The organism is Streptomyces sp. NPDC000941, assembly GCF_053599555.1.
This window is the reverse complement of sequence record NZ_JBSFMM010000094.1, coordinates 1-42,492: the sequence shown is the minus strand read 5'-3', so window position 1 is coordinate 42,492 and position 42,492 is coordinate 1. Positions and strand designations below refer to the sequence as shown.

The 42,492-nt window shown below is 69.2% G+C and carries 36 protein-coding genes and 5 pseudogenes; 15 read left to right on the top strand and 26 right to left on the bottom strand.

Features of this window, described 5'->3' with window-relative positions; all coding sequences use genetic code 11:
* Positions 1-193 precede the first annotated feature (193 nt).
* A complete protein-coding gene (locus ACWDSL_RS27920; RefSeq protein WP_450489922.1) occupies positions 194-1,096 on the bottom strand; it encodes an EamA family transporter in 903 nt (300 codons plus the stop codon).
* A gap of 160 nt (positions 1,097-1,256) precedes the next feature.
* Positions 1,257-1,832, bottom strand: a complete 576-nt coding sequence (locus ACWDSL_RS27915) for a hypothetical protein (RefSeq protein WP_450489916.1) — start codon at positions 1,830-1,832, stop codon at positions 1,257-1,259.
* Between the two features lie 538 nt (positions 1,833-2,370).
* On the opposite strand from ACWDSL_RS27915, the pseudogene ACWDSL_RS27910 reads away from it, so the two are divergent.
* Positions 2,371-2,490: pseudogene (locus ACWDSL_RS27910) on the top strand (Lrp/AsnC ligand binding domain-containing protein); the annotation flags it as partial.
* A 203-nt stretch (positions 2,491-2,693) separates the two neighbouring features.
* On the opposite strand, the gene ACWDSL_RS27905 reads toward ACWDSL_RS27910, so the two are convergent.
* Positions 2,694-3,239, bottom strand: coding sequence for a GNAT family N-acetyltransferase (locus ACWDSL_RS27905; protein WP_450489920.1), 546 nt, complete (start codon positions 3,237-3,239; stop codon positions 2,694-2,696).
* A 159-nt stretch (positions 3,240-3,398) separates the two neighbouring features.
* On the opposite strand from ACWDSL_RS27905, the gene ACWDSL_RS27900 reads away from it, so the two are divergent.
* Positions 3,399-4,124: an NADPH-dependent F420 reductase gene (locus ACWDSL_RS27900; protein ID WP_450489914.1), complete on the top strand. Its 726-nt coding sequence runs from the start codon at positions 3,399-3,401 to the stop codon at positions 4,122-4,124.
* A 340-nt stretch (positions 4,125-4,464) separates the two neighbouring features.
* On the opposite strand, the gene ACWDSL_RS27895 is transcribed toward ACWDSL_RS27900, so the two are convergent.
* The 5 genes and pseudogenes from ACWDSL_RS27895 to ACWDSL_RS27875 form a co-directional block, all read right to left on the bottom strand.
* Positions 4,465-4,851, bottom strand: coding sequence for a YrdB family protein (locus ACWDSL_RS27895; protein ID WP_450489912.1), 387 nt, complete (start codon positions 4,849-4,851; stop codon positions 4,465-4,467).
* A gap of 309 nt (positions 4,852-5,160) precedes the next feature.
* The gene (locus ACWDSL_RS27890; RefSeq protein ID WP_450489910.1) at positions 5,161-5,679 is read right to left on the bottom strand and encodes a zinc-binding dehydrogenase; all 519 of its coding nucleotides are present in this window, start codon (positions 5,677-5,679) and stop codon (positions 5,161-5,163) included.
* Positions 5,680-5,746: 67 nt separating this feature from the next.
* Positions 5,747-5,887: a hypothetical protein gene (locus tag ACWDSL_RS27885; protein ID WP_450489908.1), complete on the bottom strand. Its 141-nt coding sequence runs from the start codon at positions 5,885-5,887 to the stop codon at positions 5,747-5,749.
* 261 nt (positions 5,888-6,148) lie between these two features.
* A complete protein-coding gene (locus ACWDSL_RS27880) occupies positions 6,149-7,171 on the bottom strand; it encodes a CehA/McbA family metallohydrolase (RefSeq protein ID WP_450489906.1) in 1,023 nt (340 codons plus the stop codon).
* A gap of 57 nt (positions 7,172-7,228) precedes the next feature.
* Positions 7,229-7,616 (bottom strand): annotated as a pseudogene (locus tag ACWDSL_RS27875) (sigma factor-like helix-turn-helix DNA-binding protein); the annotation flags it as partial.
* Between the two features lie 274 nt (positions 7,617-7,890).
* Here ACWDSL_RS27875 and ACWDSL_RS27870 point away from each other — a divergent pair.
* Both ACWDSL_RS27870 and ACWDSL_RS27865 read left to right on the top strand, forming a co-directional pair.
* Positions 7,891-8,331, top strand: a complete 441-nt coding sequence (locus ACWDSL_RS27870; RefSeq protein ID WP_450489904.1) for a YybH family protein — start codon at positions 7,891-7,893, stop codon at positions 8,329-8,331.
* A gap of 232 nt (positions 8,332-8,563) precedes the next feature.
* Complete coding sequence (locus ACWDSL_RS27865) at positions 8,564-9,445, top strand: hypothetical protein (protein WP_450489902.1); 882 nt, start codon at positions 8,564-8,566, stop codon at positions 9,443-9,445.
* Between the two features lie 55 nt (positions 9,446-9,500).
* Here ACWDSL_RS27865 and ACWDSL_RS27860 read toward each other — a convergent pair whose 3' ends face one another.
* From ACWDSL_RS27860 to ACWDSL_RS27850, 3 genes are all read right to left on the bottom strand, one after another.
* Entirely contained in the window at positions 9,501-10,766 is a 1,266-nt protein-coding gene (locus tag ACWDSL_RS27860; protein ID WP_450489900.1) for an MFS transporter, read from the bottom strand.
* A gap of 525 nt (positions 10,767-11,291) precedes the next feature.
* Positions 11,292-11,804, bottom strand: coding sequence for a hypothetical protein (locus tag ACWDSL_RS27855; protein ID WP_450489898.1), 513 nt, complete (start codon positions 11,802-11,804; stop codon positions 11,292-11,294).
* On the bottom strand, positions 11,801-12,505 hold the full coding sequence (locus ACWDSL_RS27850; RefSeq protein ID WP_450489896.1) for an arginase family protein: 705 nt from the start codon (positions 12,503-12,505) through the stop codon (positions 11,801-11,803). Before ACWDSL_RS27850 ends, ACWDSL_RS27855 begins: the two co-directional genes overlap by 4 nt.
* Positions 12,506-12,603: 98 nt before the next feature.
* Between ACWDSL_RS27850 and ACWDSL_RS27845 the strand changes: the two genes are divergently transcribed.
* Positions 12,604-13,029 (top strand): CGNR zinc finger domain-containing protein, encoded by a 426-nt coding sequence (locus ACWDSL_RS27845; RefSeq protein WP_450489894.1) that lies wholly within the window; start codon positions 12,604-12,606, stop codon positions 13,027-13,029.
* A gap of 183 nt (positions 13,030-13,212) precedes the next feature.
* Here ACWDSL_RS27845 and ACWDSL_RS27840 read toward each other — a convergent pair whose 3' ends face one another.
* The 6 genes from ACWDSL_RS27840 to ACWDSL_RS27815 all read right to left on the bottom strand — a co-directional run bounded on the left by ACWDSL_RS27840 (position 13,213) and on the right by ACWDSL_RS27815 (position 17,998).
* Complete coding sequence (locus ACWDSL_RS27840; protein ID WP_450489892.1) at positions 13,213-14,286, bottom strand: DUF4419 domain-containing protein; 1,074 nt, start codon at positions 14,284-14,286, stop codon at positions 13,213-13,215.
* Positions 14,287-14,764: 478 nt separating this feature from the next.
* Positions 14,765-15,298: a class I SAM-dependent methyltransferase gene (locus tag ACWDSL_RS27835; RefSeq protein ID WP_450489890.1), complete on the bottom strand. Its 534-nt coding sequence runs from the start codon at positions 15,296-15,298 to the stop codon at positions 14,765-14,767.
* Positions 15,299-15,396: 98 nt separating this feature from the next.
* Positions 15,397-15,891: a maleylpyruvate isomerase N-terminal domain-containing protein gene (locus ACWDSL_RS27830; protein WP_450489888.1), complete on the bottom strand. Its 495-nt coding sequence runs from the start codon at positions 15,889-15,891 to the stop codon at positions 15,397-15,399.
* A complete protein-coding gene (locus ACWDSL_RS27825; RefSeq protein ID WP_450489886.1) occupies positions 15,888-16,127 on the bottom strand; it encodes a hypothetical protein in 240 nt (79 codons plus the stop codon). The genes ACWDSL_RS27830 and ACWDSL_RS27825 overlap by 4 nt, the downstream gene beginning before the upstream one ends.
* 66 nt (positions 16,128-16,193) lie before the next feature.
* Positions 16,194-17,411: an MFS transporter gene (locus ACWDSL_RS27820; RefSeq protein ID WP_450489884.1), complete on the bottom strand. Its 1,218-nt coding sequence runs from the start codon at positions 17,409-17,411 to the stop codon at positions 16,194-16,196.
* Positions 17,408-17,998, bottom strand: a complete 591-nt coding sequence (locus ACWDSL_RS27815; RefSeq protein ID WP_385612102.1) for a helix-turn-helix domain-containing protein — start codon at positions 17,996-17,998, stop codon at positions 17,408-17,410. The genes ACWDSL_RS27820 and ACWDSL_RS27815 overlap by 4 nt, the downstream gene beginning before the upstream one ends.
* Between ACWDSL_RS27815 and ACWDSL_RS27810 the strand changes: the two genes are divergently transcribed.
* Together ACWDSL_RS27810 and ACWDSL_RS27805 are read left to right on the top strand one after the other, a co-directional pair.
* On the top strand, positions 17,997-18,515 hold the full coding sequence (locus tag ACWDSL_RS27810) for an N-acetyltransferase family protein (protein ID WP_450489881.1): 519 nt from the start codon (positions 17,997-17,999) through the stop codon (positions 18,513-18,515). The genes ACWDSL_RS27815 and ACWDSL_RS27810 overlap by 2 nt on opposite strands.
* A 23-nt stretch (positions 18,516-18,538) precedes the next feature.
* A pseudogene (locus tag ACWDSL_RS27805) lies at positions 18,539-19,048 on the top strand (site-specific integrase); the annotation flags it as partial.
* Between the two features lie 93 nt (positions 19,049-19,141).
* Here the strand turns inward: ACWDSL_RS27805 and ACWDSL_RS27800 are convergent.
* The 4 genes and pseudogenes from ACWDSL_RS27800 to ACWDSL_RS27785 all read right to left on the bottom strand — a co-directional run bounded on the left by ACWDSL_RS27800 (position 19,142) and on the right by ACWDSL_RS27785 (position 23,540).
* Positions 19,142-19,894, bottom strand: a complete 753-nt coding sequence (locus ACWDSL_RS27800) for an SDR family NAD(P)-dependent oxidoreductase (RefSeq protein ID WP_450489879.1) — start codon at positions 19,892-19,894, stop codon at positions 19,142-19,144.
* Between the two features lie 93 nt (positions 19,895-19,987).
* Positions 19,988-20,419, bottom strand: coding sequence for an Rrf2 family transcriptional regulator (locus ACWDSL_RS27795; RefSeq protein ID WP_089511581.1), 432 nt, complete (start codon positions 20,417-20,419; stop codon positions 19,988-19,990).
* Between the two features lie 194 nt (positions 20,420-20,613).
* Positions 20,614-22,774, bottom strand: a pseudogene (locus ACWDSL_RS27790) (Tn3 family transposase); the annotation flags it as partial.
* A gap of 67 nt (positions 22,775-22,841) precedes the next feature.
* Entirely contained in the window at positions 22,842-23,540 is a 699-nt protein-coding gene (locus ACWDSL_RS27785) for a TetR/AcrR family transcriptional regulator (RefSeq protein WP_450489877.1), read from the bottom strand.
* Positions 23,541-23,679: 139 nt separating this feature from the next.
* Here ACWDSL_RS27785 and ACWDSL_RS27780 point away from each other — a divergent pair, with 139 nt between their 5' ends.
* A complete protein-coding gene (locus ACWDSL_RS27780; RefSeq protein ID WP_450489875.1) occupies positions 23,680-24,813 on the top strand; it encodes an FAD-dependent oxidoreductase in 1,134 nt (377 codons plus the stop codon).
* 15 nt (positions 24,814-24,828) lie between these two features.
* Positions 24,829-25,179: pseudogene (locus tag ACWDSL_RS27775) on the top strand (hypothetical protein); the annotation flags it as partial.
* A gap of 591 nt (positions 25,180-25,770) precedes the next feature.
* On the opposite strand, the gene ACWDSL_RS27770 reads toward ACWDSL_RS27775, so the two are convergent.
* Positions 25,771-26,211, bottom strand: coding sequence for a MarR family winged helix-turn-helix transcriptional regulator (locus ACWDSL_RS27770; RefSeq protein WP_450489873.1), 441 nt, complete (start codon positions 26,209-26,211; stop codon positions 25,771-25,773).
* 99 nt (positions 26,212-26,310) lie between these two features.
* On the opposite strand from ACWDSL_RS27770, the gene ACWDSL_RS27765 reads away from it, so the two are divergent.
* Entirely contained in the window at positions 26,311-27,234 is a 924-nt protein-coding gene (locus ACWDSL_RS27765; RefSeq protein WP_450489871.1) for a quinone oxidoreductase family protein, read from the top strand.
* Between the two features lie 86 nt (positions 27,235-27,320).
* Here the strand turns inward: ACWDSL_RS27765 and ACWDSL_RS27760 are convergent, their stop codons facing one another.
* Positions 27,321-29,237 carry an SMI1/KNR4 family protein gene (locus ACWDSL_RS27760; RefSeq protein WP_450489869.1) on the bottom strand — a complete coding sequence of 639 codons (1,917 nt, stop codon included), beginning with the start codon at positions 29,235-29,237 and terminating at the stop codon, positions 27,321-27,323.
* 101 nt (positions 29,238-29,338) lie between these two features.
* On the opposite strand from ACWDSL_RS27760, the gene ACWDSL_RS27755 reads away from it, so the two are divergent.
* The 4 genes from ACWDSL_RS27755 to rfbB all read left to right on the top strand — a co-directional run bounded on the left by ACWDSL_RS27755 (position 29,339) and on the right by rfbB (position 32,988).
* Complete coding sequence (locus tag ACWDSL_RS27755; protein WP_450489867.1) at positions 29,339-29,956, top strand: TOPRIM nucleotidyl transferase/hydrolase domain-containing protein; 618 nt, start codon at positions 29,339-29,341, stop codon at positions 29,954-29,956.
* A 313-nt stretch (positions 29,957-30,269) separates the two neighbouring features.
* Positions 30,270-30,923, top strand: coding sequence for a dTDP-4-dehydrorhamnose 3,5-epimerase family protein (locus ACWDSL_RS27750; protein ID WP_450489865.1), 654 nt, complete (start codon positions 30,270-30,272; stop codon positions 30,921-30,923).
* 53 nt (positions 30,924-30,976) lie between these two features.
* On the top strand, positions 30,977-32,044 hold the full coding sequence (locus ACWDSL_RS27745; RefSeq protein ID WP_450489863.1) for a glucose-1-phosphate thymidylyltransferase: 1,068 nt from the start codon (positions 30,977-30,979) through the stop codon (positions 32,042-32,044).
* Positions 32,041-32,988 (top strand): dTDP-glucose 4,6-dehydratase, encoded by a 948-nt coding sequence (gene rfbB / locus ACWDSL_RS27740; protein ID WP_450489861.1) that lies wholly within the window; start codon positions 32,041-32,043, stop codon positions 32,986-32,988. Before ACWDSL_RS27745 ends, rfbB begins: the two co-directional genes overlap by 4 nt.
* Before the next feature lie 118 nt (positions 32,989-33,106).
* Here the strand turns inward: rfbB and ACWDSL_RS27735 are convergent, their stop codons facing one another.
* Positions 33,107-34,369, bottom strand: a complete 1,263-nt coding sequence (locus ACWDSL_RS27735) for a glycosyltransferase (protein ID WP_450489859.1) — start codon at positions 34,367-34,369, stop codon at positions 33,107-33,109.
* A 259-nt stretch (positions 34,370-34,628) separates the two neighbouring features.
* Between ACWDSL_RS27735 and rfbD the strand changes: the two genes are divergently transcribed.
* Positions 34,629-35,537 carry a dTDP-4-dehydrorhamnose reductase gene (gene rfbD, locus ACWDSL_RS27730; protein WP_450489918.1) on the top strand — a complete coding sequence of 303 codons (909 nt, stop codon included), beginning with the start codon at positions 34,629-34,631 and terminating at the stop codon, positions 35,535-35,537.
* A gap of 140 nt (positions 35,538-35,677) precedes the next feature.
* On the opposite strand, the gene ACWDSL_RS27725 is transcribed toward rfbD, so the two are convergent.
* Together ACWDSL_RS27725 and ACWDSL_RS27720 are read right to left on the bottom strand one after the other, a co-directional pair.
* Complete coding sequence (locus ACWDSL_RS27725) at positions 35,678-36,886, bottom strand: macrolide family glycosyltransferase (RefSeq protein ID WP_450489857.1); 1,209 nt, start codon at positions 36,884-36,886, stop codon at positions 35,678-35,680.
* A partial coding sequence (locus ACWDSL_RS27720; protein WP_450489855.1) for a beta-ketoacyl synthase N-terminal-like domain-containing protein occupies positions 36,883-42,492 on the bottom strand: 5,610 nt, incomplete at its 5' end. The genes ACWDSL_RS27725 and ACWDSL_RS27720, both read right to left, overlap by 4 nt.

Here is a 42,492-nt window from a genome sequence, read left to right as displayed (position 1 = left end):
AGAGCACACCCCGGGGGGGTGCTCTCGGCGCCTTAAGTCAAATCGATGGACTTACGCGCGACGGGCTCAGGGCCGCTGCACACTGCCGTCGGTGTTGCGCAGCAGCGCCCACCGGTCGTGGCCGAGAGGCTCGGGCACTGGGTGGCGCCGGGCCTCGGCCTCGTCGACCGCTGGCTCCTCCCGTTGTCGACGGTCAGACGTCTGGGCGGGTGCCGCGTGCGGCGCCCGCCGACGCGGACACCACGCACAGCACCGCGATCCACTGCGACCACCGCAGCGACTCCTGGAGCACGATGAGGCCGATGAGGGCGGCCATCGCTGGTTCGAGGCTCATCAGGATGCCGAACACACGCGGCGGGATCTTGCGCAGTGCTTCCAGATCCAGCGAGTACGGGATCACCGACGACAACAGTGCCACGCCGAGCCCCGCAACCAGGACCCACGGCTGAATGAGCGCCGTTCCGCTGTCGGCCACACCGAATGGCACAGCCACCAGTGCCGCGACGGCCATTCCCAGGGCCAGACCGTTGCCCTCCGTGGTGTGGCGGCCCAGCGCCGCGCCGACCAGGATGTACAGGCCCCAGCACGTTCCCGCAGCGAGGGCGAAGAGAAACCCGACAAAGTTGAGGTCGCCGCGTCCCCCCATCAACAGGACCACACCGCCTGCCGCGAGCACGGCCCAGAAAGCGTCCAGCCATCGCCTCGACCCGGCCAGGGCCACCGCCAACGGCCCGAGGAACTCGATGGTCACCGCGATCCCCAGCGGGATCCGGGCCAGCGCGAGGTAGAAGCACAGGTTCATCAAGCCGAGAATCACGCCGTAGCCGAGCACTACTGTCCACGCGCGACGATTCATGCGCAGTGACGGCCGCCACAACAGCATCAGCACCGCCGCCGCGAAGAACAGTCGCAACCCAACTGTCCCGGAGCTGCCCACCGCGCCGAACAGGTGCTTGGCCAATGCCGAGCCCACCTGAACACTGACGATGCCGAGCAGTACCAGCGCCGGTGGCGGGATCGCGCCCAAGGTACGTCCGGCCGGCGCGGTCAGGGAGAATCGAGGGGACAGACCGCGTTCAGTCCCGTCGACGTTCATGGTGGCCACGCGTGCATTGTTGACGATCAGGCACCGCACGTCACCTGAATTTCGCGGAGTCCGGGCTGCACCATCCGACGAGCCGGAGTTCGGCCGGTACGCGGAACTGCTCGACCTGCCTGGCTGAGCCGGCTGGGCACCGACGCCGCATCGCCGCATGTCAGCCCTGCGGCAACGAATACAAGGTGTTCGTGGCGTAAGCCCTGTTATTGGGGTCGGGGTCGTGATCCGCGACTCGCTTCAACGGTTCTCGAAACTCCCGCCATGACAGTTGCATTACCGCTGAAATCGCCGCAGTCCGAACAGCCGCCGTGTCGCCGTCCAGCCCGCGTGATACGGCCGCGTAGACCGCGTCGGTGTAGGTGCGCGGAGCGATGGCACCGATCGTTTCAAGGGCGCGATCTTGATCCTCGTGTGAAACGTCGCCGGCAACGCTACCGAGAAGTTCCTTGTAGGTAGCAGTGGGGAAGCTCAGGCGAAATCCCGTGATGGTGGAGGTTTTAACTTCTCCGCTGAAGACGAAGAACTTCACCTCGGTCACTTCGTCGTCAACGAATCGACCAGCCCCGTCTTCGTCGAGTCGCCAGCAGAAAAAATACGCGCCGTCCTCGGCAGCCTCACCTGATGGGATTGGGGACTCGCCAGTGGTCTCCGCTGTCCATCCTTCATTTCTGCCGTACTGGAGCAATAGTTCGAAATCAACATCCCCAGTGAACGCCATTCTGATCTCGGTCATCGGGCCACCTTCTCCGCGACCCTGGAGGCCGGATCGCCCGGTTGCAGGTTAAGATCCTGCGATCTTATGTCTTACGTCGATCCTCAACTCACCAACCTCGTCGACCGTCGTGTCTGCATGGCACGACCGGTTCGGGCCATCGGCGTACTGCTGCGCAGGGGCGGTTCGGGGGAACGCGGGGCACTGGCGCGTGCGGCAGCGGACCAGGGACTCGCACAGGGGCTGGGCGCCGCGAACGCCACGAGGCGGAACATGGGCCCTCTGGGTTCTGAGTTCTGGCCGCAGTCGGCCAACTGCTCGACCACATCCTGGCGTCAGCATGGCGGGCCAGGTCGGCGGCGGGGCACTTGCGGAGACGGATCGGGGGCGGGGTGACGGACGTACTGCTCCTGCCCGCCTTCCTGGTGCGGGTGCACGACGGCGCGGCGTTCGGTTCATGAGCCGGGGAATCACTGTCGAATCGCGGCCGCTGGGTCCTGGTGTAGAAGGTGTAGGCGACGAACACCACCAGAACCCAGACGCCGGAGACGATCGCGCCGCACTCGCCGACGTCCCCGAGGTCATCGGGGCGCAGAGGCTGTACGGCGAGCCGGACTACCTGATCCGCGTGGTCAGCGCCGACCTAACGTCCTACCAGCGCCTCTATGAGTCCGTACTCCTTGCCAGGGCGGCCGCCGCGTGAATGACGACGCCGACGCAAGGCCCATCGCACCCGCATCGAACCGGGTCCCGCCCGCCGAAGCCGACCTGACCGTCGACGGCACCGGCAAGCAGCCGCCATACGCTCTCCAACTGACCGCCGACGCACGCCCCACCCGGCCTGACGCACCGTGGCACCCGGTCCAGCCCAGCTCGGCGCCTTCAGAGCCCCGCCTCTGTGCCGCCATCGTCGGCCGGTGGGTGCGTCGGGGGAAGCTCCCACCCGATCTCCCCTTCGTGCCAGTGTCCGGTGGGAGCCAGGCCCGCAGCAGCGGCAACAGCAGCGGATGCATGATGATCCGGGTGAATGTGGGCGCAGATCCCCTGCACGCCTTGCTCCTGCAGCCACACAATCAGTCCTCGTGCCGCCTCGGTAGCGATGCCGCGCCCTTGCCACGCAGTCCCGACCACCCAGGCAACCTCGGCCGCGCACCCGTGCTCAGCAGCGGTGACCGTTGCCTGCACCGTCCCGGCCAGGCATTTCTCCTCGCGCAGCCGGATCACCCAGTTCCACCACGTCACGGAAGGTTCGGGTGAGCCGGCCACCAGGCGCTCATACCGTGCCCGCAACGCCTGCGGAGAGTGCGGGGCACCGCCGATGAAGACATGCAGAGCCGGGTCGGAGAGCACCTCGGCCATCTCGTCCGCGTGCTCGACAGCGAGCGGCACGAGGCTCAGCCTGCCAGTCTCGATAACCCCGATCTTCATGGCGTCCACGCCGTCTCCTGTCCAACCGTTCCCCCTGCCAGTGCCCACAGGATGGCAGGTTCTGGTGAGGGGGAAGCCCGCAGGTGCGGCCGTTACGAACTCCGACACCGGCGCAGAGCACGGACGGAATAGGCACGGATCCCCACTGGTTGGCCCGGCGTGGCTACTTTAGGACTCATCGGCAGTGGACGGATCGGCAGCACTCTCGCGCGGCTGGGCGTGAATGGCGGACTCGACATCGTGCTGAGCAACTCGCGCGGCCCACAGACGCTGGCCAACCTGGTCGCGGAACTCGGCCCCCGTGCCCGGGCGGCGACCGCGGCGGAAGCCGCCGCAGCAGGCGACTGGGTGGTTGTGACCGTCCCGTTCAAGGCGTACGACTCCCTGCCGCGCGAGCCTCTCGCGAGCAAGACAGTCATCGACACCAGCAACTACTCCCCGCAGCGCGACGGCGGAATCGAGGCCTTGGACGACGGCTCGACCACGAGCAGCGAACTGCTCCAGCAGTACCTCGGTGAATCGGCGTACGTCGTGAAGGCGTTCAACAACATCCACCACCAACACCTCGCCGTGCTGAACAGGCCGGCAGGCGCCGAGGACCGCACCGCGCTCCCCATCGCTGGGGACAACACCGAAGCGAAGCGGCACGCGACCGAGCTGCTCGACATTCTCGGATACGCCACCGTCGACGCGGGACCACTCGCGCAGGGCAGGCGCTTCGCACCGGGCACGCCCGCATACGGCGCTCCCTACACGGAGCTGCCCAGCGAGTCGTTCGGCTCCCTGGCGGCCGGCTCCGCCCCGGCCGGGTTCCTCTCCCTCAAGGCAGGCCCGGCTTCGGCCGCCGAGATACGAGCGCTCCTGGCGAAGGCACAAAACGGATAGGGCGTCCGGTTCCCTCACCCGGGACGTGTGACTGTCCGGCTCACCAGCTCGGAAACGCCGCTGACAACGGGACGTGTTCGAGCGGCGCACCGCCGGCGCCGTGGCGATGGCCTACTGGTCGATAGCGCTGTTCATGAACCGCCGCCTGGCCCGGACACCCTCTTCGCGAGCGTCGATCGCCTTGGGGTGCGCCTTCGGCCAGGCGATCACCCACCCCGCCCGCCTCGGGTCACGGTCACGGTCACACCTTCGGTGTCCCGCCTGCGACCAGTACGAGCACGAGCATGGGCGTCCTGCTCGCCATCCCGGCCGGGCAAGGGTTCGACAGGAGCGTTGCGGGTCAGTGGCTGAGCAGCCAGCCGACACGGTCGTACGCGAGGATCTGGTAAGCCACCATGACCGCGAGCAGCCACCGAGCCGCACGCCGTAGGCCGGCGAAGTGGAGGGCGGCCACCGCGCCGAAGAACACGGCGAGTTCGAGGAGCAACCGTGCCGGGCCCGGTGTGTGGATGTCGCTCTCGCCGGACCGGGACGGGTCGTCCGGCACGGTGAAGGTCCCCCACGCCCAGCCCACGGCGACGGGGAGCGCGACGACCACAGCCCAGCGCCAGGGCGAAGGCACGCGACGCCATGCCCAGAGAGTCACGCAGGCCAACGAGACCAGTTCGAGCAGGAAACGGACGGCGAGCATGGCGTCGTTGTTGGCGAGGGCCAGTGTGACGTTCATCTGGCCGCCTCCGAGCGGTCCGACTCGGCCACCGGCCGGAGAGCGACCTGCCGGTGCCGCTGATGGGGCGTGGTGCCAGATGCGCCGCCGTAGAAGACGCAGAAGACCCGGGCATGTATCAAATGTGGGGCGACAGGCACGGTTGCCACTTTCGTAGGAGGAACGGTAGGGCATCGGTCAGGGTGAGCGGTCCAGTTGGCGGGGGCCGCCGGCTGGTGCCGCTGCTGCCGGCAGGACAGTACCTGAGGTGTCCGACGCTTACGTGTTGGTGCGGTGTGCCTGCTCGATGGTTGCCTCGGGCAGCCGGGGCTACGGACGGAGCACGATCTTGCCGTGGGTGTGCCCCTGTTCCAGCTCGCGGAACGCGTCTCGCACCTGCTCCAGCGGGTAGGTACGGGCGATCGGCACCTCAAGCTCCCCGCGCGCGGCGAGCCGGGCGAGGTCGCCGACCACGACCGCGCACGCCGCCGAGCCTTCACCGTAGGTCCGCGCACCCACCTTGGCCGCGGCCTGCCAATCGCGGATCGTGTTGATCCGCTCGGGCCGCACACCCAACTCCACTGCCGGCTCCACATAGCCGTTCCCGCCCACGGCCTGCCGGATCCGCTCGCTCGCCGGCCCGATCACCGTGGCGCCGCGCTGCCGGGCGAGTTGCACGGCGAGCGACCCGACACCGCCCGCCACACCGGACACCACGACGGTGTCCGCCGGTCCGGGATCCACCGCGAACACGGTGGCGTACGCGGTCGCACCGGCCACGTACAACGACCCGGCCACGTCCCAGGACAGCCCCTCCGGACGGGAGACCACATTCACGTCGTCGACCACGACGAACTCGGCGTGGCTCGCTCTACTGTGCGGGAAGTGCTGCCGACTTCACATCACACATGGTTGGTCAGCGGTCCTTCAGCAGGAGCTGGAGCAGCGTCACGACCCCTACTCCGACCAGAAGTGCCGTGCCCAGTGGGGGATGCTCGAACGCGACATACACGGTGACGGCTCCCACCAGCAGCAACAGTGCCGTCCGCTGATTCATCTGGCCATCCATCTGCAAGCACCCTCCCGAACGTACGGTCCGCCTCCGGTTGCGGCGGTACCCGGTCGATGGAGAGAGAGCGCAAACGGCTGCAGCATTGCACGGGTTTCCCGCACCAAATTCGTGATGTACATCACACACGCTCCTTCGATGCGGCAAAGAGCGCATGCCCTACCGGCCTCCAGGATCGCCACGGCCCCCTTCAGCGGAAACGGTGCAGACGGCGATCAGCAGGTGCGTGACGATTCGACCGTCCACTATTCAGGCCAAGATGACCGGGTTGCTCAGCGCTGCCATGCGGCCTTTCACATCGCGGACCTCGGTGCGAACGAACGCCGATTCCTCAGCGCTGATCTGCCACTCCACCGCGCCCGAAGCCGTGTCGGGCAATGATTCGCTGCGCACCTTTCCTCTCTCGGTGTGGAGGCTGACAGTGCCGCAGGGCACGCCACGTACGTCAATTCGCACCACGGCCGGCTCATCGCCGATCTTCAGCTGCCCACCGATGCCGGCGCTGCGGTCACCGGCGGAGACTACGAACGACAGCCCGACGGCGTGCGATGCGGCGATCCAGCTATGGCCGGCGCGGATACCAGCGAGGATCGCGTCAACACTCAGCTCGTCGGCCAGCACAACGGTGTGCGGGGTGCCGATCTGGCCCTCCAGGTGGGCGTCACTGTTCCCTATCGCAGGCCGCCACCGTCCCTGGTGGATTTCCGCGGCCAGGCTGCGCCCCCACTCGGCCAGGGCCGCCTCATTGTCCGCCTGCCATGGCACATCCGAACACCACGGCCCGTTCCACACCTCAACCACGTCGAAGCCCTGGTACGGATACATGAACGTGCCCGACGCGTACGGGACGTGCGGATGAGCTGCCACACAGAGCCCACCCGCCCGATGAACCTCCTCCAGATGCCCGTCGACCCTGTCGTCCCGCACCCCATAGCGCCAGTCGACCACCTGATCCGGGCGGACCCCCAGCGCTAGCCAATGTCCGGTCCGCGTGACGACCTCTTGCCCCAAGATCACCAGCAGATCGTTGCCGACGTGCCGGCTCCAGGCACCATGCGTCTCAGCAGAGTTGTGCTCGGTGGTCGCGAGAAAATCGAGCCCCGCCGCACGCGCACCCGCCGCAAGTCCCGCGGGCGTCAGCTCGCCGCCGTGCGAGGCCACCGAATGCACATGGCAGTCACCCCGATACCAGCCACGCCCCCGGTCGGCCACCCGCCGCAACGGGAACTGAGACACCGGAAGACACTTCCCCGCTTCGTCACCCATCGTCATTCCAGCAACCTAAGCCGCCGCCGGGAGATCGGGGCCATCGCGGGCGGGCAGCTCGGGTCAGGCTGCCGTCCACGGGCGAAGCTTGTCCGGGTTGCGGACGGCCCAGATGTGTGTGATCCGGTCGTGTGCGATGTCGAATGCGTACACCGCCACGATGACGCCCTCTTGCTGGATCGTGAGGCCGGGCTGACCGTTGACCGTGCCTTCCAGGATCGTCCGGCTGTCGGGAGCCCTGGCTGCGATGTCGACGATGTAGTGGGCAATCCTTTCGCCGCCTTCGATCGGGCGGAGAGGCCGGCTCGCGGCATGCTGCCGGGGTGCGGCCGGTGATCTCGGCGATTTCGGCGAAGGAGTAGCGGAAGACGTCGTGCAGGATGAGCGCGACGCGTTGGGCCGGGGTCATCGATTCGAGTGCGATGAGGAAGGCCATGCTGACCGACTCGTCTGCGCGCGACTTCCCCGGTCACCGTCGCCTGAACCCCCGAGCCCGAGCCCGACCCCGGCACAGCAAGTTGCGCCGCTGAGGCCGCTCCCGGCTACCCCGGCCCGATCCCCTTCCCAGGGGAATTGATTGCGGCCGGCTTCCCGGAACGGAGGATGCAGTGCACTCGGGCGATTCCGAAGTCAGTACGGCGGCTGCGGGCCTGACATCTCGGGCCGCTGTGTCGTCGTACTAGTGAGAAGCCGAGATTCCACACCGATGGGAAGGGAAGGTCGCGATGTCCACGCAACGCGAGGTCGACGAAGCCAGGATTCGGCAGCAGGTCGACAACATTGTGGAAGGGATCCGAGCCAAGGATCTCGAGGGTCTGAAGCAGCTCTACGCGGCGGATGTCGTGTCCTTCGATGTCGAGCCGCCGCTGCAGCATGTAGGGGTAGAGGCGAAGTTGAAGAACTGGGCGAGGGCGTTCACGTTCTTCCAGGATGTGCGTTACGAGGTTCGCGACCTGGCCGTCACCGTGGGCGGTGATGTGGCGTTCGGGCACTGCTTCGGTCGGCTCAGCGGCACGTTGAAGAACGGGACGGCGACAAGCGGCATGTGGGTCCGGGCCACTTTCTGCTTCCAGAAGATCGACGGCAATTGGTTGATCGCGCACGACCAGGTTTCTGTGCCGTTCGATATGGCGAGTGGCAAGGGAGTGGCCGACCTCGAGCCCTGACGAGCCGCAGAAGTTCGGGGCCTCGCCCGGCGGCCCACCGCCGCGGACGCGGCGATCGCGAGCCTTGACATCAACGACACCGGCATCGCGTTCGCGTTCTTCGACAGCGCCACCGGCCTCCGTACGCGCGTGCATGATCGACGACGGCCGACACCGTACGGCCGACACCGTACGGCCGGGCCGTGCGGAAAGGCAACGGGACGTGTCCGTGCCGGTGGCTAGGGTTGCGATCATGGATATCGAGGAGACCAACCGCATGTGGCGGACGGCGCTGGCCGACGGCGACTCGCGCGGTGTCGAACAGTTGCTGCGGCGCGACACTCGACTGCGGCTGCTGGGGCACGAATCGTCGGGGACCCTCGAGACGGCGGGGACGGCCGAACTGCGAGGGCTTCTGCTGCTGGGCGGCGACGGCGACGTCCCGTTCGCGGCGGATTCTCCGTGGGGCATACCGGCCGACGCCGGTCTCGCCGTCGCCCTGGCACACGTGTGGGCACCGGTTGCCGGGTACTGCCCGGGCTTCCTCGCGGCGTTGCGCGCGGAGGTACTCGGGCTGGCGTTGGTCGCGATGGAGAACGTGTACCTGCTCGGATACCTGTATCTCGCCGATCGGTCAGGGGAGTTGCCGCGCGACCTGAAGGGCCTGGCGCCGTACACGGGGTCGAACTCCCTGGACGTGCTGTGGGGGACGGCTCCGACCCTCCTCGGCCCGACGGACGTCGTCCCCCTGCTGGACGAGCCGCTCCCCGCAGGCGTTCGTGACCTCGCCGCGGTCCACGCGTCCTTCACGTCGTTCGACTTCGATCTTCGACTGGACCGCTTAACCACGACGCTCGGCGCCTCGACCCTCGCGGACTATGAGGGAGAAGACCCCGACGACTACGACCATGACGAGGACTTCGTCCGCGCGGCGAATGGCGAGTTCGACCGCTGGATACAGTTCTGCACGTGCAACTCCGCTGCTGAGGCCTACTTCCTGGACATCGCCGACCGCGATCGCCACGGCGCCCCCCGGGTCGCGCTCTCGGGCATCAACGGCACCTCCGAGCGGCCCGGCGAGCCCTTCTGGGACTGGGTCAACCAGGCTCTGCCATCCCTGCTCTTCTGCGTGTGAACATGGTTGAGGTTGGAGTGTGACCCGGATACGGCAGAAACCCGCCAGAACTTGATCATGATGGCTGGGTCCCTGCCACTGGCCGCGCAGAGCTGTCTTGACTATCGCCCTTCTGCTGTCGGCCCCGCTGTGCGTAACGCGCGACCGGGCCGATGGCGAGGCCCGCGCCGACGAACAGCCCGCCCAGGACCAGCCAGCCGCCGGTGCCCCAGCCGATGAGCAGCGTGGTCATCACGACCGGGCCAAGCATCCGGGCGATCTGCGGGCCCATCCCGAAGAAGCCCTGGTACTGACCCTGTCGGCCGTCCGGAGCCAGGCCGAAGCCGATCTCCCAGGCGCCGGCGCCGTGCGTCATCTCGCCGAAGACCTGCACGACGGCCGCGGCGACCAGCACGGCGACGGCCACGAGGGCGCCCGCCGACGCGCCGGAGGCCGCGTACACCAGGCAGGCCGCGAGCATCAGCACACCGGCCCGGGCCGTGGCGCGGGCCGCGGTCGCCAGATCCGTCACCTGGTGGGCGACTCGCACCTGGAAGACGACGACGCTGAGCATGTTGACCATCAGCACGACGGCCGCCATCGACTCGGGGGCGTCGGTGCGCTCCACGATCCACAGCGGCAGGCCGAGGCTGAGCAGCGGCATGTTCAGGTAGAGGACCGCGTTGAGGAGCGTCAGCAGCGCGTACGGGCGGTCATGGAGCACCGCGAGGCGCGGCTCGCCCGTGGCGCGCGCATCGGATGGGGCGGGCGGTACTTCCGGGAGCCGGCCAAGGATGACGACGGCGCAGAGGAACGCCAGCGCATCCAGTACGAAGACGCAGAGGTACGCGGGCTCGGTGCCGACGGCCAGCGCGATCCCGCCGACACCGGCGCCCAGGGCCAGCCCGCCGTTGAGGGTGGACTGCAACTGGGCGCGGACGCGGGTGCGTTCGTCGGCATCGACGAGACCTGCGAGCAGCGCCTGGCGGGCGGAGGTCAGGCCTCCCTGACAGCAGGCGTAGAAGCAGAAGACGAGGACGAACAGCAGGAAGCTGCGCACCACGAGGAAGGACAGCAGCGCGGCGGTGGTGCAGACCGCAAGCAGCCGCGCGGTGCGACGTGGTCCCCATTGGTCGGCCAGGTATCCCAGCGGTACGCCGGCGAGCATGCCCGTACACCAGCCGATGGTGAGCGCGAGGCCGACGCGGGCGGCCGAGAGGCCGACGATCTGGGTGAAGAAGAGGGCGGACGTGGCGTAGAAGGCACCGTCGCCTATGGAGTTGGTGAGCTGCGCCTGCGCCAGGATGCGTGGCGGGCCGGGCTGTGGCAGGAACCTGGGCACAGGCGCTCCTCGGGACGGCGGCGAGAACTGATCGTCGTCAGCCAACCACCGTGGTCAGTGGGGAGGAAGGGCCAATTCCCGGCTCGATCGCTGGGCAACCCCGCATCGCCCGGGCGTCAGCCACTCCCCTGTGCGCGCGGCACGCCCGGCCGTAAGCCCCGCTCCCGTGCGCGTGGCCCCGGACCGTCAGCGGCCGCCCGTATACCTTCGGTCGTATGGCTGATGAGTGCTTCGGACATCCAATCTCATGCGAGCCTGCGGCAAGGCCGGCAACTACCCCGATGTCGCCTGCACCACCTGGTGGTGACCTGGCGCCGACGACAAACTCCGCGTCGGTGACGATGCCAGTGGTCTGTGGTGCCTGCCGGCGCAGGCACCATGGGCCGGGACGGGGCTGCTCGTCCGACGTCGGCATCGCCGGACCGGTCTGTCTTCATGGGTGGCGGCCCACGAAACACAGAGAAAGTCGTCGACGTGTGGTGCCCTTGCGCCGGTAAAGGGGCCTGACCGTTGCATCGAGACCGCTCACCGTAGGCGCCGGGCGTTGACCTCCTGGTCGAGCCGCCAGGTGTGTCCGCCGTCGCTCGATCGTTCGTTTCGCCAGTGGAAGGTGACGGCGGTGATGTCGGCGAAGGTCCAGCGGACGAGGTCGCTGCCGGTGGCGCGTTCCATGACGACCTCATCATCGACCTGGCGGGCGTACATGTGCACCAGGTCGCCACGGGCGGTGCCGTGGAAGGTGAACCGCCATAGTTGCAGGCGCGGGTCCCAGATCCGCACGCACAGGCCGCACTCCTGGTCGCGCGAGCGACCCGCGGCAGGGAGTTCGTCGCGCCCAGGCCATCGCCAGACATCCAGGACCGCTCTGCCCTCCAGGGCGTAGCCGAACTCCCATTCGCCACTGACTCGGCGGGCCGGTGAGTTGCCGGCGGCGGCGTAGTGGGTGATCTGGGTCGCCCAGTGTCCGGCCAGGCGTCCGAACTGCTCCGTCTCGTTCGCGCACAGGTTGCTGGGGCCATCGGCAAGCAGCGTCTTCAAGCGTGCGTCTCCACGGTCGCAAGCGGAGTCAGGGCGGAGGCAAGGCAGTCGACGATGGGAGTGGCGTACGCGCCGTCCGGGTCGAGGTCGGGATCGTAGACGGCGACATCGAGCCCCACCGCCCGGCCGGTGCCGACCAGGGTCGAGATGAGTTCGGCGAGCTGGGAGAAGTCCAGCCCGGGACGGCCCGGAGAGTCCACCGCGGGCAGAGCTCGTTCGTCGAGCACATCGAGGTCGATATGGAGCCAGACGCGGTCCAGCCCACGCCGCTCCAGGCGGCTGACGACCCGCTCACCCAGATCGGCGACACCGATCTGCTGAATCTGCTGGGCGGTGAACCGGGTGACCGGGGGTATCTCCTCGTCCTCCCGGTCACCGATCTGGACCACGTCCTCGTCGGCGACCAGTGGTCGGCCCACCACCGGCCAATGGGAGAGCAGCAGCTCACCACGGCCGGTGGCCAGGGCCAGATCCATCCCGGCCGCCGAGCCGAGGGACGAACTGGCGTCGTAGTTGCCGGGGTGCCGGAAGTCTCTGTGCCCGTCGAGGTGTACCAGGCCGCAACGTCCGTCGCGGCGGGCCCCCAGCAGGCACCCCAGCAGGATGCTGCAGTCGCCGCCCAGCACGACCGCGAACCGGGAGGCAGCGAGCGCGGCCTGGACCGCCTCGCCGAGCCGCAGCGCATGCTCGCGGATGGTCACCCCGTTGCGGATACGGGTCGCCGGCTGCGCGTCGAACTCGAGCCGGCCGCAGCCGCGCTTCCAACCCCGCCGCCAGCAGCGCTTGCGGGGCCTGCCAGGTGCCGGGCCCGCGCCCCGGAGCGGGCCTCATCGCGGCACTGATCCACCAGGACCCTCCGGCCCCTGTGGAGGCGGTCGGCCAGGTCGAGAATCATTGGAAGCACGCGGTCGCCAGCGCTCGCCTCACCGTCCGCGAGAACACGCCACAGCTCCAGGTCAGCGTCGAGACATCTGGGCTTGAGTACCTCAACCACGAACTCGTCCTCCAGGCGTTCGACCTGCTTCGGTCACTGCCGCTGGAACGCACCCGCGTGTGCCCTGGCCTGCGATGCGGCTGGGTGTTCATCGACGGCTCCCGCAGCGGCCGCCGCCGCTGGTGCGATATGGCCACCTGCGGAAACTCCGCGAAAGGCCGCACCCACTACCAGCGGAGGCGACAGACCACGAGCCGACAGGAACATCAACAGCCGCCCAACAACCAGTAGGTCCCAACGTCCGTCGCGGACCAGAAGCGGATGGCCGCCGGGGCGGGCCGGCGCAGCAGCTCGTCGGGGGACGGTCCGCGGCACGGTGGGCGGCACGCCACCCCGCCCCCACTCAGCGAGGACTCACCTACGCCTGTGCGAGGAGCACCGCGAGCGGAGGAGTGTCCCTGCGGAGCGGGGTGGCTACAGTGCCCGCAGCGCGTTGCCGAGGTCCGGGCCGTAGAGAAGTTCGACTACGGCGTGGCCCAGCTGGGGCCGGATCCACTCACCGCTCCGTTCTATGCCGATGACGCCTCCGAGGAAGGCCATGTCGTACGTGTCGGTGGGGGTCTCCCAGCGGAACGGGACACAGGAGACATGGGAGGGGAAGTCGTCCTCAGCGGTGGTGCCGTGGCCGAATGACTGTTTGGGACTTGGTCCGTCGTCGGTGTACCGGTGAGCGAAGAAAGCGGTGATCCAGCCGGTGACCCGGTCGCCGCCGGACGCCGACTCCCACTTGTAGAGCGAACTCCAAAATCCGTGGTCGACGCCCCACCCGGAGGCTGTCGCGCTGATCGCCTCCAGCACCGGCTGCAGGGCGGCAAACCACGGCCGCAGACCCTCGAACCACCCCGCCAGCTCCCGCACCCGCGCCGCCAACAGGCGCCAGTCCCGGTCCGTGCCCTCCAGCCGGATCCGCGGAATGCCGCAGAGCGTCTGCCACCGGAAGCGGTAATACGGGCTGACCACGTCCATCAGCGCGACCAGCGCGGCGGTGGCGTCGACGGGGGTGGTCGTAGAGAAGGCGGGCTGGAACAGGTCGGCCACCTCGTCGCCGATCCTTGAGCGCAGGGGTTGTTGAACCAGGTTGATGGAGCGCCCCCAGTCCTGCGGGGCGAAGTCGTCGCGGACGGCGATGGTCTGCTGGTATCCGGGGGTGTCGGTGAAGACTCCCTCGTACGTGCTGGGGTTCAGCCGGACGTGAACGGCCACCTCGTGCACGACGGCATACCAGAGCAGGTCGGGTGACAGGCTCAGTGGCAGGTGGGCAGTGAAGCACACGTGGATGGCGCGCAGCAGGAGGCTGGAGGTGGGCTCGGTGGTCTCCGGAGCGTTGGTGGGCCAACCTACGAGGCGGTCACTGCTGCGGTGATGAAAACGCGCCTGGTCTCGGAGCACCGCCTGCAGGAAGCGCTCGTTGCCGAGTTCGGTCAGTTCAGCCGCGAGCCGAGCGGCATTGGAGTCTTCGCCGAGCGGAAGATCTATCTCCAAAGCCATCCATGTCCCCCAGGAGCTGATCGGCCTCGATCCTAGAAGGTCGATCAAGTCCCCTGGGGTCTGGCTCACTGCTCGCGACGGATCGACAGCGAAAGACCCTCCAGCCCAGTCGGCTTGGTGTCCCGCTGACGTGCCCGTTGGGCGCTTTCCGCTCGCGTATGACCGGGCCGAAGGTGTATGGCTCTCACCGACGGGGGATGCGGTGAGAGCCATGCTCAGTATGGCATGGAATAGGCATCGAAGTGCCCGATCCGGGCCGCAAATCTCGCATATATCCACAACTTTGGCCCCACGCGGCTCAGCCGCCTCAGCACGCTCGCACCGGTACTTCGTCTCTGCCGCTCCCCGGTGGTACCCCGCCCTCGCCGGTCGCGGCCACGCCATACCGCTGCCCCACCGCCTCCGCGTGGGCGAACACGCCCGCGTCCCCTGGGGCAGAGGCCCCCTCTCCGTCGCAGGGTGACCAAGGACTCCCTGGTCAAGGCAATTCGAGCTCGGCGCGATAACACTCAGTCACATAGGGCATCTCCGTTGGACGCTTCGCGTCCAACAGCATGCGTACCCGGGCCAGCAACTCCTTCCGTGTCGCGGGCTCCAGAGTGATCACGTAGCTGCGGGAGCCGATCATCGCCATGCCCTCCCCGGCCGTCATCGGGTGGCTCCACCGGAAGTCCTGCCGCTCGACGGACCCAAAAGGCGCGCCCACCCGCTCCACTTGACGGTCCTCCGTCGGCGCTGCGGCGTAGTCACGCAGGATCCGGTCCAGCTCTGCGACCCAGGGCACCGACACGTCACGAAAATTCCACACCAGGCCAAGCCGCCCGCCTGGACGCAACACCCGGGCAACTTCTGGGACCGCCCGCCGCGGGTTCACCCAGTGCCATGCCTGCGCGCAGACCAGAGTGTCCACGCTTGAGTCCGGTAGTGGGATCGACTCCCCTGTCCCGTCCAGAACTCGCGCATCAGGGAGCACCTGGGAGAACTGCTCGCGCATCCCGGCCGAGGGCTCCACCGCGACGTTCGGCCGTCGTCATGCCCGGCATCCTGTCAGGTGGCCGCTTCGTTGCAACCATGCGGACCGGGCGAAGGCCATCCGAGAGGAGTAGCGACTCAGGTCCAGCCGGGCTTTGGTGGGAGTGGCCACGTCGGTGGTGTGGGCGGGTGAGGTTCTGATACGAGGTGTGTGGCCGGGCCGCGGCCGGAGAGCCAGGCGAGGAGCGCGTGGCCGGGTCCGGTGGCCGCGGGCCCGGTCGGGGCGAGGGTCCAGGAACGGTCGAGGTCGGTGGCTTCGATGCGGGCGATGGGGAAATGGCGTGCGGCCAGCGTGGCGATGGTGTCGTCGAGTGCCCAAGTGACGTAGTTGGTGGCTCTCGGTCCGGGCTCGGCGCCGGTGCGGGCCAGAGCCAGCAGCCATCGATAGGCGTCAGCGCTACGAGCGAGGTGCGTGATGACGCGGCCGCGGCTCCAGCCGGGCAGCGTGGAGGGTTCGCCGGCCTTCAGGTCGGTCAGCGCATCGAGGGAGACGCTGAGGCGCGTGGCGGAGCCCCGGATGTCGTCGAGGAGAACGGCGATGTCGGCGCTGTCGAGGCTGGTGGTGTCGGTCACGGGCCAGCACTGTACAGCCGCCCGGTGAGCAGGTGGCCGGAGGTCGCGATGCCGTCCGTGACGGCTTGTTCGCCGACGTTTCCGAAGCCGGGAACGAGCTGTGTGGGTGGGGCGACGCGTGAGGCGCGGGTGGGCGTGCGGGTGGTCATGCCGTAGAGGACGGTGGACCGTTCGCGGGCGGTGGTGATGACGTGGTGTTCGGCTGCGCCGGCCGACAGGTGGGCAACGGCGCGCACACCAGCGGCTGCGGCGCCCGCACCATCACCGCCATCCCCCGGCGCCCGCGCCGGGCAGGCCCTGGCCTACCGCTCCGAGCCCGAAGCGGGGCCTGTGCCACGGGTGGGCTCGCGGCGGGTCTGCCGGTTCCCGGTAGGCACGAGGGCGGCAGCGAGGAGTAGCGCGGCCAGGGCTGCGATGGTGGTGCCCTGCCAGCCGAGGGTGCTGAGGAGGGGTGCGGCGACGGCGGTGCCGATGGCGCCGATGGTGAAGTACAGCACCAGGTAGACGCTGCTGAGGCTGCCGGAGCGCTGGGGGTTGAGGGCGATGATGCGGCTCTGGTTGGCGGCCTGGGCGACGAAGCAGCCGGCGTCGAAGAGGGCCAGCCCGATTGCTGTGGCCGGCGGGTTGTTGAGACCGGTGGCCAGCAGGGCGGTTCCGGCCGCGGCGATCAGCATGCCAGCGGTGATCACGGTGTGCGGGGCGTACCGGTCGGCGAGGCGTCCGGTGAGCGGGAGTACGGCGAAGCCGAGGAGTCCGGCCAGGCTGTACAGGCCGATGGCGGTGGGGCCGAGGGAGTGGGGCGGCTGGGCCAGGGTGAGGGCGAGGGCGAGGGCGACCCAGATGAGGTTGAAGGCGAAGTACCACAGCCCGCCGGTGGCCACCGCGCTGCGCAGCTGCGGGTGGTGGCGCAGGAGCGGAGGAAGTGAGGCGAGGGTGGCGCGGTAGCCGCGGCGGGAGTGAGGCTGCTGCCGGGGCAGGAGCGTGGCGGCGGCGATCGCGCCGAGCAGGGCGAGGGCGGCGAAGACGAGAAGCATCCGCCGCCACCCGAGAATGTCGGCGAGTGTTCCTCCCGCCAGCCGGCTGAGCAGGATGCCCGCGGACATGCCGGCGGCCACGGTGGCAACGCCGGTTCCTCGGCGCCCGGGCGGGGCGTAGCGGCCTGCGATGCTGCTGGCCTGGGCCGCGACGCTGGCGGCCGCGCCGATGAGCACGTAGGCAGCCAGGAGCACCACCGCGCCGGGTGCGGCCGCGCCGAGGGCGAGGGCCGCGGCCAGGGCGGTGAGTTGCGCGCCGACCAGGCGGTTGGGGGCGAGGTGGTCGGTGAGGGGGAGCAGGAGGGCGAAGCCGGTCATGCAGCCGGTGAGCGCGGCGGTCGGCACCAGGCCGATCACGGAGAGCGGGACGCCCAGGTCGGCGGCGACCGCGGAGAGCGCCGGCTGGATGGCGTAGTTGTTCGCGATCGCCGTTGCGGCTATGGAGGCGAGAAGGAGTGTGCCGCCCCGGGCGAGGGGGCGCGTCACGGTGTTGTGCCTCGGGTGAGGATGACGGCGTAGCGGCACTCGGTGTCGGTGGTGTTGGCGAAGACGCGCTCGGCGGGCTCGCCGAGTTCGATGGTGTCTCCGGTGTCGAGTTCATGGACCGTGTCGCCGTCGTGGAAGGTCAGGTGGCCGTCGAGGACCCAGACGATCTGGCGGATGAAAGCGAAGGCGGCGGCCGGATAGGGCACGCGGGCCCCGGGGGGCAGGCGGATCTCGGCGATCTCCGCTGGGAAGTGGGGGCCGGTGATCTGGCGGCGGCGGTAGCCGGTGGCGGGGTCGCGCCACTCGGCCGCGTCGGCCTGGCGGCGCACTCCCGGGATTCCGTCTGTGTCGTCCGGGGTTCCTTCGGCGAGGGCGAGCAGGGAGGCGACACTGAGCTGGAAGGCGGCGGACAGCTTGCCCAGGACGACGGCGGTGGGGCTGCTCTCGCCGCGCTCGATCCGGTTGATCATGGCGCGGGAGACCCCGGAGGCATCCGCGAGCTGGGCCAGGGTCCACCTGCGGCGTTCGCGTTCGGTGCGGACGCGGGCTGCGATCTGCCCCACCAGAGGATCTATTATGTTGGACATGAATCCAATATACGAGAAAAGGCTGGCTGTGGAAGTGCGCCCGGCCCGCCCCGGCGACGCGGGGGCCGTACGCGCGATCCGCAACCACGCGATCGAGCGCTCGACGGCCCTGTGGACACAGACCCCGCAGACCCCCGCCGAGGGGGCCGCCTGGCTGGCCGCGCATCTGGAGCGCGGATCGGCGTTCGTGGCCGAGGTGGAGGGCGAAGTGGCCGGGTTCGCGGTCTACGGACCCTGGCGAAAGCTGGACGGATACCAGCACACGGTGGATGACTCGGTCTACGTCCGCGAAGGCCGACACGGGCTCGGCATCGGCTCCGCGCTGCTGGCCGCCCTCATCGCGTCTGCGCGCGAAGCGGGCCACCACGTCATGATCGCCGATATCGAAGCCGAGAACACCTCCTCGATCCGGCTGCATGAACGGTTCGGGTTTCACCACGTCGGCACGGTGCCGGAGGTCGGCTCCAAGTTCGGCCGATGGCTCGACCTGACGATCATGCGGCTGCCCCTGACCTGAGCCGCCGATGCGACCGTCGGTGCAGGGACGGCGCCGAGCGTCCGTCGACCCTGGCGGACGACGAGATAGGCGAGGCTCTGGAGCTGCTGTGGGGCAGCTCGGCGGTGAACACCTGGAACGCCCGCCGCGGCGCGGTGCTGTCCTGGACGAGCTGGTGCACCGAGCGCGGGTTGCGACGGGCCGGCGGTCCCGGCCTGGGCGAAGCGGCTGCCGCCGCCGGATTCCGACACCCCGGTGCGCTCGAAGATGGCGATCGACCGGCTGATCGCGCGCCGAGAGGTCCACCTGCGGGAGAAGACGCTGTGGCGGATGCGCTACGAGACGTGCGCCCGCTCCGAGGAGATCCTGGACGTCAACATCGAGGACCTGGACCTGGCCGGCCGCCGCTGCCCGGTGAAGTCCAAGGGCGCCCAGCCGAAGATGCGCCGCCGCGGCGCCGTCCGCGCCGACTACGTGCTGGAGACGGTTTTCCGGGACGCCGGCACCGCCCGGCTGCTGCCCGCCTACTCACGGGCTGCACCCGCGGGCCGGTGGCTTGAGCAACGCAGTGCCGATGCCGTTGGTCCGTGCCGCCGAGATGGCGCTCGGCAGTTCGTCGAATGCGTCCCGCGTCGCCGATGTGGCGCCTAGAGCTGTGTGGCGCCACCGTCGACGAACAGTTCCGCGCCGGTGGTGAAAGTGCTTTGGTCGCCGGCCAGATAGAGGGCGGTGGCGGCGACCTCGTCGGGGTGTCCGGCGCGGCCGAGCGGGGTCGGTGGGACGGGCTCGGCCGCGGTGGGCCGATCGCCGTGCGGGAAAGCGGCGCGGAGCTCGTCCCCACCCGGGGTCTCGACAGGGCCGGGGGTGAGGGTGTTGACGCGGATTCCTCGGCCGGCCAGTTCGGCGGCCCAGGTGCGGGCGAGGCTGCGGATCGCGGCCTTGGTGGCGGCGTAGATGCCCAGGCCCGGGGCGGCCCGCAGGGCCGCGCTGGAGGAAAGCAGCATCACCGAGGCGCCGGCCGTCAGCAGCGGCAGCGCCTTTTGGACGGTGAAGACCGTGCCCTTGAGATTGATCGAGGTAGTGCGGTCACACTCCTCCTCGGTGATCGCGCCGAGCGGGCCGTAGTCCCCGACCCCGGCGTTGGCCACCACAATGTCCAGGCGGCCGCTGCGGTTCGCGATCTCGGCGAAGAGCCGGTCGAGGTCACCGAGGTCCGAGGCATCGCCCTGGATGGCGATGCCGCGGGCGCCGACCTGCGCGACGGCGGCGTCCAGCGCGGCCTTGCGACGCCCGGTCAGGTAGACGGTCGCGCCCTCGGCGGCGAAACGGCGGGCGATCGCCAGGCCGATGCCGCTGGAGGCGCCGGTGACGAGGGCGGTCTTGCCGTCCAGCTGTCCCATGAGATTCTCCAATTCCCTGATGTAACCATTTTGGTTACATCAATAAGTGCGGGATGCACTCCCCCTCGATCAGGGGAAGTCGACGATCCGAGGTCAGGCGGCTTTCAAGACGTCCCGCAGCACGTCCTCCAGCGTGGTTTTGGCCAGCTCCCTGCGCAGGGCGGCCTCCACATCGTCGTACACGGCGGTCATCGCCGGCCCGATGCCGTGGCCCACGACACACTCGGGGTCCGGTGTCGCGCGATGCAGGGCGAAGACCGGTCCCGGTTCGATCGCCTGGTAGACGTCGAGCAGGGTGATCGCCGCCAGGTCCCGCGCGAGCATCCAGCCCGCCCCCGCCCCCCGCCGCGAATCGGCCAGGCCGGCCTTGCTCAGCTTGGCCAGCAGGCGGCGGATCACCACCGGGTTGGTGTTGACGCTCGTCGCGATCTGCTCGGAGGTGGCGACCTCGTGGCCACGACGCTGATACAGCCCGATCCACGTCAGGGCGTGCGCCGCGATGGTCAGTCTGCTGTTGGCACTCACGTCGGACTCCACCTCCCTCGCCCCTCGACTCCAGTCGTAACCATAATTGTTACAACTGCATGCGGCAAGTTCTGCCCGCGCATCTACACCAAGACGGACGTCGACGGCTTCCTCTGGGAGGTCATCCCCGAGGGGCCGGGCTACCAGCTGTCGGCCGGAAGGTACCCGAGCGGCGTCGCGACGGGGGAACTGTTGCGCTCCAGGTCGATCCGCCCGCGGGCCGCGTCCTGGAAGGGGCCGTAGTCGGCGGTGCGGTCGATGCGCCACATCTTCTGGTCGGGCAGGTCCGCCAGCTGCGGCGCGAAGGTGAACCGGGCCAGGGTGAGCAGGCCGAACACGATGTCGCTGTAGCTCGCGCGGGGTGCCGGCCACCACCTTCCCGCCGAGCCCGGCGGCCTGGTCGTTGATCAGGTTGAGCCACGTCGCCCCGGCTCGTCGCCCGCCTCCGCACGCCGAGGCACCGAAGTACTTCGGGGTCGGCCTGGCGTACACGGAGGGCACCGGCGCGACGAACCGCTTCCCGTCCACCGAGGCGACCAGGCCGCCGCCCCACGCCTGTACGAGCGGGATCGACGCCTGGGCACCGATGAACGCAGCGTTGGCCGCCGCCCGGTAGGTCTCCAACTTCAGGTAGGTCTGGTCGACGTGGGACAACCGGCCGTACCGCAGCGCGTCCGCACCCCCGACCACAGGGGTGTAGCCGACGTTGCAGCCGTGCGCGACCAGCAGCGCCCGCAGCTCCAGCAGCGATGCCGGCTCCGGCTCGGGCTCCAGCGCCGCGAAGTGCAGCCGGCGTCGGGGCGTCGAACACGATCTGCGCGTTCGCCGGCACCCGGGAGGCCACCTCCCGGTAGGTGCCGTCCAGCAGCGCGGCCCGCCCGGCCAGGTGCTCGCCCGCGTCCTCGGGCTGGCCGAGGGAGGCCAGTACGGTGGGCTTCGCCGCCACCCGCGCCTGGTCGGCCGGCGGCTTGGCCCGCGGGTCGCCCCGCTTCGAGGAGTTCTTGGCGAACACCTCCTTGCGCCGCCGCAGCCGGTGGGCCTGCTCCAGCATGCAGAACGTGTACGCCTTCCAGCCCATCTCGCCCGGCTCCAAGTGCGGCGCCGCCAGCACCAGCCGCTTCCACAAGCCGGCCAGCAGCTCGGTGTCGATTTCGGCCTGGCCCACCTTCTTGCGGCCCCATCAGCTCCGGCAGCGACTGCAACGCCTTCACCACCGGCAGGCCCTGCGCAGTGGCACCGAAGTCCACCACCTTCACCAGCTGCTTCAAGAACGGCCGCACCGTGCTGAACCGGGTGACGAGCACCCGCCGCCACGCCTCGTCCGCGTCCGAGTCCGAGTCCGAGCCCAGCGGCGGCGTCAGCTCGAACATCGCGGCGATCGCCGCCGCCAGCTCATCGCGGGTCACCACCGCCTCGATCTCCTCCCACATCGCCGCCAGGGTGTCCACCTTCGGCTCGGTGACCTCCCCGGTGTCGGTGTCGACCTGCTCGGCCGTGGTGTCGAAGACGACCTGCAGGGCCACGGCGAGCTTCGCGCCAGCCCGTTCCACCTTCGGCAGGGCCCGCAGCTTCTCCTTCGCCGTGTCCCGCTCCGCCCGGGCCAGCAGCCGGGTGGCGACCAGTACCTCCAGCGCGTCATCGACCGCCCGGGTCGTCAAGTACACCGCGGTGGCCGACAGCGTCGCCGGCCGACGCGAGTCGCCGTGCCTGCGCAGCAACGACGCCTTGCCGTCCACCCCGTACCGCGACAGCTCCGCCAGCCTCCGCGGCGGGACCCCGGACACATCCAGCTCGCCCATGCTCAGCCCGGTGATCTCCTGAGCCCGCCCCAGCTCCCACTTCATCTACGGCCCCGACACCCGCACCGGCCGCGCCGCAGCCGGTCCAGCTCCGACACCCGCGCCCCGGACGGCACCGCCAGCAGCTCGTCCAGCACCGCCCGCTGACCGGCGCTCAGCGACCCGTGCTGGGCCTCCCCCAGCCGCTGGTTCGCCGCCTCCCGCACCGACGCCACCAGCCGGGCGAACCGGCTCACCCCTGGCAGCAGCACCCGCCGCTCGCGCAGCCACCCCACCGCCGCGTCGAACAATGCCTTCGGCCCGTCCCCGGTCGTACAGGCCCGCGCGTCCAGCCACCCCACCAGTTCGTCCCGGACCTCGGCGAAGTCCCGCCAGCCACCGTCCTGCTGGATTTCCCCGGCATGCGAGCGGGCCGTCCCGTCGCGCTCGCCGTTACTCCGCCAGCACGGTCCGCGTCGTCCAGGAAGAAGAACCGCTCCAGCTCCGTCTGCGCGGGCGCCCCGTAGAACGCCCCGTACCGGGCTGCCTGCTCATCCGTCAGAAACTCGACCGGCAGTCCTCACCACCGTGGCCGGGCAGCCGGGGCCTCACCCGGCTCGGGTGGTGGGTGGAGTGCACGCCTGTCAACTGGGCAGATGGAGAGCGGCGATGCCGGCGAGGACGAGATCGATCCCGGCGAGGAACTGCTCACGGTCGTCGTGCTCGCGCACCTGGTCCGCGACGGCCCGGGTGAACGGGTAGTCGTCAGGGTCGAGCTCTTCCCATGTCGTCGATACGGCGTCGAGGAACTCGGCGCGATCCACGTCGGGACCGAGAATGCGGGCGTTCGCGGCGTTCTGGCCGGCGGCGCCCAGGATGTAGTGCATCAACGCCGAGGTCGCCGTGAACCAGTTGCCCTCGGGCACACCCAGCGCGCGGACCCGCCGGCCGATGCTTTCGAAGATCCGCGGCGTCACCGATCCCCAGGGGCTGCGGGAGAGCTGCGTGGCGAGCTGCGCGGCGAGCCACGGGTGTTCGTCGATCGATTCGAACAGGCCGAGCGCGACGGCGCGGATCTCGTCCTGCGGCGATCCCGGAGACTCGGCGGGCTCGATGGTCAGAGCAGTGGCGACAACGGCGTCAGTGGCGGCGTCGAGCAGCTCGCCCTTGTTCGCCACATGCCAATAGATCGCCCCGGGCCCGGTGGCGAGGCGCTCGGTCAGCGCCCGGAACGTCAGCCCGCCCTCCCCGGCCGTGTCGAGCAGCTCGACGGCGGCCTCGACGATGCGCTCGCGGGAGAGCGCGTCGGTGCGCCGCTGTGACCGGCGTGTCCGCGTTGCCATGCGGCCATTTTGACATATCTGGAGCACTGTTCCAGTATGGAGCACCGTTCCACACTGGAGCGTTGTTCCAATGGTGGAACGACATACCAGAGAGGCCGACCGGACCTCACCGGGCGTCCTCGATCCCGAAGGAGTCACGATGCGCACTCCCGTCACGATCATCGGCGCCGGACTCGGCGGCCTCACACTCGCCCGCGTCCTGCACGTCCACGGAATCCCGGCCACGGTCTACGAGGCGGAGCCCTCCCCGGCGGCGCGCGCGCAGGGCGGGATGCTCGACATCCACGACTACAACGGCCAGCCGGCTCTCCAGGCGGCAGGCCTGATCGACGAGTTCCGCGGCCTCATCCTGGAGGGCCGCGAGGCGACACGGGTCCTCGCCCCGGACGGCACCGTCCTGCTCGACGAACCCGACGACGGCACGGGCGGACGCCCCGAGGTGCAGCGCGGTGAGCTGCGACGGATCCTGCTCGACTCGCTCCCGGCCGACACCGTCCGGTGGGGCCACAAGGCCGGCGGCGTCCGTGCCCTCGGTAACAGCCGGCACGAGGTGACCTTCGTCGACGGCACCACCATCGCCACGAGCCTGCTGGTCGGTGCGGACGGCGCGTGGTCACGGGTCCGGCCGCTGCTCTCCCCCGCCACACCCGAGTACGCCGGCATATCGTTCGTCGAGACCTACCTGTTCGACGCCGATACCCGGCACCCTGCCAGCGCGAAAGTGGTCGGCGGTGGGGCGCTGTTCGCGCTCTCGCCGGGGAAGGGGATCCAGGCGCACCGGGAGAGCGGCGGGACCCTCCACACCTACCTGGCGTTTCGCAAGTCGCAGGACTGGTTCTCCGGCATCGATTTCACCGATCCCGCCGCGGCCACCGCCCGAATTGTTCGGGAGTTCGACGGCTGGGCACCGGAGCTCACCGCGCTGATCACCGACGCCGACACCGCCCCGGTCCTGCGCCCCATCTACACCCTGCCCATGGAACATCAGTGGGATCGGATACCGGGGGTGACCCTGCTCGGCGACGCCGCCCACCTCATGCCCGCGTCCGGCGAAGGCGCCAACCTGGCCATGTACGACGGCGCCGAACTCGGCAAGGCCCTCGCCGCACACCCCGACGACACCGAGGCCGCGCTCGCCGAATACGAACAGGCCATGTTCCCCCGCAGCGCTGCGGCCGCCGCTGACGCCGTCCGCATCCACGAGGCCATCTTCGGCGACAACGCGCCCCAGGGCCTGACCAACATGATCACCGAACACGAGCAGACCCCATGAGTCACTGGTCGCGCGTGGCCGACCACCCTGCACACCCACCCCAGCCCTGTCCCCATCAGGGAAACCCTCAGCCTCATCACCGTCGCCACCGACACCTTGCGACCCTGGATGGACATGTGGACCGCCACCCGCACTCCGGCCGCCGACGCGCACCTTGCAGACCTCATCGACGACGTGATGTTCGAGTTCGAGATCACCGACCTGCGCATGGGTTTCTACAACGAGTGCCACGTCACCGCTAAGTTGCTGGACTGGCTCCTCACCGACGCACGAGACCGCGTCGACGACGCGCGACTGGACGACCCTTATCTCCTTGCACACCGCCGGACAGCCGGCCAGCACCGCGACTCCCCGGACACGCCCTGAGGGGCGTATCGGAAGAGGCTCAAGCCGAAGTGGCGAGCTCGACGAGATGCCGGGCTGTGCCGACAGGATCGACGATCTGATGGAGGTGTACGCCGGGCAGATACGTCACACGCCAGCCGCGTTCGCGCGCCTCGACGGAGAGGCCGTCGTACAGGGGGCCGAACAGCAGGTAGGAGTAGGGATCAGCGAGGCATCGACGAAGATCGAGTTGGTCACCGGACGATCCACACCGGAGCGAATCGCCAGGAGAAACAAGCCTGCGTTGCTGTGTGCCACCAAAGTGACAGGGCTGCCGGCCGAGACCTGCCGCAGGTCGTTGCGGACGGCACTGACGAAGCGGGGCCAGAATGGCGGAGCGCCTGCGCCTATGTGCCAAAGGGTTCACTCGCTGCCGAGCGGTATTCGAGAGTGGGACCACGCCTATCGGGCGCCTTCTGCACCGGAGCTGTGCAAGCTGCGAGTGTCCGCGCGGAGGGGAGCCGTGGTGGCGATGACGTGTGCGTCACGGGACGCTACCGGCCTGTGTCCCTGACTGGCACGGTTTCGGAAGGGCCCGGGTCTCACCACGGCGAGCCAGCACCTCCCTCCGGATCACCGCACTCCGCTGACCCTCCGCAGCATCTCCAGGAACTGCTCACGCTCGGCTGCCGACAGCGGGGCCAGGAGTTCGTCGTTGGCCGAATTCCCCGCCTTCGTGCACTCCTCGAGGCGCCGCTCGCCCTCGGCGGTGAGGCTCACCGCGTTCTTGCGGCGGTCGGCCGGGTCGGGGGCGCGTACGACGAGGCCCGCCGCCTGAAGATCGTTGAGGATGCCGACCATGTCCTTCGGGTCGAGCGAGACGGTCCTGCCCAGTTCGGCCTGGGCAACCGGGCCGAGATCCGCCACGGCCGCAAGGACCACGTGATGCCACATCTTCATGTCGTGTCGCGCAAGCGCCTCCGCGACCAGGCCGCGCCCGCGGGCCGCCGCCCGGCCGAGGAGCCAGCTCGGGAGGGCGCGGATTCGGCTGGGCGCCGGCGGGTTCTCTGCCATGCACGGCAGCATAGCGAGAAAACGTTGGACTTCCCAACGACCTTCTGGATATCGTTGGGAAGTCCAATGAATCCCAAGGGTGTCGGGAGGCGATCGCGCATGCGGCGCATTCGGTATGAACACATCGGCGGACCCGGAGCCCTGTTCCAGGAAGAGGTCCCGGTCCCGGAGCCCGGAGCCGGTGAACTGCTCGTCAGGATCGAGGCGATCGGCGTCACGCTCCCCGTCGTACGCAAAGTGCGCGAGGGTGCGCAGCCCATCCCCCTCGGCGGCGAGCTGGCCGGTGAAGTGGTGCGCGTCGGCGAAGGCGTGAGCGGGTACGCGCCGGGTGACCGGGTCACCGGGCTCTGCTTCGGGCATGGGTATGCGGAGTACGCGCTGCTGCACACCGCCATGGCCTCACCCATCCCGGCGGGCGCCACCGCCAAGGACGCCGTCGCGCTGGTCCGCAGCGGGGTGGTGGCGCTCGGTGCGCTGGAGGCCGCGCGCCCGGAGAAGGGCGAGTCGGCTCTGGTCACCGCGGCGGCGAGTGGGGTCGGCCATCTCGCCCTGCAGTTGGCCCGGCTGAAGGGTGCCTCACGCGTCGTCGCCGCCGTGGGCGATCCCGCCAAGGCGGACTTCGTACGCTCCTTCGGCGCCGATGCCGTGGTGACATACGACCAAGGCGGCTGGGGCGAGCCGGTCGACATCGTGCTCGACGCGGTCGGTGGCGAACTGCTCACACCCGCAGTCAAGGCGCTCGCGCCTGGTGGGCGGCTGGTCGCGTACAGCTCGGGCGGCGGCACCATCGCGGCGTACGACCTCCTCGTGGGCGGCAAGTCGGCCATTGGGTTCCAGGTGGCGATCGTGGCCAGAACCCAGCCACAGCGGTATGCGGGGTGGATCGAGGAGCTGTGGAGGCTGTTCGGCGAGGGTGCACTGCGGCCCGCGGTCCACGCGGAGTTCGCCCTCGCAGACGCGGCACGGGCGCACGCGACGATCGAGGGCCGGGCCAATCAGGGAAAGGTCGTCCTGGTGCCGTAGGGCTGATCCAGGACCCCAGCCGCCGCGTAGGTCCTGCCGCCGCGTAGGCCCTTCAGCCCCATGGCCCGCCTGCCCCACCATGGCCCCTACCGCTGCTGCCATCCGACGTCGATCATCACGTACCCTTCGCCCGGACTCGGGGGTCGGCTCCAGGACCGGGTGCGGAAGGTATGCAGACGTCCGCGCTCGAGGGCCAACCGCGGCAGCCGGACGCCGAACTCGGCCGCCAGGGCTTCCAAGGCGCGGCGCTCACCCAGCCGCTCCTCGTGCGGTTCGTCCTGCGGGAAGAGACCGTCCGGGTCCAACGCGACCGGCACGGCACCCCGTCTGCTGACGGCGGTCCCCCGGACGGTGAACGCGTACCGCTCCTCGCCCCTCTCCGCGACCGACAGGTGGAAGACGCCTGGGCGGTCCCCGTGGGAAGGCTCGCTCCACACCGTCACCGCGCGGGTGCCCCGGGAAGCGGCGATGCCTGGAGAGACGAACCACCCCTCGTTGAAGCCGCGGCCCGACTGCGGCTCGAAGGCGAAGCTCCAGCCTGGGCCCGCCCGGCCGACGGCGGTCAGGGCCTCGTCCTCCCACATCGAGCCGTTCCGGTTGTGGTGCAAACGCATACGCGAGTCCCACAGGGTCGTCGGTTCGTCCAGGACAGCGGAGTCGTCAGCGCCGATACGGCCGGGCAGTTCGGCCGGCTCGACCCCTTCCACGAGGAGAAAGCGGTATGACACCAGGAAGTTGCCGGGATCTCCTTCCGCCAGCCACGCCAGACCCGGCGGATCCAGGTCGGCCGCGGGAGGCGGGGCGTCGCCCTGCTGTCCGGCCCGGGGCGTGGCCAGCAGTTCCCGGCCCCGCTCCGGCGTGATCAAAGGACTGATGAGCGGGTCGGCGCACAGGCCGATCGGGGCGAGGTGGTCCGGGCCGAGCGGAAGCCATTCGGGCAGCGCGGCGCACAGGGTGCGCCAGGCCGCGTCGGTGTCGCCCCAGCGGGCCTGCTCCCGCGCCTCCTCCACGGCACGGCCGAAGGGGCCGTCCGCCGTGTAGCGGTACGTGCCTTCCCTCATCTGCCGCAGGATCTCGTCCGCCGCCTCACGCACCGCTTGGGGGGCGTCCCCCAGGCGGCGGGTCAACGACCCGTCGTCCCGGCGCTGTCGCAGCTGCCCGGCCGCCAGTACGGGCAGCACCTCCGGCACGTACCGCGGGTCGCTCGCGAGCTCGTGGAAAGACGCCGCGTACGCCTTCCCGAGCAGCTGACGGATCTGGTCGCGCAGCCCCATCGCCCGGGGCCTGCCGTACGAGATCGCCTCCGTCAGGGCCACCAAGGCCCGCTCGTACCGCCCGCCCAGCGCGTCCAGACGGGCGGCCTCGACGGACGCGTCCAGTGCCCGCGTCGTCGCGTTGACAAAGACCGCCCCCGCCCGCTCCGAGCGGTCCACCTGCAGACTGTGGAACTCGCGGTACATGGCCTCCATGAACACGCGGAACGACGCGTACCGCTCAGGAGGGCTCGCGCGCCACGACGCGTAGCAGTACACGGCCCACTCACCGGCGTCGTCCACGTCCCCCGGGTCCAGCAGGACGTAGACCATGTCCGACTCCACGTCCAACTGCAGCGCCCGCTCCCACATTCCGGCGAGCAACTGCTCCTCGGGCGTGGGGTCGTCGCCCAGATCCCCGGGGAAGTACTCGGCCAGGCCCGCCGCGTCCTCGTGCCACCGGACCCCGTCGGTACCGGCGAGCAGCCATACGAAGCCACCCGCGTGCCGCCAGCCGTCGCTGACCGCCAGAAACGTCCGGTACGAGGGCGGCAGCCGATGCCCGAGCCGCTCCTCCACGCCTCGGATCCGCTCCTCCGCCGCGGGCGGAAACCCCAGCCAACGCGTATGCAGGGGATCCTCGTCATCCGCGCTCCGTTCGCCCGCCGGTACGTCCAGATCCTGCGCGTCCGCCCACTCCTGGCTCCACCGCACCAGGAAGGACCGCCAGTCGTCGCTCGTGTCCTTCATACCGACCACCCTGCCAGCCACCACTGACAACGCCCGCCGGCCAGGACGCGCCGACGGAAATTCCCTGGCGTGGTGGCCGGACAGGGACGGAGACTCGTCTCATGGCTGACATGGAGTCGTTCCGGGAGGCGGTCACCGCGTGGGCGGCCGGTGGCCCCGGCGAACCCGCGCGCGAGCTGGCCGCTCGGCTGCCCGTCCGGACGGCCGTCCTGCTCGAAGGGCTGAGCGACGCCGCAGCGGTCAGCACGCTGGCCGCGCGCCGCGGCCGGAACCTGGCGGCCGAAGGAGTGTGCGTCCTGCCGATGGGCGGCGCGATGAGCGTCGGGCGCTTCGCCGGCCTCCTCGGGCCATCCGGCCTGGGCCTGCGCCTCACGGGACTGTGCGACGAGGCGGAGCGTGGCTACTACGCCCGTGGCCTGGCGCGGGCCGGTGCGGGACGACAAGGGTTCTTCGTCTGCGCTGCGGACCTGGAAGACGAACTCATCCGCGCGCTGGGCGTGAGTCGGATGGAAGAACTCGTCCGGGCAGAGGGCGACCTGCGCGCCCTGCAGACCTTCCGGCGCCAGCCCGCGCAGCGAAACCGCACCTCACAGCAGCAGTTGCGGCGCTTCCTCGGCACGAAGAAGGGGCGCAAGATCCACTACGGTCGCGTCCTCGTCGAGGCCCTCGACCCCGACCGCATACCCGCCCCGCTCGACGGCCTGATCACCGGCCTCTGACAGTTGGGTGACGTCCCGCAGCACCACCGGTATCCGAGTCATCGACGTTCAACCCGGCCTCGTGGACACCACAGCCGCGTCATCCGACCGCCATGCCGACCCATTCAGACAGTTTCAATACCCGATGTCACCTTGAAAAGTTCGGGATCGGGCCGAGAAGGCGCTCCACTCGTCACGCGCGCGGTCGGGTGTGGGTTCTCATCTCGCCCACCCACACGTTGAGTTGGGGTGTGAATCGTCACGTGGCCACTGGTGGTCATGTGACCGATGACTCTCGCGCGATCATGGCTCAGCAGGTAGTGTTCGAGAACGTATGGGGGGTCGGCTCGGCATTGCTGTCGCCGGAGCAAAGAGATTTGAGGTAATCGCCTGTCATGCGCAACGGGGGAAAGGCACGTTGGTGATAAAACCGCTGTCCATTGACGGCACCTGGTTGTTCCAGCCTCAACTTTTCGACGACGCTCGAGGCACGTTCGCAGCGTGGTATCAAAGGGACGTTTTCCAGGAAGCGACCGGCCGCAGCATGCCGCTCGGCCAGGCCAATCTCTCGACCAGCCGCCGAGGGGCGATTCGCGGCATTCACTTCGCCGATGTCCCGCCCGGTCAGGCGAAGTACATCACCTGCGCGAGCGGCGCGGTACGTGACGTGATGGTCGACCTGCGGGTCGGATCACCCACCTTCGGCCGTTGGGAGATCGTGGACCTGGATGACCAGAGCCGGCAGGCGCTCTTCCTGACCGAGGGCATCGGGCACGCCGTGCAGGGGCTCACCGAGGAAGCGACCATCGTGTACATGTGCTCCGCCGGGTACGTCGCGGAGCGCGAGCGCGCCATTCATCCGCTCGACCCCGATCTCGGTATCGACTGGATCCCCGGCGTCGACCCCATCCTCTCCGCCAAGGACACTGTCGCGCCCACCGTGGCCGAGGCCCAGGAGGCCGGGCTGCTGCCCGTATACCAGCCCTGATTCCCGTCGCTTGGCAGCGCAGCGCACGGCATCGCATCGCAGCGAGGAGAACCGTGAAGGCACTTGTCCTTTCCGGAGGTTCCGGAACTCGGCTACGTCCCATTACCCACACTTCGGCCAAGCAGTTGGTTCCGGTGGCCAACAAGCCGATTCTCTACTACGTCCTCGAAGGAATAGCGGAGACCGGTATCGAGGACGTCGGCATCATCGTAGGAGAGACCGCCGACGAGATCCGCGACGCGGTCGGTGATGGCTCCCGGTTCGGTGTCGACGTCACCTACATTCCGCAGGAAAAGCCGCTCGGTCTCGCACATGCCGTTTTGACGGCGCGCGACTGGCTCGGTGACGACGACTTCGTCATGTATCTCGGCGACAACTTCCTGCTCAGTGGGATCACCGACCAGACCGAGTTGTTCCGTGCGACCCGGCCGGACGCCCAGATCATGCTCACGCATGTACCCGACCCGACCGCGTTCGGTGTCGCCGAGACGGACGCGGCCGGCCGGGTCATCGGCCTCGAGGAGAAACCGGAGTTTCCCAAGAGCGACCTGGCGCTCGTCGGTGTCTACTTCTTCACCCCCGCCGTGCATCAGGCAGTCGACAGCGTCCGGCCCTCCGCCCGTGGCGAGTTGGAGATCACCGACACCCTCCAGTGGCTCATCGACCAAGGGCGTCGAGTGGAATCGTCGATCGTCACCGACTACTGGAAGGACACCGGAAACGCCACCGACATGCTGGAGGTGAACCGTTCCGTTCTCGACCGCCTCGAACACCGCGTCGAGGGCGCGGTGGACGTGGAGAGTGAGCTGGTCGGCCGGGTGGTCGTGGAGCCCGGCGCCTCCGTCGTACGGTCGCGGATCGTCGGCCCCGTGATCATCGGCAACGGTGCTCGCGTCGAAGGCTCGTATGTGGGGCCCTACACCTCGGTGGCCGACGACTGCTCGGTCGTCGACAGTGAAATCGAGTACTCCATCGTCCTCCCCAACGCGACCATCGCCGGCGTGGGACGTATCGAGGCCTCGGTCATCGGGCGCTCCGTGGAGGTGACCCCGGCGCCGCGCACCCCCCGAGCCCACCGCCTGATACTCGGCGATCACAGCAAGGTCCAGATACGCGCATGAAGATCCTCATCACCGGCGCCGCCGGGTTCATCGGCTCCCATCTGACCCGTCTGATCCTCGGACCCGAGCGGCCGCTGGGCGACGATGTCCAGGTCACCGTCCTGGACAAGCTCACCTACGCGGGCAGCCTCGACAACCTCGCCCCGGTGCGCGACGCCCCCGGCTTTGTCTTCGTCCAGGGCGACATCGCCGACCCGGCGCTCGTGGACAGGATCGTGCCCGGGCACGATGCCATCGTCCACCTCGCCGCCGAGTCCCACGTGGACCGTTCGATCGACTCCGCGCAAGCCTTCGTACACACCAATGTGGTGGGCACCGGCGTGTTGCTGGACGCCGCGCTGCGACACGAGATCTTCCGGTTCGTCCATGTGTCGACCGACGAGGTGTACGGGTCGGTCGAGTTCGGCTCCGCCACCGAGGAAGACCGCCTGCAACCCAGCTCGCCGTACTCGGCCACCAAGGCCTCGAGCGACCTGCTGGCGCTCTCGTACCACCAGACACACGGGCTCGACGTCCGGGTGACGCGCTGCTCCAACAACTACGGCCCGTACCAGTTTCCCGAAAAGCTGATTCCGCTCTTCGTCACCACCCTGCTGCGGGGCGGCAGCGTCCCCCTGTACGGGGACGGCGAGAACGTGCGGGACTGGCTGCACGTCGACGACCACTGCCGCGGTCTGCTCGCGGTGCTCACCGGAGGCAGGGCGGGCGAGGTCTACAACATCGGCGGTGGCACCGAGTTGTCCAACAAGGAACTCACCGCGCTCCTGCTGGACGTCTGCGGCGTGGGCTGGGAGCGGGTCGACTGGGTCGAGGACCGCAAGGGACACGACCGGCGGTACTCGGTCGACTGGAACAAGATCCGGCGCGAGCTCGGCTACCGGCCGGCGCGCGACTTCACGGCCGGGATCGCCGACACGGTGGCGTGGTACCGCGCGCGGCTGTGAGCCACGCGCGGTACGTCGGGTTCCGCCGACTGGTTCCGCCGGCCGGTTCCGGTGGTCGGGTTCGGCCAATCGGCCTCCGTCGACCAGTTTCGCCGGCCAGTTCCGCCGGTCCGCCGTATCAAGCGGTGCCTGAGGCGGTCCGCTCCCCCGACGCCTTGCCGTTCACGTACCCCTCGATCAGCTCGCAGGTGGTCTCGACACCCCGGTCGTCGACGATACTCGGGCCGAGGGCCGCGGCGCGCTCGGTGATCCGCGGATCGCTGAGCACGGTCGACACGGAACTGTCCAGCTTCTCCTGGGTGAGCCCGACCAGCGGCACCGGTGGCGAGGAAACGCCCATCTCCAGGAGCCTGGCCGCCCAGTACGGATGGTCGGCAAAACACGGCAGCACCACGCTGGGCACGCCTGCCCGCAACACCTCCGCCACCGTGCCCGGGCCCCCGTGGTGGATGACGGCAGCCGTACGCGGGAAGAGCCAGCTGTAGTCCATCTCGCGGGCGCGGAAAACATCATCCGGAAGGTCACCGTCCGGGCCGTCCACGAGAACCATCCGACGGCCGGCCTTGCGTACCGCCTTCAGTACCCGCTCGAAGGTCTCCTCGCCGTAAACCGGCCAGGTGCTGCCCAAGGTCAGCGTGACCGGCTTCTCTCCGCTGTCCAGGAAGTCCACCAGGTCCGCCGGGGGCTCCCACGGGCGGTCCCAGAACCAGTAGCCGGTCACATGGGCGCGCGCGGGCCAGTCGGACGGCGGCACCACCACGCTGGGGCTGGTGGCGTGGAACACCGGGTGCTCGATTCCCAGCTTCTTGGCGGGCGTCCCCTTCACCGGGGGCAGCCCCTTACCCTTGCGGAACTTGTTCACCGCGGCGCGGCTGATCGCCCAGTCGAACTGGCCCGCCACGAAGTGGCTGAACCGGATGTACGGCGCGCCCAGCGGCAACTTCGGGAAGCCGAAAGCAGGGGACTGACCGGTCGGCACGATCGGCCACCAGGCGACGGTGCCCCAGGGCACACCCGGGTCCGCGTAGCCGGCGCCCCGGGTGAGCATCGCGTTGACCATGAAGTCCGCGCCCTGCGTCGCCTCGTGCATCGCGTCGAGAGCCGCGACGACCTCGTCCACGGTCGGCGTCGGGATCGCCCGGCTCGCCCGCATCAGTGAGGAACTCTTCCGCAGTGCCTTGACGACCTGGGGCAATTCGAAGTAGTTCCCGGTCCTCCCCGGAATCTCCCGGAAGTTCAAGCCGGCCTGCTCGACCATTGCTTTGAAATCCGTGGTGGTGGCCAAGTCCACCTCGTGACCACGAGCCCGCAGTCCGGCCCCTAGAGCGAGAAATGGCTGGATGTCGCCCCGTGACCCAAAGGCGAGGAGTGCAACCTTCATGCCGTCCTCCGTGCTGGCAACGATGCCCAATTCGGGAGCTTTCGGCAGACGCAGCTCCCCCGTTTGTAAACGACACCATACTTGTGGCAGCAAAGCACGACACGCAAGCCGCACTTGGTGGGGCTTGATGTGAAGTGAATCACCTCGCCTCGCCCGGGGTTTCGTCCACGATACGGTGAGCGTACTCGGCATTGTGTCGCAGGCTATTTTTGCTCGCGAAGCGCCGCGAGACCATTTCATTGGAGGGGAAATCACCGTCGTGAATGAAGCATGGCTGGTCACCGGCTCGGGTGGGCTGCTCGGACAGGACGTGATGGCCGGCTTGCGCGAGGCGGGTGAGACCGCAAAGGGATTTGACCACAAGGGCCTGGACATCACCGATGCGCATGCGGTGCGCGATGCGTTGGCGAAGCACCAGCCCGTGATTGTGGTCAACTGCGCCGCGTTCGCCGCACCGGACAAGGCGGAGACCGACGAAGAGGGCGCACTGCAGATAAATGGCGAGGGCACCCGCAATTTAGCGGAGGCCTGTGCCGAGTTCCAGGCGCGCCTCATTCATATCTCGACCGATTACGTTTTCTCCGGCGACGATTCCGGCGGCGCCGCGGTGCCCTTCGCGGAGGACGCCCCGACCTGTCCCGTCAACGCGTACGGCCGCACGAAGGTCGCCGGCGAGCGGGCGGTGTTCGCCTGCCTGCCGCGGACGGGTTACGTCTTCAGGACCTCCTGGCTGTTCGGTGCCGGTCGCACCAACTTCGTACGCACCATGATCCGGCTGGAGCGCGAAAAGGATCACGTCGATGTCGTCGCCGACCAGTGCGGTCAACCCACCTGGACCGTGGACGCCGCCGAACAGCTCGTACGGCTGGGACGCGCCGCGCTGGGCGGGCAGGCCCCGGCTGGGGCTTACCACGGCAGCGCGGGCGGCCAAGCCAGCTGGTACGAACTCGCCCGGGAGGTCTTCCGGCTGCTGGGCGCCGACCCCGAGCGGGTGCGGCCGAGCACCGGGGCGGCGTTCGGCCGCCCCGCGCCACGGCCCGCGTACAGCGTGCTGGGACACGCGCGCTGGCACGCCGTCGGCATCGAGCCCATTCGCCACTGGCGGGCGGGGCTCGATGCCGCCTTCCCCTCGCTGGTGAAGGCGGAGGAGTCGGATCAGCCGATCTGATCGGGCGATCTGCCGACAGCGGGGCGGGCGGACCTGCGGGCTGGGGCCTCCGGCCCGCCCCGGCGCTGGGCGTCGGTTATCAGGCGTCAGGCATTGGGGGTCAGGCGCTGGGCGTCAGGCCGATGCCGGGGTCCCGGGCGTCAGGCGTCCAGCACGCGCCGCAGATACGCCTCGATCTCGTCCGCGGCCCGGCCGACGCCGCCCGCCTCACGGGTGGCGCTCCGCATCTCCTCGACGTTGCGCTGGATGTCCGCGTCGTGTGTCACCTTCAGCACCGCCTCCCGCAGCCGCTCGACCGTGACCTCGTCGCGGCCGATCCGAACGCCGAGGCCCAGCTCGGCGGTCCTGCGCGCGGCCATCTCCAGCTCCACGGACTGCGGCACGGCCACCATCGGCACGCCGAAGTGGAGTGCCTCCATGGTGCTGCGTGCGCCGGCGTGCGTCACGAAGGCAACGGCGTGTTCCAGTACGGCGAGCTGGGGCACGTGCTGGTGCGCCTCGATGTTCGGCGGCAGCGGGCCGAGGTCGGAGGGGTCGACGTGCCGGCCGGTCGCCAGCACGACGTGCCAGGGCTGGTCCGCGAACGCGCCGACGCACATCCGGTAGAACTCGGGCCGCTCGTTGAACAGCGTGCCCAGCGCGATGAGCAGCACCGGGGCGTCGCCTTCCGGCGGCGTCCACGTGCCCCGGGTCCTCGGGTCGGCGAGACCGGCGCCGACGAACGCGTACCGCTCGTCGAAGGTCTCCGCCGCCGGCTGGTAGTCCTTCGTCAGGAAGACCAGGTTGAGGTCTTCGACGGTGCCGAAGAAGTCCGCGGGCGACGCCTCGCCCATACCGTACGAGGCGCGGAACTCCGCCAGTTTCGTGCCGAACTCGATCAGCGCGGGGTGCTGCGGGTCGAGCGCCGGGAACTCGTCGGCCAGCTGCTGCGCGACCGAGAAGTGCTCATTCGATGCGAACAGCGGGATGAGCTGCACGGCCGGCCGCTGCCACTTGTGAGCCAGCGCCCGCGCCGCGAAGTGCATCAGGGTGTCGTAGACCACCACGTCCGGCACATCGCCCTCGAAGGCGGGCTCGGCGCCGGTCGCCGCAACGTTCTCGACCAGGTACTTCAGCGGCCCACCGGCCATCTCGTCGGCCGACACCTGCGAGGGCGCGCTCCTGCCCGCGGGCCAGGTGGACTCGTACCGCACCACGTCCACACCGGCGGCCGCGGCCGCCTCGGAGAATTCCTCGGTGGTGACGTAGGTGACCCGATGCCCCCTGCTCACCAGGTCGGCGAGTACGGACAGGGTGGGGTTGACGTGCCCCCAGAAAGGCGCACCAAAAAATGCGATGTGACGCTTCAACGCTTCGACTCCATAATCCATTCTTCAACGGCCTCGGCGGTCGAGCCCGCGTGCTCTTCCATGATGGAGAAGTGATTTCCCGGTACTGCCCTGGCCGTATGGTCCAGATTCCAGTTGATGTGCAGGCCTTCGTCACCGTTGAGAGTTCCATCGGCGACGGAAAGCGGCGCAGTGGCGCGTACAAGAACTGTGGGGGTCTCGATCACCTCGGGACGCCATTCCCCCAGAATGCGGTGATAGCCACCCATGGCCGTCAGACGAGTCGCATTCATGATGTTCCCTCCGAGCTTTTCCTCACGGTCGAACACCACACCGAGCATGGCCGTACTGACCTGCTCGCTCACATCGTCTCCCGGCCAGGGCGCGTCCAAAAGTGCGAGCCCCGCGGGACGCCGCTCTCCCATCTTCTCCAGGCGGGTGGTGACGGCATGCGCGATCTGCCCGCCCGCGGAATGCCCGACGAGTACGTACGGACCATCTTCCGCATTCCGCAGTACGGCCTCCGCAAGCACCTCGGCGAGCGCGTCCATGCTCTCCGGGAGGAAATCCCCCCGCATAAACCCCGGGAGCGGGAGCACGGACACATCGCGGCGACCGCGGAAATACTCGGCGAACCGTGAGTACTGCTGCGGACCCGCCGTTGCCACCACGGCGGGGAAGCAGAACAACCGGGTAGTGGCGTCGCCCGCTGTCAGCCGTACAGCATCCGGAATATGCCCCGCCGCCGAGGCCGCGCCGAACGTCGGGCGGAGGCGTGAGGCCGCCATGATCATATCGTTCCCCAGGGCATTCCGTCCGGTGGCGAACGAATCCCGGAAGAGCGCCACAATGCCGTCCTGCACCTCCGCATCGGCGCGTGGGGCCCGCGCCGCCCCAGTGCCTTCCGGTCCAGCGGCCACCGCCCGCGCGGCGGCCCGCTCGGTCAACTCCCGGCGCAGATAGGCGACCACGGCGGTTGGTGTGCTGAAGTCGAACAAGAAGGCGTTCGGCAGGTTCAGCTCCACTACCGCGCTCAGTCGATTGCGCAGCTCGACAGCCGTCAGCGAGTTGAGACCCAGTTCGAAGAAGCCATGGTGGAGCTCTATTTCCTCCGGCGACGCGTGTCCGAGGACCACCGCCGCCTCGGTCCGCACGAGCTCGAGCAGCGCCGCCTCTTGCCGCGCGTCCGGCAGTGCCGCGAGACGCTGCGCGGGCGAGAGCCCACCAGCAGACTGCTCGGACACGGCGGTGGGACGGGCCGGGGTGCGGACAGCAGGCGCGCCCGAGGCCGCGGACGGTGGGCGGTCATCCGCTCCTGGGACCTCGGCGAGAGCCCTGAGCTCGTCAGTGTCCAGCCTGGCCAGCCCCAGGGAGTTCACCGATGCCACCGGCGCTCCGGTGGCATCGGCCACCCGGACGGTCAGCGCGTCGGGCTCGGTCCCGCTGATCCGCACCCGCAGTGTCGCCGCACCCGCCGCGTGCAGGGCCACGCCCCGCCACGTCGCGGGCAGCCACACGGCGGGCTCTTCCCGCCCGGAGTCCGAGTACCTGTCTGTGTCTGCGTCCGTGTCCGCGTCTGCGTCTGCGTCACGGGCGAACCGCAACGCGTGCAGCGCGGAGGCGAGCAGGGCCGGGTGAATGCCGAAGCGACCGGCTTCGGCCTGCTGGTCCACGGGCAGGGCGACCTCGGCGAGGATGTCCTCGCCGTGCCGCCAGACCGTGCGTAGCCCCGCGAGGGCCGGGCCATAACCGACCTCGGCGGAGGTGGGGATTTCGTACGGATCATCCGTCGCCAGCTCCACCGCACCCGCCGGCGGCCACGAACCGAACTCCCAGCCCGGCTGGGGTGAGCCTTCGGCGAGCACGCCCTCGGCGTGCCGGGTCCACGCGGAGTCGGGCGCCGGGTGTTCCGGCCGCGCATAGACGCTGAGTGCACGGCAGCCCGTTTCGTCCGGCTCGGCGACGGTCAGCCGGAGCAGAACACCGCCGCGCTTCGGCAGGGCGAGCGGGGTGTGAAGCATCAACCGCTCCACTGACCCGCAGCCGACTTGGTCCGCCGCATGGATGGCCAGCTCCACGAACGCCGAGCCCGGCAGCACCGCCACGCCCTCCACCCTGTGATCGGCGAGCCAGCGATGCGTCTGGACCGACAGCCGCCCGGTGAACAGCAACCCCTGGGAGCCCGGCAGCTCGACCGCCGCCCCGAGCAACGGATGCCCTGCCGCGCCCAGGCCGAGTGCGGAAGCCGCCGCCCGGGGATCGGAGGCCGACGACAGCACATTCGGGGTGTCGAGCCAGTAGCGGCGGCGCTGGAAGGCGTACGTCGGCAGATCCACCCGCGACGCCCCCGCACCGGCGAACACCTCCGTCCACCGCACAGCAACGCCCCGCACCCACGCCTGGCCAAGACCCACCAGCAACGCCTCGGCCTCGCCACGCCCCGACCGCAGCACAGGAACGAACACGCCATCCGCGACTGTGTCAGGACCCATGGCGCTCAGCACGCCGTCGGGGCCCAGTTCGAGGAACGTCGTGATGCCCTGTTCGGCGAGCGCAGCCACCCCATCCGCGAATCGCACCGCTTGCCGAACATGCCGCACCCAGTAATCAGCCGAGCCCAGGTCATCGGACGTCGCCACGTTCCCGGTCACGTTGGAGACGACCGGAATACGCGGCGCGGCGTAGGTCAGGGTCTCGGCGATGGAGCGGAAGTCGTCCAGCATCGCGTCCATTTGAGGTGAGTGGAACGCATGCGACACTTCAAGACGCTTGGTCTTACGGCCCTGGTCGCGCAGCATCTCCGCGATGGCAAGGACGACGGGCTCGTCGCCGGAGACCACCACCGAGGCCGGACCGTTGACCGCAGCGATACCGACCCGGTGACCGTACTCGGCCAGAAGCAGTGCTACCTCGTCCTCGACAGCCTGGACGGCGACCATCGCCCCGCCGGCGGGCAACGCCTGCATCAGCCGACCGCGCGCCGCCACCAGCCGCACCGCATCCTCGAGTGAGAACACGCCCGCCACATGGGCCGCCACGATCTCGCCGATCGAATGCCCACCCACGAACTCCGGCACCACACCCCACGACTCGACCAACCGGAACAACGCCACCTCAACCGCGAACAGCCCGGCCTGCGTAAACACCGTCCGGCCGAGCAGATCGGCATCGTCACCGAAGATCACATCGCGGACGGGCCGCTCGACATGCCCCGCCAACTCCTTGTCCAGCAGCCCGCACGCCTCGTCGAACACTTTCACGAACGCCGGGTACTGGCCGTACAGCTCACGGCCCATACCCACGCGCTGACTGCCCTGGCCCGAGAACATCACCGCCAACCGACCCGAGCCGACACCCTGACCGACGACAACGCCAGGAGCCGACTCACCCCGCGTCAACGCGCCCAGCCCCGCCCGCAGCCCATCACGGTCACCCACCACCACAGCACGGTGCTCGAAAGCAGAACGCCCGGACACCAGCGACCAACCGACATCCACCGGCGACAGCGAGCCGTCGCGCTCGACGTGCGACAGCAGACGCCCCGCCTGCTCCCGCAACGCCGCCACGCCACGCCCTGACACCACCCACGGCACCACAGGAACCCCCGCGGGCTCCACCAGTTCGCCGACGGCCTCCGGAGCCTGCTCCAGAATGACGTGTGCGTTCGTCCCGCTCACACCGAACGAGGACACACCGGCTCGGCGCGGACGGTCCGCCTCGGGCCAAGGGCGCTGCTCGGTCAGCAACCCAACCGCGCCGGCGCCCCAGTCCACCTTCGGCGAAGGCTCCTCGACATGCAGTGTTCGGGGCAGGGTCTCGTGCCGCATCGCCAGCACCATCTTGATCACACCCGCGACGCCTGCAGCAGCCTGCGTATGACCGATGTTGGACTTCAGCGAGCCAAGCCAGAGCGGCCGCCCCTCCGGCCGGTCCTGGCCATACGTCGCCAGCAGCGCCTGCGCCTCGATCGGGTCGCCCAGCGTCGTCCCCGTACCATGCGCCTCCACCGCATCCACCTCGGCAGCCGCCAACCGCGCGTTCGCAAGCGCCTGACGAATCACCCGCTGCTGCGACGGACCATTCGGCGCGGTCAAACCATTCGACGCACCATCCTGATTCACCGCTGAACCACGCACCACCGCAAGCACTGGATGGCCGTTGCGGCGGGCATCCGACAACCGCTCGAGCAGCAGCATGCCCCCGCCTTCGCCCCAAGCCGTACCGTCCGCGTCGGCGGAGAACGCCTTGACGCGGCCATCGGTGGCAAGACCGCGCTGGCGGCTGAACTCCACAAAGCCCGCTGGTGTGGACATCACCGTCACCCCACCGGCGAGCGCGAGCGAACACTCGCCCTGGCGCAGTGCCTGAGCGGCCAGGTGCAGCGTCACCAGCGACGACGAACAGGCCGTGTCCACCGTCACGGCAGGACCTTCCAAACCAAATGTGTAAGACAGACGCCCGGACACCACACTGGCCGCACTGCCCGTACCGAGGTAACCCTCAAGACCCTCGGGCGCATGCTGCAGCAGCGCGATGTAATCCTGGCCGTTCGTACCGGCAAAAACACCGGTACGTGTACCTCGCAGAGTCTCCGGATCGATACCGGCCCGTTCGAAGACCTCCCACGAGATTTCCAGGAGCAGCCGCTGCTGCGGATCCATGGCCAGCGCCTCGCGCGGCGAAATCCCGAAGAAGGCCGGATCGAACTCCGTAGCCGAGTCCAGGAAGCCACCCTCGCGGGTATAGCTCTTGCCCGGCTGATCGGGATCCGGGTCGTACAGGCCCTCGATGTCCCAACCGCGGTCGGACGGGAAATCGGAGATCGCGTCGCCGCCCGAAGTCAGCAGCTCCCACAGCGCCTCCGGCGTCCCGGCGCCGCCGGGGAAACGGCAGCTCATGCCCACGATGACGATGGGATCCTCGTCCGTGGCCACCACCAGGGGCGTAGTGGTGTCCATGTCGTCCTCGACGCCGACGATCTCGGAGCGGAGGTGTTGGGCGAGAACGGCGGGTGTGGGGTAGTCGAAGACCAGTGTTGCGGGCAGGGGCAAGCCGGAGGCAGCCTGGAGCCAGTTGCGAAGTTCGACAGCGGTCAGTGAGTCGAAACCGAGCTCCTTGAACGGCTTGGTCGGCGGGACCGCATCGGAGTTCGGATGCCCGAGCACGGCCGCCACCTGTGTACGCACCAGTTCGAGCAACGTTCGGTCCTGCTCGGCCGGAGAGAGGCTCAGCAGTTTTTCGCGCAGACTGGACGAGGACTCGCCCGCCGCCGTCGTGGCGGTCGCGCTCGCCGCTTCCAGAGCATTGCGAGCCTCGGGAATCTCGCCGATCAGCGGCGCCCTACGGACAGCCGCGAAGGCCGGCGCGAACCGCTCCCAGTCCACGTCGGCCACCGCGACGCAGCCGTCTTTACGCTGCAACACCTGATCCAGCACCGCAATCGCCTCATCGGGCGCCATTGATGCGATGCCGCCGCGCCGTATGCGCTCCTTCGCCACTCCGTCGGTCGCCATTCCGGTCTCGGCCCAGGGGCCCCAGGCCAGGGAGGTGGCGGGCAGACCGAGCGCACGACGCTGCTGCGCGAGGGCGTCCAGAAAGGCGTTCGCTGCGGCGTAGTTGCCCTGGCC

What these genes read in the sequence shown, in the direction of transcription:
- ACWDSL_RS27920 (WP_450489922.1), bottom strand. Translation starts at nt 1,096, where the DNA reads ATGAACGTCGACGGGACTGAACGCGGTCTGTCCCCTCGATTCTCCCTG.
- ACWDSL_RS27915 (WP_450489916.1), bottom strand. Translation starts at nt 1,832, where the DNA reads ATGACCGAGATCAGAATGGCGTTCACTGGGGATGTTGATTTCGAACTA.
- ACWDSL_RS27905 (WP_450489920.1), bottom strand. Translation starts at nt 3,239, where the DNA reads ATGAAGATCGGGGTTATCGAGACTGGCAGGCTGAGCCTCGTGCCGCTC.
- ACWDSL_RS27895 (WP_450489912.1), bottom strand. Translation starts at nt 4,851, where the DNA reads ATGAACGTCACACTGGCCCTCGCCAACAACGACGCCATGCTCGCCGTC.
- ACWDSL_RS27885 (WP_450489908.1), bottom strand. Translation starts at nt 5,887, where the DNA reads ATGAATCAGCGGACGGCACTGTTGCTGCTGGTGGGAGCCGTCACCGTG.
- ACWDSL_RS27880 (WP_450489906.1), bottom strand. Translation starts at nt 7,171, where the DNA reads ATGACGATGGGTGACGAAGCGGGGAAGTGTCTTCCGGTGTCTCAGTTC.
- ACWDSL_RS27870 (WP_450489904.1), top strand. Translation starts at nt 7,891, where the DNA reads ATGTCCACGCAACGCGAGGTCGACGAAGCCAGGATTCGGCAGCAGGTC.
- ACWDSL_RS27865 (WP_450489902.1), top strand. Translation starts at nt 8,564, where the DNA reads ATGGATATCGAGGAGACCAACCGCATGTGGCGGACGGCGCTGGCCGAC.
- ACWDSL_RS27840 (WP_450489892.1), bottom strand. Translation starts at nt 14,286, where the DNA reads ATGGCTTTGGAGATAGATCTTCCGCTCGGCGAAGACTCCAATGCCGCT.
- ACWDSL_RS27810 (WP_450489881.1), top strand. Translation starts at nt 17,997, where the DNA reads ATGAATCCAATATACGAGAAAAGGCTGGCTGTGGAAGTGCGCCCGGCC.
- ACWDSL_RS27815 (WP_385612102.1), bottom strand. Translation starts at nt 17,998, where the DNA reads ATGTCCAACATAATAGATCCTCTGGTGGGGCAGATCGCAGCCCGCGTC.
- ACWDSL_RS27800 (WP_450489879.1), bottom strand. Translation starts at nt 19,894, where the DNA reads ATGGGACAGCTGGACGGCAAGACCGCCCTCGTCACCGGCGCCTCCAGC.
- ACWDSL_RS27785 (WP_450489877.1), bottom strand. Translation starts at nt 23,540, where the DNA reads ATGGCAACGCGGACACGCCGGTCACAGCGGCGCACCGACGCGCTCTCC.
- ACWDSL_RS27780 (WP_450489875.1), top strand. Translation starts at nt 23,680, where the DNA reads ATGCGCACTCCCGTCACGATCATCGGCGCCGGACTCGGCGGCCTCACA.
- ACWDSL_RS27770 (WP_450489873.1), bottom strand. Translation starts at nt 26,211, where the DNA reads ATGGCAGAGAACCCGCCGGCGCCCAGCCGAATCCGCGCCCTCCCGAGC.
- ACWDSL_RS27765 (WP_450489871.1), top strand. Translation starts at nt 26,311, where the DNA reads ATGCGGCGCATTCGGTATGAACACATCGGCGGACCCGGAGCCCTGTTC.
- ACWDSL_RS27760 (WP_450489869.1), bottom strand. Translation starts at nt 29,237, where the DNA reads ATGAAGGACACGAGCGACGACTGGCGGTCCTTCCTGGTGCGGTGGAGC.
- ACWDSL_RS27755 (WP_450489867.1), top strand. Translation starts at nt 29,339, where the DNA reads ATGGCTGACATGGAGTCGTTCCGGGAGGCGGTCACCGCGTGGGCGGCC.
- ACWDSL_RS27750 (WP_450489865.1), top strand. Translation starts at nt 30,270, where the DNA reads ATGGGGGGTCGGCTCGGCATTGCTGTCGCCGGAGCAAAGAGATTTGAG.
- rfbB (WP_450489861.1), top strand. Translation starts at nt 32,041, where the DNA reads ATGAAGATCCTCATCACCGGCGCCGCCGGGTTCATCGGCTCCCATCTG.
- ACWDSL_RS27735 (WP_450489859.1), bottom strand. Translation starts at nt 34,369, where the DNA reads ATGAAGGTTGCACTCCTCGCCTTTGGGTCACGGGGCGACATCCAGCCA.